Consider the following 57,671-nt stretch of genomic DNA (forward strand, 5'->3'; position numbering starts at 1 on the left):
CCTCCTATTAGTGAAAACCCTTAAAGACTCACTCCTCGATATGATACCATTAAAGAATGACTAATAGAGCCTATTTTTTGTCTAAACGTATAAATATGCAATATTGCATACAAAAATGTATTGTTATAAATGAAAACGCTTACTATAATAAAGTTATAAAGATTCACACATCTTAATACAAAAACAGAGGAGAGAATACTATGGAAATCGCAATGGCAGTTTTAAAATTTATTGGTGGAGCAATCCCATTAATTCAAGAACTTCTAAAAGCATTTATGTAATTTCATTCTTTATAAATATTATCATACAAATGATCTGTATATCAAAAATGAATTGATTTACAGATTATTTGCGTGAGCAAGGTCTCTTTAACATTATTAAGGGGATTTTTTCAATTTTAAGAACTTCTTAGTCTCATCGTACCCTGTAACAAACCCTAGAATAGATTGATAAGTTTGCAATGTTACTGCCAAACAATTTGTTCTTTCACCTTTAGGCATCTAGGTGCAGCCCTTTTCGATTCCAACCATGCTTTTTTTCTCAGCCAGTTCCTTGTACTTCATACCTTTCATGTAATCTTCTTGAGCTAACACGTGTTTTTGCTTCACTTCATATCACCCACCACTTTCTATACAACTAGGAAGAAATTCGTTTATTTTCCTCTTCGAATGACTTTTTTACAAAGAAAAAAGCCTTGCATTTATGCAGGGCAAATATAAATTAGGGACTTTATTTAGATAAAATTACTGACAAGATTTCATACTACTTATACTTGTGGAGACGGGAATCTTGCGGCTTCAAAATGCGTACTATTTTCTACATTTGAAATAACTCCAGCTACGCTACTTTGTGCAAAAACCTCAACTATATCCCCTGCATTCAATTGAATTATCGATGAAACAGCTACAACATTAGCAAAGTTTATTGGGCCAAAAAAATCATTATCTATTGCAATTGCCGGATTCCCATTAACACGAATTTCTACCCGCGCTCTATAGTTCACGTTTAGATTATTGGGAATGAACGCAATTGTTCCAATAACAGAGTAAACACCTCTTGTCTTTGGTATAAAAATAGATGTTGCTGGGTTATATTCATTTGCTAAATCAAATTGTTCATTTTGGAATAAAACTTTAACAAATGTATTTGCTGGCAAATTTTGATTAACTGTACTCACAGCTCTAAAAGCAGATGCTCTTACAAGATTATATCCCTTATCATCAGAACAACAATTCACTTTTACATTAAACCAAGGCTTTTCCTCATGCTTTTTATCACATTTGTCATAACTCTTACTGCTTTTATGACAGTCATGATATTTCTTTTTGGAATCCTTACAATAATCATCGTAGTAATAAGACATACTAGATTCCTCCTTTAAATTTATTACTACATACTATGTAAGATAGATTAGATAAGTTTGGACGAGCTGTTACTATTTTTAATAGAATTACAAATCTCACCATAATGGCAGAACACAACTAAAGTAAGCAACTGGAAAGCGATGCTCAGGAGTATAATAACAGTCTTTCTGACATTTTCATTATCTGTATTTTTAGCCATTATTTTGTTTGTGGTATATGGATTAAGTTAAAAAGAAAACCTTTAGGTACCCCTGAATAAAACTCAATATTCCGTCAATAATATAGACAACCCAATTCGAACCATATTCCATGATTGGAGCAGTTAGCTTTTACTAACTGCTCTTTTTTGTAAAAAACGAACTCAATTAAATGCACGCACATATAATATTCAGTGTTCCTTTCTTTATAAAATAGTCTTTACAAAATGTATCTCGTCACGAGAGCACTTTATTAAGTGCTCTTTTTTATTTTTAAACTAATACAAAATGAAATTTTTATCACATAGCTAATTGTTAAATATTTTACGCTTATACATTATAATGGAATAGTTATTGTATATTGGCATTAAGAGGAGCGTCCGGATTAAGCGCTTCTCCTTTTTATACAGTAGGGTTTTGGTTAACATTCACTTATCTACCATCAAATATATACAGATTTAAAACTTTATAGTAAAAACCTTCACACCCTTTATTTTAATTATATTAATATATTAAATGAAGAGTGTGATAAATTAATGGAACAACTTGACTTTAGTGCTTTAGAACAACCACTATTTTTGTTAGCACTTCAATTAATTGCATTTGTATTGATCATTTATATCGTATACAGAATCTTACACAACACCATATTAAAATTAAATAGCCTAAATGGACTGCACATGCGATAGCTACGGTATTTTCCCTCGTTAGTGCCTATCAATCTTTTATGAATTTCATTTAAAAACATTTTTCTTTATTTCTCTCCTTTGTAGAGGAATCTATCCTTTACCATGCAAAAACGTCAGGCAACTTAATTGTTTGCCTGACGTTTTTGCCGTTAGTTATTTTCAAATAACTATTTTGTTAAGTTTTGCTCCATCCATTTTTTATACGTCTTTCCGCTAAGCATATTTGTCCAGAAAATCCTATATTATTGAACAGAATTATCGACTCTCAATTTACAATTTTCACTTTCAATATTGTAACCATCTATAATGGAACTATACTTTTTCAAGGGAGGAATCTAATGTATATATCAAATAGGATTGGCTTATTTAGCTGGATTGCAACTTGCCTATACTTTTTAATTGAACCTTTCTTTATTTTCACTTCTACAGCACCTTATAACTATTTGCATCATGCAATGAGTGACCTAGGTGTAACAACCTGTGGAGAATTCACCTACGAAATAGCGCCTTATGAAATATGCTCCCCTAATCACTTTTGGATGAATTTACTCTTTATTCTTAATGGAATAACATTTTGTATTGGAGTACTATTTATTTCACAACATCTAGAAAAAACAAAAATTAATAAAATAGCAACATTTTTTATACTTATAATAGGAGTCTCTACTATAGTTTCAGGATTAATCCCTGCAGATATAAACCTAATTGGACATTCTATTCTAGTTTGGATAGGTATGCTTACTGTATTTCCTGGATTATTTATTTTTGCTAAGAATCTTAAAAAAGATGGAAAATGGACATATTTCTGTTTACTAAGCTTAATAGTAATAACAATCCTTATCTCACTTGTTTTTCTTTTCCCCTTACCTGCAGGCCTACTACAAAGACTTTTTTACTTGGTTCTTTTCGTTTGGGGAACTGTATCAACCTACAAATTGATAAAATAAAGTTTTTATACAAAAATGCACATTTATCAGGAACATACGTAAAATAATCATGATCAACTCAGTGGTAGTTATTGAGCACCTTTTATGGCGCTTTTTATTTGCAACTAAATAGAGATTTTTTTAAAATTTCATAAAACTTCTCTTTACACAAATAAGTTCAAAATTATCTATTTAGCATATATAATACTTTTAAGCAGTTTAAATTCTATACATAGGTAATGGAGGCATTAAAATGGGGAGTATCCCAAATTCACTACCACAACAATCAATCTCAAAAATACAAATTAATCCTAGCAAGAACCCACAAACGAATAAAAAGCTAAGACGTCGCCTTTTATTAGCACTTGCTTTTATGCTACCTATGGTTATTTCCATTCAAATCTCCATTTATAAGCAAGAACAAATGATTCAAGAAAAACAAATTACACTAAATAAAGAAAAGAAAAGATTGTCTGAATTAGAACTCATAGGACGTTATTATGAAAACGATATTAAAACTTTAACAGAGAGCGAAAAAGGTATTTTAAAGTTCGCAAGGAAATTGTATGGATTCTCTAGACCTGATGAAACTATATTTCAAATAAATGAATAGTTTTTCAAGACATAAGCGATTGTCATTAATCATGAAGTGATTTAATGATAAAAAATACATACAATAAGTACCCTATACATCATATTAGATTAAATCTTATTAAAACAAAAAGGGATGTCCTAGTAACATATCTAGGACATCCCTTTATTTTTACTCATCTTAAAACATAACTTGTCTAAATTTCAAGATTATATATATCTCTAACAATTAAACAAATATTAGAGATATCTTCTACCTAAAACATCGTATTATTATTAGCGGCTTCATTTGGAATCTCTTGAATTACATCCCAATGTTCAACAATCTTTCCATCCTTTATACGAAAAATATCCACTATAGCAACTCCCTTATCTTGAGAATTAGTACGAGAATGTACATGGAGGGCAACTGTATCTCCTTCAGCTACTACACGTTTAATCTCTGCAGAGGAATTTGGATTTTTTACAAAGTCCTCCTTAAAGAAATTCATGAAGGCTTTTCGGCCATCAGCAACAAAAGGATTATGTTGCTTATAATCTTCACTTACATATTTAGGGATAATATCGATATTATGTTTGTTAAAAACTTCATTATAGAAATCGACTACCATCTTTTTATTCTTTTCTTTTTCTGTCACATTACCTTTCGATACCGATGCAGCATTCTCACCCTTTATTGAATGGCCTTTGGTATTACCAGTTGAAGCTTGAAATATCAAAGTCGACACAATTCCTAAAATAAACACAGAAATAATTATTACTATTAAATTTTTCTCTACTTTCATATATACCTACCTCTTCTAATTTTATAATTCATCTTCGTTAACACCTTTGATACAGGAAAAATCTTTCCCATAATGTGATGTAAGAGATATTGTTAGGAAAACACATTTATTCTAACAATACTCCTTATACGAGGCATGTTAGAAACTAGTAATCCTAACTTAATACCTCATTAACAGTTGCACTGTCCACAATTTGAATAAACTTCTTAACCTTATCGTTCTCATCAAACTCATAAAGATGACAAAAATCTGCTACAAATGATTTCCCTGTTACTTTATACGTTCCACTATATTTTCCATACACGATAACAGTATTGTTATTAAAAGCATAAATTTCATCTTTATCGCTATAGTTATCCCATTCAGTCCCAAGACGTTCATGTACATTTTTAACTACTTCATCAGGACCTACATAAGTGCTCACATATGGAAACCCAGCAGCTTCTGTCCAAGATATATTTTCACTTAAATACGTTTTAAAAGTATCTAATTTTCCTTCGCCAGTTAACACATACGTTTCGTGTAATAGTTTTTGATATTCATTCATAGCATTAACCCCAAGGCATTTCTTTTGTTACAACTTTTGCACTTAATTCTAATACACCTTTATTTGCATAGCCTGGATATGCTGCATCAAGTTTTGCTACAAAATCTTTTGAATTCTTACTTTCCTCAGAAGCTTGAATTGCAGTTCTTAAATAATCCATAGTTTCAGTAATTGCTTGATTATTTAATGATTTTTCAATTGATCCATGGCTAGGTACAATTACGTCAGCTTGTAATGCTTGTAACACTTTCAAGTTCTCAATCCATGCCTCCATTGCTGCTTTTGAACTAGTATCTGCTAAGAATACATGTATTTCGTTAAATACATCAATACCACCAATTAATAATTTTAGCTCTTTATTAAACAGGCTAGTTCTGTAATGATCTAAGCCTACTAGTTCAAATGTTAGTCCCTGAAAACCAATAGATTTTTCCTTAAACACTTGAGGTAATATCACATTACTTGGTGCATTTTCTCCAAGTGCATCTTTCCAAACTTTTAATTTTCCTAAGACAGAATGAACAATATGTTCAACAGTAGACTCTGTAGCATACGCTATAGCTTCTGGATAAGCAGCTTTAATGCTCTCTAATCCAAAATAGTAGTCTGGATCCCCATGAATAATAAAGATTTTATCTAGAGATAAGCTATTTTTTTTCAGATAATCAATTATTTCTTTCGAATCAGACTGAGTAAATTTTGAGTTTATTAAAAATGCATGTCCTGCTTTCTCAACTAAGGTTGCAGTGACCATGAAACTTTTTTCGTCTGAACTAAACACCGTCAATTTTACATCTTTTTGATTTGTATCGATTGTTTTAAACATAGAATGTTTCTCTCCTTTTGTTAAAGTTATGAAATAAATCACACATTTTTTCTTGTTCAAATAGAAACTCCCTATTCAATTCACCTGAAAGTGTGACAGCACAAACATTTATTCGGGAGATAAATGTCAGTTGGTGTAAGATAATATGTTTATTACTATGGCCTATAATAAAATTGGACTATTTAAATACAAATTGAAACCAACTATTATAAAAAAGGTTTAGTCCATTTACTTATAGTAGTTTTTCTTAAAACGTTACATGCAATATACTGTAGCTTAAGATTTTTTAATATAAACTTTTAAAACGTGCTTCGATTTTATCTGGCGTCATTACCCCGCCACCAATAGGAATAATTTGATTATCCTTTTGTAAAAGTAATGAAGGATAACTATTAACACCAAGCTGTCGAACTTTATTGAAATCATTTTGGACATCTATTACTGTTTCTTGAGCGTTTAAGCGTTCTAATACTTGTTCAGGGTCCAAACCATGCTCGATTGCAATCTTACGATATGTCTCAGGATCACTTAGACTTTGTCCCTCATAATAAAACGCTTTTTGCATAGCCGAAGTGAATTCTAACAAACGGCCTGGAGCTAATGAGCGTAATGCCGAAAAACCAATTGCAGCATCTTTCGAATTCATTTTAAAAGTACCTTCTTCCACCAATTTTTGATATGAAGGACCAAATTCTGCACCTGTGAGTTGATTAATTCTTTTATTTCCCTCTTCTATATATGAGAAATTTTTCATTGGTAAATTATCTAAAAATAAACCTCCACATAAAACGGTTAACGGTATTTCAGTGTGGTTTTTGTAAAACCCTTTAATACTTTCTGAAAAGCCATAGCACCATCCACAATAAGCGTCCCATACATAAATAAGGTTATCTTGTTTCGTCTCCATTTAAATCTCCTACCTTTATTTTTATTATCCAGCTCAGCTAAATTTCGGGTTTATATAAGTACATCTTTTTATATCTTGTTCTTTTTTGAGTTACCTTAATATATTTTTCAAAACTAACCCTTTCAAAAAAGATTAAATTTGATTTTTAACAAAAGATAACTGTGCACATTTTTTTCAAAAAACAGACACCATATGTAACTTATTTGATTACACCTTCGTGTAACTATTCTAGTTACAACTAGTATATAAGTCAATTCTTTTTTTACAAAAACATTTAATTTCTATCCTAGCGCTTCCAGAATTCTAGTATCAAATACTTTTCTTCTTGTTCTTAAATTTGTCATAGTCCTTAGTAAATTAACCCCAAAATTTATCAGAAAGAAACGCTCACTTTTTAATATGCTTTATATAAAAACTACAACATAACATATAATAAAAAACGGCGAACCCTACAGAACAGGATTATTAACATATAAAGTGACAACCATTTTGTTAAAACCACAGGAATTCAACATTTTTGTTATGGTATAGTAAAAGGTATAGAGACCATTCATGTCCTGTACAAAAAAGCGAAGTCTTCAACCAAACTTCGCTTGTCATTGTATTATGAATTACAGGAATTATTGCTAAATGCCAAAAATTTATTTCTTCAAACATAGATCTTTTTTATTTCAGCTAACTTTGCAAAAGAATTTGATCAAATATAATTAATTATTGATTAACCGCTTTAGCCACAAGGACTGCGTATGCTTCTGCACCTACATTGGTTAAATGAACACCATCAGGTGCAAAGTAGTCTTTCTTTCCAGCACTTGCTGCATACCAATCAACTAGAGTTACATTAGGATATTTAGTTACTGTTACTTTCAGTCTCTCGTTCACAATTGATTCCCACGGACGTGGCACTCTCGTATTAATAAATATTATTTTATGTTCGTTTCCAATTAATTTTATTAATGAAACAAGTTGCTCAGTAGTAAAGGCTCCATTTGTACCTAATCCGATAATGACATAGTTTCCTAAATTCCCTTCATTTTTTAACTGTTCAACTACTGGAATCGCTTTTGACAGCTGACGGCCAATTTGCGCATCAATCCTAATATCAGGAAAAGTATTTTTTAAATATGGAGTAATATCAATCATAACGGAATCGCCTATCGCAGTAACTGTGAGCGGATTTTTAGGGTATGCAGAATTTACTTCTTTTGATTCCCCTTGATTTAGAGGCGTTTCTTGATTTGGTTTTTCCCAAACAGCAACTGGATGTGGCGCCGGTTGTGTTTGTACTGCTTCCACCTTATCTTGTTGATAATTCCCCTTAGCCTTACTAGCATTTGATAAGCCTAAAACTGCCATTGACGTAAAGAATAATGAACAAACTAAAGCTAACTTAACACCTAAAGTGACATTTTGAAGTCTTAAGTTCTTAAACTGAATGTTCCGGAGCGCACCTTGTCGGATTGGTTTTTCGATAAACTTCCATGAAATTTGCGCAATCAATATTATTAGAAGAAATTGAAGGATTGCTCTTATTATTGAAAAATCCCCTGCATTTACTTTTGGAGTCGTTAATGTCAGAATTGGATAATGCCAGAGGTATATGCCATACGATCTTATCCCTACCCAACGTAAAGGTCTAAATCGTAAAAATTGAGCAATGCGACTAGCTGGATGAGCTAGATTTGCCACTAACAATGCTGTTGCAATTGATAAGAGAACCATTCCTCCCTTGTATAGAAATGGATCATATTGATTGGTCTTCCAAAACATAACCAAAATAATAATAAGAGCAATGCCACCCACTACATCAAGAATGAAACGCGCCTTCGGGATAATTTTATTAGCAAGCCTATTGCTTGGCCAAACTAAGGCAAGTACCGCTCCAATAAGTAATGAAAAGGCCCTCGTATCTGTACCATAATATATTCTGCTCGGATCAACTCCAGGTTCATACAAAATTGCCATTGCTAAAGCTGAAGCAAATGCTCCTAGACAAATCAATAAAATCATACGGGATTGTTTGTTTATGTAGTAAAGTCCTAAACTAATAATAAACGGCCAGACAACATAGAATTGTTCCTCGACTGCTAACGACCAAAAATGATTTAATGGCGAAATCTGGTTAAAATTATCAAAGTAGGATAATTTATGATATATATACCACCAGTTACTAACATAAAATAATGCCGCTAATGAATCTCCACGCATTTTTTCAAGTAAAGAGCTATGAAAAATCGTAATCCATGCCAATGTTATAACGAGCATAACAAGCATTCCTGGAAGCAATCTTCTTGCCCTACTAAGCCAGAATTTTTTCAAATCAATTCTCTTATTTCTCTTCCACTCCATGGCTAGAATATCTGTAATTAAATAACCTGAAAGTACAAAAAATACTGTAACTCCTAAAAACCCTCCAGGCATCCAATTAAAATTAATATGATACAAAATAACACCTAGTATAGCTAGACCCCTTAGACTGTCCAACCCTACCATATAACGACTATTTTTTTTAAAAGGTTTAGTCATCCTACACTCACCTCTATTTCTTGAAAACTAGGTTAATAATAACGTCATAAAATGCTATTAATTTCCTAAAATTGTATAAGCTACACCAATACAAACATCATTTTGTAAGGCTTTTTTTGATATTTACATGCACAGCAATAAATACTTTATCACGTTATCTGGCTCTGTTGTGAAAATTTTTATAGTAGGTGTTTTTACTCTTCCTAAAAAAGAGGAATTTGCCCAATCAAAAATTTATATACCGTGTGTCTTAAAGTAAAATTTTGATACGTTTTTACAGACATATCAAGGCCTGTGACATTTTGAATATAATCGATAATGCATATGTAAGGGATTTTGTATATAAAAACATTATAAAAAAGAAATATGTATAATTACATATTTCTCTTACTGATAAAGCGCCTTCATAGGAATCTTAACCAGTATAGCTATTCGTAATACTACATATAATATATTTAATTCTTTTGTTAGCTGGATTATAAATGTATTAGGAATACAAAAAGCGATTCTTTTCACATTAAAAAGAATCGCTTTCCAAGTTCATATTTTCAATTACATTACATAAAGAATTGAGAGATTATCACTTAAAAGTATTAACGACAACTTCAGCCGCCTCTGCAATGAGTTGATTATCATAGGTAGCCTCTATCTCATCTTTACTAGATAAAATTGCGATGATAATTGGTGATCTATTTGGCGGCCAAACGATAGCAATATCATTTCTTGTACCGTAACTGCCAGCACCCGATTTATCTCCAACTATCCAGTCAGTTGGTACGCCCGCACGAATAAGCTTGTCTCCAGTTGCATTCCCTTTCATCCAATCTGTAAGTACTTTACGTTTATCATCTGGAAGCGCATTTCCGACCGTAAAATCTTTAAGATTCGTAGCCATTACTTTCGCTGTACTAGTATCACGAATGTCTCCTGGAATAGCTTCGTTTAATTCTGTTTCAAAGCGATCAGACATAGTAACCCGATCCCCCATCTGTCTAAGCGCTTTTTCATACCCTTTCGGTCCGCCTATTTTATGAAATAAAATGTTTCCTGCAGTATTATCACTATAACCAACTGCAGCCTCTGCAACTTCTCCTAGCGTCATTCCAGTATCTATATGTTTCTCTGTAATAGGTGAATAATCCACTAAGTCTTCTTTCGTAAATTTGATAACTTCATTTAATGTATCAATTGAGTTTTGCTGTAGCAATACTCCTGCCGCTAAAGCCTTGTAAGTTGATGCAAAGGCAAATCTTTCGTTAGGTCGATAAGCAATGGTTTCATTTGTACCAGTATCAATCGCATATACACCTAATTGTGCATCAAATTTCTTCTCAAGTTGAGAGAACTCTTTATGCGTCGCCTGATTTTTATGTTTCACTTTTCCAGTCTTTTCTTTCGCTTCAACTTGCAATGTCTCTCCTTTAAAAACTTCTAAGCTTGTAAGACTTATACCTAATATACCAACGCATATTCCTATTTTTAGCATCCTCTTGTTTTTCAAAATCATCATTCCTTTCAAATTCTTAATACCTCTTTATACGTACACATAATAGACAATCACCGAAACAAATTTGTTCCATAAACTAAAAAATTTATAATTAGTATGAGAGTTATTAACAAAATAAGAAATAGTAGCTATGATCGCCGCTATCTCTTATTTCACATCTCATTTTCCACTTATAAATACCTTTATATAAACAGGGTCTCTTCCCTGAGAAAAGCACTCGAATATTACTAATTTTACTTAGAACTATCTGTACTAGCAGCTTCACCATGTATACGTTTCTGTTTTAAATCAAAGTATGCATCTAAAACTTCCTTTCCAATTATAGAATTAATTCCACTTTTATCATTATGAAGCCACGGAACCACTACTGAGAACGCTACTTCTGGATTATCGTATGGAGCATATCCAACTAACGTTAAGTTGTAGCATTCCATACGTTCTCCTTTTGCATTTCTACCAATTGGATCATCTCCACCATATACAGTTTGAGCTGTTCCTGTCTTTCCTGCTGGTTTATATGGAGCATTTTTGAAATACTTCACGCCAGTTCCATCACCTTCTTGGAATACCCATCTAAAGCCTTCTTTTATCCGATTAATATGTTCTGTCTTCATATCAATTCGATTTAATACGACAGGCTCTATTGAGCGAATAACTTTTCCAACCTCTTCTTTTATTGATTGCTCTCGTATTTCTTGTACAATTTGAGGTTGCATTCTATAACCGCCATTAGCAATTTTTGAAATATATTGTGCTAATTGCAATGGCGTATACGTATCATACTGTCCGATAGAAAAATCTAGTAAAAACCCAGGCTGGCTATCTACTTTTCTAGTTTGTCCAATTATTTCATTCGGTAAATCAATACCCGTAGGAACTCCTAAGCCAAATTGCTTAAAATAATAACGCATCGTATTAAATGCTTCTTGTTTTATATCCAATGAACCATTTGGTACGTAATGAACGCCCGCAATTTTTAAAGCTGTTTGGAACATGTATACATTCGAAGATACTTGTAGAGCTCGTAAATCATTAATATTACCAAATCCGGATACATTCCACGATTTCTTAGCTTGTGTACCTTTAAATTTCATCGGTGCATCATAAAATTGATCTCCTGGTTGTATTGCCCCTGTCTCATATCCAGTTAATAAAGTTGCACCTTTTACAGCTGATCCTAGTTCATACGAAGTTGTCATATTACCTAATGCCAAATCCTCGATTTCCATTTTCCCTTCTTTTTCTACAACCCTTTTGCCTGCCATAGATAAAATCTGTCCGTTATTTGGATTCGTCATAACAACAAAAGCTCGGTCCAATAGTGGCTCTGAACTCTTAAAAGTTCTCAAATTTTTCTCTAAACTTTCTTCCACTTTCTGTTGTAATTCCATATCAATCGTTAATGTTAAACTATTACCACTTTTTCCTTTAGAAATTATTTCTGTGTTTATAATATTTCCTGATTTATCTGTAATATTTTTCACTTCTTCTTTTGTGCCATGTAACACATCTTCATATCGTTGTTCAATGTAACTTTTCCCTACACGATCATTACGGTTATATCCGCGTACTAAATAAGAATCTAAATTTTCTTTTGGCAAACCTTCTTCACTACTCGTAATATTACCTAACACGGAACGAAATAAATCACCATTTACATAATTGCGCTCCCAATCAACCGTTGCATCTACCCCTGGAAAATCCGCAAGATTTTCACTGATTTGCGCATACTCTTGATCTGTTACATCTTTTTTTATAATTTGTGGTGTTAGTTGATAACCTGAACTCATTTTACTTTTAATAGCTAACACCTTTAAATCTTGTGCTGTTAATTCTGCCAATTCACCTTCTGTAACTTGACTTCGTCTTAATTCTTCTATTTTTTTATCTAACTCTTTTCCCTCTATTCCCTTTTCTTTAAACTTTTCTATATCTTTTTTCGTAATCATTGTTTCCGCACGTTTCGTATTCAACTGCATCCAAAAATCTTTTTTATCGATATCAGTTAATTTATTTATATCTTGTTCGGGCATTTCAAGTACTTCCGCCAAGTCTTTTGCTGTTTTTAAAATAGCTTCACTCGTAATCCCCTTTACCCTTGTATACGTAATTGTGCGAAGAGATTTATTATTAACGACTGTTTTCCCTTCCCGATCTAAAATTTGTCCACGTGGAACTGGAATACTCGTTATTGCATTTTGACTACTTTCCACTTGGTTCTTATAAGCCTCTCCCTCAACAATTTGTACTTTCCCTAGCTGCATAATAATAGCTGAGAATAGTAAAAATATACAAAGGAACATGATATTTAATCGAATAGATATATATGTCTTCTTATTTCCTTTTTGCTTTTCCATAAATCCTCCATATATTTGCTTATATATTACGTAACGATGGCCGATTATAAAGTGAAACCTTAATCAATCCTCACCAATCGAGCTTTTACGGACAGTTGATCCCCCATCTAACTTCTTTGCTTCCGCTGAATTTTGAGGTGGGGATCTTACTGCCCGACAAATAGCGGGATAAATATCGTTTCGACTTTTTCACGAAACCATTGTAAGCATCCATTTCTTTTCGTTTTGCTACGTAGTTCAAAACTCTCCTGTCTTGTTTTCTCTCTATTTTTTGTCGTTTGCATTAGAAATGCTACACTGTATAACGACTCATCTTAAAAGTAAAATTTCATACTATTTATTCCTTTCTTCATGCTGTAATACTTAATAGACAATCTAAATAATAAAGTTGTTCCACATTTACAAAAAAAATAATTAACTATAATATGGAATAGGCTAAAAAGGGAGGATTTTATGTTACATACAAAAATAAAAAGATGGAGATTTATAGCGGTTATTTCTATTGTAGGTGTTATTTTAATCATTTTATTAAAAAGCCATTTCGTGTCAATTACTACCGAAACTTCTTCAGCTGAAAGAGGAGAAATACTTGATCAAAATGGTGTAATACTAGCTACAAATAAGAAAGTTAGGTCTTTATATTGCACTTCTAATGAGGACAAGCTATCAAAACAAGATACAGCAAACACATTAGCTTTTTTTAATCAATTTTCAAACGAGTTTCAACATCATATTTCTACAGAGAATATAAAATCTCAATTACAACAATCTTGTAAAAAGCAAACTATGAATGATATACCGTTATACTCTGACATAACTGAGAACGAACTTGCATTCATAAACAAAAACAAACCCAAAAATGTAATAATTAAAGATGAAGTAATACGTTATTATCCTAAACACGAAATTGGTTCACAGGTAATTGGGTATGTAGAACATGACCTTAATTCAAAGTATATGGTTGTTGGAAAAAGCGGGATTGAGTTGCAATATGAAAATGATTTAAAAGGAAAACCAGGTAAAACTCTTATTTTTAAATTGAATAATAAAAAGTTCTTATGGAACATTCAAAAAGTACAAAAAGGAAAAGATGTCCGGCTATCTTTAGACTCTGAGTTGCAGCAAAAAACAGAGGAAGCATTAAGATCTCAAATTAAGAAAACACCTGATGCTAAAGCTGGTTATGCTGTAGTGAGCGATGCAAAAACTGGCGCAATTTTAACTATGGCCAACTCGGCAGTTTTTGATCCAAATATATTACATACACATGTATCAACTAAAATAAATAACATAAAATCACTTTCGCAAAATAAAGCAATTCAAAAATTAAAGTATGGTGAATCTTATGTAAATATGGCTTCTACTATAAAGCCACTTACTATTTTAATTGGATTAAACGAAAAACTTTTTCAACCTGAAGATACTTACTTAGATAAGGGTACTTTTCAGTATGATAATCAAAATAATATTACGAATGCACCTGGAACACCAACAGGTGAGATTACACCGAGGCAGGCTATCATTTATTCATCTAACACATTTATGACAGCAAAAGTAGCTTTGCCCTTATTCAACCAAAATAATGGAAATATAGAAAAAGTGGCACATATATGGACAGATTATTTAATGCAATTCGGCCTACGTTCTAAAACCGGGATTGATTTACCCTTTGAAGAAGACGGACAATATGAATTCCATCCCTCTAATAAGTTTGAAAATGGAATTTCCGCTTTATTAAATGCCTCTTGGGGAGGAAATGAAGTGCATACTCCTCTTCAACTTGCTCAATATGCAGCAACTTTAGCAAGTAAAGGTGATAAATATAAACCACAAATGGCAAGTGCTATTATTGGTCAAAATGGTAAAGAAACAAAAAAGTTTAAACCAATTTTAGAAAGTTCAAATCGTTACCCAATGAACTTTTGGAGTGTCGTACAAGGTGGAATGAGTCAAAATATAGAGGAAATTAAAAAGTTGCCCTTCGACGTCGCTGGTAAAACAGGTATTACAGGTTTTCCGAATGAGCAAGCAAGAATGATCAATCATTCTCTATTCATTGCATATGCTCCTACCGAAGATCCACAAATTGCCGTTTCCGTCGTTATTCCTGGTAGTAATTCAGAAAAAAACATTGCTGCTCTCGTTACATCAGAAATTTTAGAGTCCTGGAATACTCTTCAAAAAGAGAATAAAAACAAAAAGGAAGGTTCACTTTAATGAACCTTCCTTTTTTACCAAATAGAATCTATATTTATTATTTTCCATTCACCTTCATTATTCTTTTCAAACATAAATGAGTATTTAATGTCAGTTAAAACATACTCTTTTTGTACATATCCAGTATTACCGTTAATTGTCGATATTTTTATATATTCATCCTTCTGCGCTTTTTCTGGAATCCAAGCTTTTACCATTTCATTAGATACTTCATATAAAACTTGTGATTCTCGCTTTGGTTCAGCTAAAATTTTCGTTTTATTTCCAGTAACAGTTGCATATATAAAATGAGGTTGCTTTGGTTGGTTACTTTCTGTCAATCCACTTGGTACTTTATATACATGTTTTGTATTATTTGCAAATTCTCCCCCCATTGTAAGTGCGACTTGCAACTCATGAAAAATATCTTCATCAAAATTCAATTCATCCTTCTTATAACTCTTCCCTTTAAATTGAACTTCATCGTTTAACGCTTTATACAATTCATTTTTATTTTTTACATTTGTACTTTGATATAACTCATTCATGAATTGTTTTAATGTTGGATCTTGAGCAGACTCATCTTTTGTTTTAGGCTTAATTTGTGTACTACTTTGTACCGGTGATTTATTATCATCAAGCCAAGGTTGTTGAACAATAAAAAATAAAAATGTACAAGCTAAAACCACAACAATTGGCAATGCTTTTTTACGAAATCGTCTTGTTTGTTTTAGAGAGCCTCCCTCATTACTTTCATATATAGATTGCTTTATTTTATAAATATATTCTTCTTCGTTTTTACGGTGTTCCATTGGGCCTTTTTTTAATTTTCTATACCAGTCAGGATTTTGTTTATTGTTCATCACTACTACCCTCCCCTATTAATTTTGAAACCTTACTTCTTGCTCTACTTAATCTAGATTTTACAGTTCCAATGGATACTCCTAGTGTTTCAGCCATTTCTTCATAAGATAATTCATATTTTGCATCCAATATTATTATTTCACGGTGCTTTTTAGGTAGTTTTAATACAACTTTCCACACATCATTCATTTCTTCTTGCTTAAAAAATTCTTGTTCTGCCGACACAGTTTGCTTATCGTCACTAAAAAAACCTACTAAAGATATTCTTTTAAAATAAGATGATTTCAAATAGTTTATTGCCGTATTTCTTGTGATTTTTAATATCCACGTTTTAATAGATGACTCCTTTCGAAATGAATTCCAATTTTTAAATACCTTTATAAATACATCTTGCGTGATATCATCTGATAAGTGTGGATCTTTCGTAATAATAAATGAATAATTCCATACATCTTGCCAATAGTCTTTTATAACATAGTCCAGCTCATCATGATTACACTTTTCAATAAACGTCTGTTCCATTTCCACACCTCAAACTTATTTGAATAAACATAAAACTGCCCTCACTTTTATTATGGTTTCAATATATAGACAAGATACAAATTTCATTTGTTCCATTGTTTATCTTTTTTTGATAGAAAAATCCTCTTGAGAATGTAAAGGTGTGCAATTACTTTCATAAAATAATCCCCCATACATTCTCTTACATGACAGGCTCCTAAAAAACAAGTAAAGCATACAATGTTAAAAATACACTCATAAAAATCTGATTATTATTTGTGAATTTCATGCAACACTCCACTTATATCACATTTTTTCTTAGAGCATGCTTATTTGTGTGCTCTATTTATGTTTTACTAAATAACTGTTTTGTTTAATTTTAAAACTTGTCCATTTCATTTTGTTTTACTCTTCTATTTACTATTTACAATGTCAACCTTTCAAAAATGAAGATGAGTTATCAACTTTCTGTAGCCACAGTAAAAAAGCATTCTCGACTAGCAAGAATGCTTTTTCAAAATATATTTGTTCTATATTTCACGCAATTTATACCTTTGAGTTAAGCAAACATATAGTGAATTTACTAGAAGATTTCACCTTATGATAAGCTATTATTTCTGAAAAACATGTTTTACTTTTTCGCCTGGAACATTGCTCCCTCCTCTTCCTTTTACATCTTCAATCATCATGGTTACAATCATGTCTGGCTTATTTGCATCAAAAGCTGCAAACCATCCGAGTTCTTTTCCGTCTGCCTCTTTCGATTCTTTCAATTCTGCTGTACCTGTTTTACCAGCAAGAGTTACACCATCAATCTTAGCAATTCTCCCCGCACCATCAGGGTCATTAATGACTTTGATTAATGCACTCTTTAATATATCTTGATTCTTTTTAGAAATCACATTTTCTTTCCAATTCCCCGTAACTTTTGCTTCTTTTAAAAGATGAGGCGACGGAATATTCCCTTCATTCACAATCGGTGCATATGTTAATGCTAAATGAAGTGGTGTCATTAATACTTGTCCTTGTCCGTATCCCGTGTCTGCTAGTTGAATATCATTTTTTATCCCATCTCTTGCAATGATTGAAATAGGAAATTCGTATTCAATTGGTAATTTTTCATGAAATCCGTATTTCTTAAATTCATTTACATACTGATCTTTTCCCATTTTCAAAGCTTGTTGAGCAAAATAAATATTATCAGAATACTTCATTGCCTTGTCAAAATCAATTGGACTTGCATCCTTCACACGTGTTACATAATAATTTCCCCAAGAGGAATCTTTTGTCCACTTTAATCCTTGAATATTAAATTCTTCCTTAGGTTTTATTGTGTTTGTTTCCAAACCAATTGCACCTGTAATCGTTTTAAATACGGAACCTGGTACAAATGCTTGTGTGAAGCGATTCATCATTGGTAGTTTCGAGTCGTTATTCCATGCTTCTCGTTGGGCCTTTGATGCTCCTCTAACTATTGTATTTGGATTATACGCAGGGCTACTTACAAGCGCGATTGTTTCACCTGTTTTAGGATTGATCGCTGCACTAGAGCCGGCTTCATTTTTCATCTCATTATAGATTTTTTCTTGCATTGCAGCATCAATTGTTAACGTAACATTTTCCCCTGCTTTTGCTTCTTTTTTGGCTACGTTTTTAATTTCTTTCCCGTTTTCATCTTCTATAAATACGCGTCCACCCTTTTCACCACGCAATTTATTCTCCAGTACTTTCTCTAAACCTGTCTTACCTATTAAATCATCAGCTTGATAACCTCTTTTTTGAAGCGATTTTAATTCCTCTGCATTCACCTTTCCTATATATCCAGTTAAATGTGCAGCTGCTTCACCTAATAGATACGTACGAATATTGACTGGACGAGATGATACTCCTTCTAATTCAATATAATCATTCTGTCTAGTTCCCTCTTTTAAAATACCAATTGGTACGAAGGAATCCGGTTTTATCCATTTCGCTGTAAGCTTCTGATCGACCTCTTCTATAGACATATCCAGTAACTGTGCTACTATTTCTTTTGTTTGCGCCGCCGTTTCGCCGAGTTTCTCTGGAATAATTCCAACTTCAGTCGCTTTACCATTCGTTGCTAGACCTTTCCCATTTCGATCGTATATTTCCCCACGTTTTCCTTGTTCTATTTGCATACGTACTTTGTAATCTTTTTTCATACCTGGAAAAATAAAATCTGGTGTCCAATCTATTTTCCAAGATTCTTTCTCTTTCACAAGTTTTGCCTCATGGATAAATGAAGCTGTTCCTCCACCCGTATCCATCTTAACTTCAAAAAGTAAAAGTTCTTTATCTTTTGCATTCTCTCCTTTCGTTTTAACTTTTAAATTCTTAACGCCAATACCTTCATAAATTTTTTGATATTTCTCTGTGAATTCTTTTTTAGAAATCGTTTTTTGGGCATGTTCTGATAAATGATCATACATATTTGCAAATTTTTTATCATTCCATAAATTTATATATTCTTCAAATGCTTGTTTTGGCGATTCGTTTTTATTACATCCTACCAACATAACTGCGACACAAAAGAAAAGCAGTATCCATAATTTTTTCAATTCAATCTTCTCCCTTATATAAAAATGTTTTTTCCTTTCTTGATATATTAAATAAAAACGCGTAACGATTAATAGACAGCGTAAGTATTGAAATTGTTCCACATTTACAATAAAAATTTAATTTATGGTTAAGCCGGATTAGAAGAGAGAAGTCTTTAAGCTCATACAAAAAGAAGAAGCCGATATAATTAATGAACTTTATTATTAGTATTGTTTTAACAATTTCATTTAAAATATCTCTTAGTTCCTGTTCTCCAATTCTATCTTTTTTGTATCAAATATCTACAAAAAAGAACCCTTATACAAAGAGTTCTGCAACAGAAAATATCAAAAATAAAAAGTTACTTAAACTATAATTTATAGCCCTTTATCCTTCTTTTTCGTATTAAAAACCCCTGTGCGATATGTCCGACAGGAGTTCTGGTCATTCTACAGCTTATTTAGAAGAGTCATGCACAGGTAAACTACTATGAATTAATTCAGCAACTTTTACATATCCTTTTGAGTTTGGATGAATGAAATCCTTAGACCAAAGCGTATTGTCATTAACTAACTGATGATTCCAAAAGTCAACATAATGAAGCTTATATTCTCTACTTAGTGAACGTATAACTTCGTTTATCTCTAATAATTGTTCTTTTAATGCTTGTTTTTTTTCAGAAGCAAGAGGAAGCCTTACTGTAAAATCTGGAAGATTTGCTATCATAATATCAGCATCTGTTTTACTTAATGTATCTATCATAAATTCCATATCGTTCTTATATGCTTGATGATTCCAACGTCCTTTTAATACATCGTTTGCACCCGCAATTAGACTAACCAAATCTGGTTTAAAAGTTAATGCTTTTTCCAATTGCTGCGAGCGAATTTCTTTCGTTACTAAACCACGCTTTGCAAAATTGGCATATTCTATATCGTGTACACACAGTTGAACAAAGTGATCTACCCAGCTTTTTAATACAATTCCCTCAACTTCATCCCCTATCCCCTCTGTAAAACTATCACCAATCGCTACAAATCGCTTCCACATATGTATTCCCCCTTTAGTATTAACCATATCTATACTATACAATAGCTCACAACGTAATTGTTATTTCTAAATGGTTTTCGATTTCATTTATATTCCACTTTACTATATTTACATTTATAATCCTAAATTGACCGATTCCTAAAAATGCTTAGGAATCGGTCATATTCGTATATTTACTAAAGAAATAAAATTTCTCTAGGCATTATACTTTTTTCAATAAATTTGTGGTTCTTTGTTTTGCCCAATTAATACATTTCTTTTCGATTAAATGATACGAAACTATAGAAAAAAGTAGTGTCATTGTAATGCACAAAATAAGAAGGAAAAAGATAGGTATCTTTGTATACAAAAGTTTAAATAGTACCATCATGATTGGAAAGTGGCACAAATAGATACTGTATGAAATTTCCCCTAAATATACAAACACACTCTTATTTAAAAATGCTTTTACTTTTAGGTTACTCATGGCCATTATAATACATATACTAACACCCATTACGACACCCCAATCTTTTAATAAGAAAGTAGTATCATTACGGGAAATACCATAAATTAAAATGGAATATAAATATAAAATAATCCCTAGTGCAATAAGAAATCCTTTATTAAATTTTTTCATATTCCTATATGAGTAGATAAGTTTTTCCTGATGTTTAAAAAGTAACATTCCAACCATAAACATAGATGTAAAATGTAGCGTATCAGCATAACCATTATAAAACCCCTCAGCTTTACCAATATGCAACATATTAAGAAAAACACTAATTAAAGAAAAGCTCAAAGCAAATAGCATCGTTTTCTTCCAATTCAGTTTATAAAAGAGAAGAAATAACAAAGGAAACACAATAGATATACGCATTTCTTGAGCCAATGACCAAATAACTGGATTATAATTTTCCGTAAAAAAGTTATTAAGAAGCACAAAGTGGTTTATAATATCTAATTTTGTTATAGACCCTTGCCATCTATCATAGAACCAATCACGTAGTCCTACCACTTCATACGGCGAAAATAAAATAAATAAAGCAAAGGTAACGATTATCCAAAAATAATAAGGAATATAGATTCTTACAAATCTCTTAATTAAATATCCCCAATAATTTGTTTTTGAATGATAAAGTGCCATAGACAACACGAAACCACTTAGTACATAAAAAACGATAACAGCTTCCCCACCCGCCCATAAAAACCTAAGTGGGGAAAATTTAATAGCATTAGGCAACGATGGTAGCATTAAACAAAAATGTCCAAATACCACAGTAAGTGCCGCTAACCCTCGTATAGAATCTAATTCTTTTATTCTCTTACTCATAAAATGTTCTCCTTGTAAATTGTAGATTTTGCTATTCATAAAGGCCACTATACTAGTGTAGCGGGAGAATTGTTAGATCCCTGATATAAGCACTTCAAAGTCAATCTATACATCTGTTTTTTGGTCTCCATTTCCTTATATAAATAATTTAAAACAAAGTATTTAATACAAAGAAAAGATTTTATTAAGTTTTTATAAAATCTAATTACAGAAATAAGTACCGGATATTATTTTTTTATTGTCACTTGATGAAATAATGGATGGTTTTTCTTTATATAACTTTATTAAACTAACCTTGTAATAGAATGCTTTGAATTAAAAAATTCATAATAAACGCCATCCTTTCTGTATATTTCCACAAAAAGAATATTGTTTTTTGATTTTATAGATACAAATTTCTGTTAGCTTGATTACAATAACAAAAGTTTCGAAGTATCCAATTTGAAAATTAATACCATCTTCCATTTCGAGCTATCTACATAAGAATCTATAAAGCTTCGAAACTCTTTTTTTAGATTAATATTTAGTTTTCACCCTATAAACTTAGCTTTTTACTATATCAACCGCACTATTCCACATACCATTAAAGAAAGATCCGATTTTACGCATAAAACGTGTAAACCAATTTGCTTGTTCTACATCAGATTTTGTTACAAGGTCTATTTGTAATGATTTACCTGATAAAAATCCAGGATCCGTATTATCTTTAGGCGAGATAACCATTTTACTTATTGTTACACCTTTTTTAATGGGCGCTTCTTGTTCTTCATTCGATACTTTAAATTCTTTTTTATAAACGTCTTTGTTGCCCTTCGGCATTGGAAGTGAAATAGCTTGTTTTGTTTGAACTATTACATCTTTGTCTTTTGCATTTGCAACTCGCACTGTTTCATGCCCTTTTACTACTGAACCTTTTCCGTAGATATTCTTCACTTCAAAATTCGCAAATCCATAATCATATAATTTCTTCGTTTCATCAAAACGTGCTGTATGAGAGTTTGCTTTTATTACTACAGAGATTAGACGCATACCGTTTCTTTCTACTGTACCAGTGAAGCAATCACCAGCTTCTGGAGTTGTTCCTGTTTTCAAACCATCTACACCTTCGTATTGCTTAATTAAACCTTTTAACATCATGTTAAAATTCACCATATCAATTGGATACTTGCCACCCTTTTGGAATGTTTTTTTGGGGATTTTTGCTGTATCTAACATTTTGGGGAAATCTTGAACGAGACGTTGTGCTAAAATCGCACAATCTCTTGCGGACATTTTATTTTTCTCGTCTGAAGTAGTCCCTTCTGGATGATGTCCCTTTAAATCATAGTTTGTTAAGCCTGTAGAGTTTACAAATTTGTAATTTTTCATTCCAAACTCTTTTGACTTATCATTCATCATTTTCACGAAATCGGCTTCTTTTCCAGCAATTTCTTCAACTAAAGCAATTGTTGCACCGTTTGCAGAGTAAATTGCCATTGCCTCATATAACTCTTTGACCGTATAAGAGCCACTATTTTCTAATGGAACGTTTGATAATGAACGATCTTGCGAAATCGTATATGCATACTCAGAAATTTTAACTTTTTGATCCCATTTAAGTTTTCCTTTCTCCACCGCTTCATGAACTAAATATTCACTCATCATTTTTGTCATACTAGCAATTGCTAGTGATTCATCAGCATTTTTCTCATATAAAATTTTTCCGGAATTTGCTTCTACTAAAATTGCTGATCCTGCTTCTACGTCTAAAACAGGGACTGTTTCCGCTGATGCGCTCCCAGATGTAACAACTATGCTACAAAATAGTGTCAGCACTGTTACTATTACAATGAATTTTTTGTAAAACATACCTTTCAATTCTCTTACCTCCAATATCTTTTCTAGCATAATCACTATAAAAATAGACAATCTTATCAAATTCTATATACATATAAGACGTTAGGATCGCTTCCATATAAACCATTCCATCCTTTTAGGCGCACTGATACAGTCAGTATTCCCCACACAGCCTTATTTTTAATACCCTTGTATTATTAAAAATGATCCGTAATTTCATATTTTTTAGGATTACAATGAATAGACAATCTAAATAATACATTTGTTCCACATTTACAAAAAATAAAACCAGTGTGTCCGATTAAATATCGAGACACACTGGTTTTATTAACTATAAAGGATTTTAATTATTCAATTCAGTTATTTGCTAGACTCATACCAGAGATAAATTCTCCTTAGTCTAGACTATTAATCTCTTATAATAAAAAACTACATCCTATATAGAATGTAGTTTTTTCACAGACTTATCTATTTTTTACTTCCTTTTTATAAAAATCATATAATAGATTGATAGATGAGCTAGATAATATAGGCATTGCCTTCTCAACTAATTCTCTATCCCAATCAAACCAACGCATTTCCATCAGCAAATTTATTTCTGTATCAGTGAATCGTTTCTTTATTTCTTTAGCTGGAGTTCCCCCCCACTATTGTATACGGCGGAACATCTTTACTTACGACAGATCCTGCTGCAATGATTGCGCCTTCACCGATTGTAACGCCAGGCATTATAATTGATATGACTGTTCAATTTGCTCAGCGAATGGATATACTGTAATCCATTCTGAGTGATGATTATGATTACCACCCATTAAAATGACTACTCCACTGGCAATACAAACATAATTCCCAATAATGAGTTTATCAAGATGCCATCCCATCTGTTCAATTGGATTGAAAAGTGCTCGGGACTTAGCATCCCCCACAAATACCTTACACAGCCATCTTCAAAATTTTGATGACCATAATACCCTGAATAATAGGAGTACTCTCCTACTTCAATGAGTGGATTTGTTACTATATCTTTTATATACTTTGTTTCCGGCCAATGATTACATAATGGATGCTTCATAACTTTATTCCTCGCTTCTAAGTAGTGTAGGTTTTTACAATTTACTTAGAAGCTTACTATGACTGCTACATTTTTTAGCTTTCTCAAACGACGAATCATTGTCTTCAAGCCTTTCTTTTATTACAAAGGAATCTCTAATAAAACTCTATACAAAAAAATAGCCTATAAATTTTTATAGGCTACTTTTCATTTCATCATTATTACTTAGCTAATTCTTTCGTACCCTTCATTACATCAACAAAGAATCCCCAGTTATTCACAACAGAAGAAATACTAATATGTTCATCTGGAGTGTGAACATTAAATATATCTGGACCGAATGAAATTGCATCTAATTCAGGCATCTTTTGAACGAATACACTACATTCGATTCCTGCATGTACAGCAAAGATTTCAACATCTTTATTGTATTTTTCTTGATGCACTTTTTCAAACAAATTACGAATTTGTGAATTCGGATTGTATGGCCATTCTGGATACTCTGACTCGATTTCAAATGTTGCACCAACTAAATCGGCGATACATTTAATCTCATCTGCAACATGTTGTTTTAAACTACTTACAGAACTTCTCACTTCGTTACGTAATTTAATTTCATCTTGCAACGTTTCAATAACACCTAAATTTGTTGAACTTTCTACAAGACCTTTAATATCCATGCTCATACTTTGAATGCCGTTTGGGATTAAGAATAATGATGAAATAAGTTGTTTTTGCGTCTCTTTAGCAAATACTTTTTCTACTTTCTCATCCAATTTTGTAAGTGTAACATGAACATCTGGATCAACAGCACGCATTTCTTCTTGTAATACTCGTGTCCATGACTCTAGCTTTTCTTCTACCTTCTCTACATCTTCTTGACGTAATAAAATTGTAGCTACACTTTCACGCGGAATTGCATTTGTTTTTAACCCGCCGTGAACTTCACTTATATCAAATTGAATATTTGCTGATAAATCGCGTAATACTCGTCCTAATACTTTGTTTGCATTACCACGTTGTTTATCAATTTCCATACCAGAGTGTCCGCCTTTTAAACCACCAACATATAGACGATATGCATCCGTATTCGCTGACGCTTCATCCCAAATTACTGGAATTGTTTCAACAGCTTTCGCACCACCTGCGCTACTTACAAGTAATTTATGATCTTCTTCAGAATCAATATTTATAAAAATCTTTCCTTCAAAATGATTTGAATCAACAGCAAAAGCACCGCCCATTGTTGTTTCTTCTTCAGTAGTAATAACTACTTCAAGTGCTGGATGCGGAATGTCTTTCGAATCTAATAAAGCCATCGCATACGCCACTGCAATACCATTATCAGCGCCTAAAGTTGTTTGATTTGCATATAACATGTCCCCAATGATTCGCAATTCAATTGGATCTTTTTCAAAATCATGTACGGTTGCTTGATTTTTTTCACATACCATATCCATATGACCTTGAATGATAATAGCTGGTACATTTTCATAGCCAGCAGTTGCTTCTTTTTTAATAATGACATTCATTGCTTCATCTTGAATTACTTCTAAATTACGCTCTTTTGCAAAACCAACTAAATAATCACTAATTTCCTTTTCATTACCCGATCCTCTAGGAATCTTTGAAATTTCTGCAAAATGATAAAATACAGGGTGCTTTGTTAATTGTTCTAAAGTAGAATACATTTTTAAGCTCCTCTCAAAATGACAAAATAATATGTAAGTCTTTTATCATTATACCATGATTCGTTATTTTACTTTTCTTTTAACTTTTTAATATATTATTCATTTTATGTACAACACTCTTACAACATTGTAAGGATGTTGTAATCTATATCGATTTTTCTCACTTCATAATAGCCGTATACTGTGTAAAGAAAGAAATTGAAGGAGATAAAGAAAATGAAAAAGTTTTTAACAATTATTACACTATGTTTATTATTTTCTAGTTTTACTATTGGCTGTGAGAGAGCATCGCTCAATCGAATTGGTAAAGATGTATATTACGTGCAGATAAAAGGCGAAGGAACTATCGAAAAAGTAGAAGGTAGAAACTTACGTAACTACACACTCCCTGCTTATGATGAAAACGGAGTAAAAAAACAAATTACATTTAGAAGTACAAAAAAAGAAAACGACCATAAATTAAATGAAGACGCACTTTTACGCCTATTTGTAAATCAAGATGATAATAACAAAAATGAAATATCATCAATTGAAGTAAAATCCTATGAAGAGATTCAGAAAGCAGATTTACCTGAAAAAATAAAAGAAAAGTTTAATATTAAATAAAAAACAAAAGAAAATGCACTATGCATTTTCTTTTGTTTTTTTCACTCGTATATATTTTGAACTGCTATTATTCATCAGTTTCTCTAAGCGATTTATATTTTCCGTTAACGCACCTTTCACAAGAGAGAAATCTGTATTTGGTTCTTCTTTTTTTTCTTTAAAAAATGAAGACTTTTGTATATTTACTTCAGCCATCTCTTCTCCCCCTCTTCAAAAAGATACAATCTTCTATTTATATTATATAGCAAATGCAGAAAGAGTGTACACTTATGATTTTCTTTTTAATTCTTCTTCTAGCTCTTCTACTTGCTGTAATGTATCTCCTTTTATTAACGAGAAATCTGTTGTATCTTCATTATCTTTTTTAAAAAAATCATTGTCATAATCTTTTATCACTACAATCACCTCTACGTGCTAGTGTAGGGATGATTGTCCGATTTTATTCAACTTTTTCCGATTTATTCCGAATTTATGTATAAAAGAGTAGGACAGAAAGTTCTGTCCTACTTACTAAAATAACTATGATGTATTGTTAAATTATATACATTTTCAAAATCTCGATCTTGCAGGTTATTTTTCTTACCATCAATAACAATGAAAACATCACTCACTATTTTTGCTGGTATAATTCCGACATTTTCTACTTGCACCGCTTTCTGCTCATTCAATTGCTCAATATGTTCAAACGGAACGATGATACTAAATTGAGAACGGATACCGCGAAAGTTTGTATTTAATTCCTTTGCCGCTTCAAATACAACAATTTTTGCCCCAATCTTTTCACCATACGAATCTAAAAATACGTTTAAGCTTTTTGTATATTCTTCTTCCGTATGCCATTCCATCGTACCGAATACTGCCGGATTGACATTTTGAATAATTGTTGTGTATATTTCTCCTCTTGCTTTAGAAGCAATTAATGACCGTTTTATCGATTGAACAGTCTTGCCGATATCGCTAAATTTTGCTCCCCATATTTCTGAAATATTAGGTGTTAAAATAAATGCAATATCAACGAAAATAACCATTGCAGTGAACATTAAAAGATTTTTCCAGAGGGTTAAATCAATTCCTTTTACCATGAAATACACGGTGACTGATATTATAAACAACCCATACCAAGTCTTTCTAATTCGTTGCTTCTTCTCCTCGTACAACTCTTCGTTTTTCCAATAAAAGAAAACAAGTACTAGAAAAACGATTGCTAAAATAAATAAGCCGATTCGAATGTTAGAGATCACCAATGACATCACCCTCCATTCAAAAACTACTCACGATATCATTACATGCACAAGCAGCTCTCTTTATGACAAAAGACGTGGACAAGCTTCTAAATTTAGCTACATTGCATATACATTAGAAGGTGCCACGTCTTTTACCCCGCTATTTGTGGGCAGTAAGCTCCCCATCTCAACATTCTGCAAAAGCGAAGAAAATAGGTGGGGGATCAACTGCCCATAAAAGCCCGATTGGTTCAACTAATAATCAGTGGGACGAACACCCCCCACTGATTAAAGTTTCACTTTATCCTGAATCTACATTGTATATGTAGACAAGCACGCGTTTCAAATTTTCATGTTAAAAAGAAATATGTTTCGGAATTTCCCCTTCTGGTACTTCTCCGTCCATACTTAAGTAATAATGACGAATTGGTCGTAAATTATCGTCTAATTCATAAACGAGTGGTATACTCGTTGGAATATTTAATGAAACAACACCATCACTTGAAAGGTTATCTAAGTATTTCACTAGCGAACGAATCGTATTACCGTGTGATGAAATAATTACCTTTTCACCACTTTTTAATGATGGCGCGATTTCTGAATGCCAATAAGCAAGTACTCTTTTCTCCGTATCCACTAAACATTCAGTCAATGGAAGCTCACCTTTTTTAAGTGCTTTATATCTTGGATCATTCATTTCATACCTAGGATCATCTTCAGTAAGAGCAGGTGGTCTTACATCAATACTTCTTCTCCAAATATGAACTTGCTCCTCACCATATTTTTTCGCCGTTTCATCTTTATTCAATCCTTGCAATGCACCGTAATGTCTTTCATTTAGTTTCCAACATTTATGTACTGGGATCCATGCAAGGTCCATCTCATGAAGTACAATCCATAACGTCCGAATTGCTCGTTTTAATACAGATGTATAAGCAACATCAAAAGTATATCCATTTTTCTTTAATATTGCTCCTGCTTCTCTCGCTTCACTTAATCCATTCTCTGATAAATCTACATCAGTCCAACCAGTAAAACGATTTTCAAGATTCCATAAACTTTGTCCGTGACGAATAAGTACAAGTTTTATCATTATAATTCCCCTCTCGGAAATGTGAATTGTATTGTTCCATTGCGTACACGTGTCAACTACCCCATTGAGACAAAACGTTTCAGTGGGGCTTGAGTTAGAACGCTAGGTCTTTTCGTCTATCACTAGACAGGTTGACGCTCTAGCATTCATGCCACCATACGATAACACCTCAAGTAAGTTTTGGTTGGTACTGGCAACGAACGATTGTTTTCCCACTTGCACCCCCCTTTCAAAAAAGAGCAATTCTTCCTTATGGAAGAAGCCACCACTCAGATGACTCCGGCGTGTGCTACAAGCCCCGACAAATCGAGTACACATGGATGGTTGACACACCCACTAAGCTATGCACGAAGCAACAGCCTTACGTTTTTGCACTTCTAATAGAATCGGCGTTTTCACTTTGAGATTGCCATCCAATTGTACAACTCTTGATTTTTGCAATGTATTCAGCACACCATTAATGTCAGTATGGATACATGTTCCTGCTTTACTTCGGTACAATCTAAATGTAGGAGATTTTTTTATTTCTTACATTTTTAGGCATACGTATTTTAATGGAATGGATAAAATCTGTTCTTTTTCAAACTATAAAACAGATATATTTCTTATCATTTTTGATCGATTACAACTTCTCGCTTCGACATCCAAGCATCAAAACCTGATCGGCTATTTGCCATTTCATTCATAACTTGATGCCAATTTTCTTCACACGATTCACCAAATTTTGAAAAAATAGTACCCATTTGTTGCCTTTGTACATCGCTCAATTTTTTCTCTAATTCGGTACCTTTTTCTGTTAAAGATAACTGTTTCACACGACGGTCATGTGTAGCTTCATTACTCTCAATTAAACCCTTTTCCACAAGTTGTCGTAATGGTCCGTGTAGAGCCTGTTTACTTATTTCTAACAGTGATAATAACTCATTTACGCTTAGACCTGGAAAGCGTGCGATAAAAAATAAAATTCGGTGGTGTACTCGTTGTATGCCATACTCTTTTATAATTTCATCTGGCTTTTCAGTAAATGTTTTATATGCAAAGTAAAATAATGCTAATGCTTCATTCATCTGTTCTTCTTTATGTTGTGTCATCTATTTTCCCCCTGTATGTAAATTATACCACAATCCAGTAATCAATATTTTAATGAACGCATTTGAACTTCTTTCGTCTATTGAAATATTCATTGCACAATTAGGAGATGATTCATTTGAAAACGCAATATACTGTAAGTACATATTTATTAGACAGACTAAGCGAATTAGGAATTGAGCATATTTTTGGTGTCCCTGGTGATTATAATTTGGCTTTTTTAGATGATGTAGTAGCACATGAAAAGTTAGAGTGGGTTGGCAATTGTAATGAATTAAATGCAGCATATGCTGCTGATGGATATTCTCGTATAAAAGGAATCGCTGCTCTTATTACCACTTTCGGTGTTGGAGAATTAAGCGCCATTAACGGTGTTGCTGGCTCATACGCAGAAAATGTACCTGTTATAAAAATCACGGGGACACCACCTACAACAGTAATGGAGAATGGAGCACTCGTTCATCATACGTTAGGTGATGGAAAGTTCGATCACTTTTCCAATATGTATCGAGAAATTACTGTAGCGCAAACAAATTTAACCCCCGAACATGCTACTGAGGAAATTGATCGTGTGTTACGTGCATGTTGGAGTGAGAAACGCCCTGTTCATATTCAATTACCGATTGATGTGTATAATAAACCAATTAATAAACCTACGGAATCCATTTTACATAAACCAGTTGTAAGTAATAAAGATGCGCTGGATAAAATGCTTTTACATGCAACTTCGAAAATAAACAGTGCCAGAAAACCTGTTATTTTAGCTGATTTTGAAGTGGCTCGTTTTCATGCTGAAGAATATTTGCATCAATTCGTAGAAAAAACTGGATTTCCTATCGCGACATTAAGTATGGGGAAAGGAATATTCCCTGAAAAACACCCCCAATTTATAGGAATTTATACTGGTGACGTTAGTCCTTCATACTTACGAAAAAGAATTGATGAATCTGACTGTATTATTAGTATTGGCGTGAAATTAACTGATACTATTACCGGTGGCTTTACACAAGGATTTAAAAAAGAGCAAGTAATAGAAATCCATCCCTATACTGTGAAAATTATGGATAAAAAATATGGACCCGTTGTAATGAAAGATGTTTTAAAACAATTAAATGATTTAATCGAACATCGCAAAGAAGACACACTTGAAATTAAGCCGTTTATTTCAGAATCACTACCTATAACAGAAGAGTTCAATCCAAAAGCACAAATGATTACACAAAAACGATTTTGGCAACAAATATATCATTTCTTACAAGAAAACGATGTTTTAATTGCAGAGCAAGGAACGCCTTTCTTCGGTAGTGCCACTATCCCTTTACCAAATAACACCACTTATGTAGCACAACCATTATGGGGATCAATTGGTTATACATTACCTGCTCTACTTGGTACACAGCTCGCTAATTTATCGCGGCGTAACATTTTAATTATTGGTGATGGTTCTTTCCAATTAACTGTTCAAGAGTTATCAACTATACTTCGGCAAAATTTAAAACCGATTATATTTTTAATTAATAACAATGGATACACTGTTGAACGTGCAATTCATGGTCAAAATGAAACGTATAATGACATACAAATGTGGGATTACACAAAACTAGCGAACGTATTCGGAACAGAAGAAAAAAGTCTAACATGGAAAGTGGAAAATGAAACAGAGTTAGCAGAAGTTTTAACGAATATAACTGTAAATAACAATCAACTTATCTTTATTGAAGTTGTAATGAGCCAAGGGGATCAGCCTGAATTGTTAGCTAAACTTGGGAAAAGATTCGGCATGCAAAATTCTTAATAAGGCAACGTGTAGCAAAAAATAATAACAGGTTCAGCTGAGAGTTGTAAAATTTGTTTATATACTCAAAATACACAAGAAAAAGGATGGCCATTGCCATCCTTTTTGACATATATTGAACTTTCCCTATTTTGAAGACCATTCTTCAACTAATCCCGGTATAACAAGTAATAATTTTTAATCCATCTTTAATTTTATAGCTTTTGTGGCAATAAAAGTTTTAATATGCTTATCTAATATTCTAGTTCCGCCAAAATCATCCTCATAAAAACCACTTATAACTAAACCAGCTTCAATTTGACCTTGAATTTGGTCTTCAAGAGTATGTGCATATTCTATTGTTTGATTGGAATTTACATAATCTTGAACTTCATCCTCTGGTAAGTAGTCTAGTGTTGATGAAGGTATAGAATGTTTAACATCAAGTATACCCTTTTGCTCTTGATTGTCATCAAAAATCCATAGTAACGGATTTGTAAATCCTGAAATAAGAATTCCTCTATTCTTTAGTACCCTTGATATCTCATTCCATACAAGGTTAACATCTTTTACAAACAAATTAGAAACGGGATTTACGACAATATCAAAATATTCATCTTCAAAATCACTAAGGTCTGACATATCCCCTTGAACTGTTTTTAAAGTTAACCCGTCCCGTTCTGCTACCTTTTTATCTTGTTCCAACTGCTTTCTTGATATATCAGTAACTGTTACATCTGCTCCAGCAGCAGCTAGAACAGGTGCTTGTTGCCCTCCACCTGACGCTAAGCAAAGTATCTTTAATCCATCTAATGATTTTGGAAACCACTCTCTAGGAACTGATTTTTCTGTGGTAACTGTGATTTCCCATTCACCTGATTTACTTCTTTCAATAACCTCGCGACTTACAGGTTGTGTATATCTAGAACCTTCTTCAACCTTTTTATCCCATGCATTACTGTTTTGTTGAGTTGTATCCATTATAACTATTCCCCCTAGCTATCTTGTTATATTTTAAATGTAAGATCATTTACTATAAAAGCTTTCCTTTTTCTATTAACGTAACCAATAATTAATACATATTTTTCTATATTTATATTAACAGATAAAAAGCAGCAATAAAAACAAAATATTCTAAATAGGAAAAATACAAATTCGTTTAAACAAATAAAAAGGCATTCCAAACCTGTTGACGGTTGGAACACCTTTTTATTTGTTATTTAAATTTTTAACCTCTTAACTACACTCATTAAACAAATCAATTACAATTTATTCCGCAAGCGTTAACTGCCAAGACACACCATACTTATCATTTAACCAACCAAATTTTTTACTAAACGGATAGGCACCTAAAGGCATAAGTACTGCTCCATCCTCCGCTAGTTTATTAAAAGCCGTTTCAATTTCTTCTTCCGTATTACAAGTTACATAAAGAGACATAGCTGGTGTAAATGTAAAATTATGATTTACATAACTATCTATGCACATGAATTCTTGCCCGTGTAACGTAAATGTTGCCTGAATTACAGTACCCTCTTTACCAGGTCCATTTTCATCGTAGCGAGAGATACTTACAATTTCTGATTGATCAAATAGTGATGTGTAAAAATTCATCGCTTCTTCAGCTTTACCTTCAAACATTAAAAATGTAGTGATTTTTTGATTTGTGTTACTCATACAGAGACAACCCCTTGTTATGTATTTATGCAAAATATACATCGGCCAGCAAAACCGAACGTATTTTCCCGTAAGTGTATTGTCTATAAAAACGATGAGTTTGTCAATTATCTACTTCCTTATTTCTTCTTAAATAATGCTGTCCAAAGAAATGATTCTCCAAACATAGTATTCGGTTGTTCAATTTGCTTCATTTTTCTAATTTCAATCACTTCAAATCCCTTAAATACCTCTCTTAATTTCTCTTCCGAATAAGCCAGACCACCTTGCAGACTCCATCCTCTATATACGTCCCAATCTGTTATTTCTGAGCCATTTCGCTCATCTAAATCGCCTGCCGCAAAACATGTTAATCCGAAATAACCACCTGATTTCAATGAGTTTTTAATTAAATCCACATAATTTATTCTTCTATGTGGTGGAATATGATGTAAACAACCCGAATCGTATACAAAATCAAATTCATTTTGGACCTCTAAATTAAAAATTGAATCACAAATAAATTCAATTTCTATCCCTTTTGCTAAAGCCCGCTCTTTCGCCCATTTAATGCCTTCTATAGATAAATCCACTGCCGTTACATCAAACCCTTCATTTGCTAGATAAATTGCGTTTCTACCCGGACCACATCCAAGTTCTAGTACTTTTCCTTTTGAAACCCAATTTTTATTTATATACGAAACTAGGTTCTCATCTGGAACGTTTTCAAAAAACGGAACATCTTTTTCTCTATTCGCATAAAATTCATTCCAAAATGGTTCTGCTGGTCTTAATAATGAATCAAGCATTTTAATAATATCTTCTTGATTATGCAACGTTTCATTTTTCACTTGTATCCCTCCAAATTTAAATAGTCAGAAAATCATTATACACCTTTCAGAACTTTCAGACAAAAAGAAAAACTCCTACATTCAATAGGAGTTTTTCTTTTTAAAATCCAAGTATAGCTAACCATTTTAACAACTTCTCTTCTCGCGCTTTTAAATCATCGTTCCTAAGCTTACCTAACTGTATTTCACTCACAATTTCTCCGTCCGCCATAAAAAGAACTCTTTCTGTTTTCGCTGCTACCTTTACATCATGAGTCACTAACATAATAGTCGTTCCATCACGGTTAATATTTAATAAAATTTGCATTACCTCTTCTGTTGATTTTAAATTTAGAGCACCCGTTGGCTCATCAGCAAAAATAATATTTGGATTATTAATGAGCGCTCTACAAATAGAAACTCTTTGTAATTGCCCTCCAGATGCTTCGGTTATATAATGAGACGCTATATCACTTATCCCCATTTTCCCCATTAGCGCTAGAGCACGTTTATTTACTATTTTCTTACTCTCACACTTCGCTAAATATGCTGACAAAATGATATTATCAAATAGATTCAAGTTTCTAAGAAGGTTACTCTGCTGAAAAATAAATCCTATTTCAGTAAGGCGCAACTTGGCTAACGCTTCTTCTTTCATACAAGATATTTCTTTACCACCAATTTTCACACTTCCTGATGACATTTGATCCATTCCACTAATATTATATAGTAACGTCGATTTCCCAGAACCAGAAGGCCCCATAACCGATACAAATTCTCCCTCATAAACCTCTAAATCTATATTTTTTAGCACGTGATAATTTGCATTTCCATCTATTGAATATGTTTTGTTTACTTGCTTTACTTCTACAATTTTTTTCAAGTTTTACACCCCTACTCCCCATTTGGCTTTACATCGTTTGTGTGCTTTATAGTAAAACTACTGAAAAGTGTTGTTGCAGTCACACATATAAATAATATCGCTGGGCATATTATATAAGAAACGATAGGATTTACGACAAACTTTATATGAGCTGCTCCCATAAATGAGCCTAACCGACTTACTAACATTTCACCAAACGTAGCAGCTATACATGTCCCTATCACAATGCCTAATAATACAATGACGATAGAACGTGTTATATACTGTATACGAATATCTTTACTAGAAAAACCGATATTTTTCATAATTAAAATTTGCGAAGAATCTTTTGCTAATAACATTTTAAAAAGCATTGCAGTAATTAAAACTGATATCAATATCGCAATCAAAATAGCCACTTGAGTCACGAGTCTTAATTGTTTAATTGTCTCTCCTAAAGTTTGCGTTAAATAATCATTCGTATCTGTTATTTTTGCAGAACTAAAATTTTGTTTATACTCCTTCACTTTTTCTTGCAAATCAACATTAGACTTTAAATCTACATTTACTACATACCATAATATGTTTTCGTTATTATAAGAAAAGTTCGCTTTAGCTGTTTTCCCGCCATTTGTTACATCTTGATACATACCACTAATCGTAAGTGTTTTCTCTTTCCCATCAACAAATAAAACGATAGAATCCCCTACATTCTTTTTTAATTCATTTGTGTTCATATAAGAAAGAGCAATTTCATTTTCATTTTTTGGTGCCCTACCTTGCATATAGTCTAATGGAAATGTAGTGAAGTCTCCCACTTCTACATGTAAGTTTTCATGTGTACCATCAGCGCTTACCATTTTAAATGTACTCGTTACAAATGTTGCATATTTTTCTACTTCATCATCATTTCGTAAATATGATATAACGTCCTTAAATCGTTTCTCTATATTTTCAGTTTGCTGTAAATCTATTCGAATATCACTTTTTCCTGTTCCCATATAATTAACAAACTTCGGTGACTGAATCGTATACAAAAAATTAACAGGTACAACAATCATAAACACAGCTATTATTAATACGATACTTAATACGCGATATAACTTAAATCTTTTTATAACATCTTGTATACCAATAAATATATTTACATTTTTAAATTTAGATCGATTGAGTGAAAAAGAGTTTCTAATCTTTCTTTTCCCTATTTTATCTCTTGATTGTAAAGCATCTATTGCTGTAATTCCCCTAAATTTCCATAAAATGATACGACAGAACAAGATAACGACTAAAAATAACAGTGTTGTAATTATGAATGGCACAACATTGTGTAAAATACTTTTATCTGCTGCCCCCATATAAAGAGTGATATTCGAAGTGAATATCTTTGTAACAAATAGGGAAAGTATATATCCACATATACACCCACCAGCTGAAATAACAACATATTTTGTTACATATAGTTTTTGAATATCTTTACTTGTAATGCCAATAGCTTTCATAACACCAATTTCCCGATAATCTTCTTCCATCGAAGTAGTAATCGTAAATCTAATACATAACATTGCAATTAACATTAATAATGCACTTATTATGATAAGTACCGCAGCTACTATTCCATCTGTTAATGAATTGAGTGTTTTAAATAGTGAATACGTAATAGAGGGACCTTTTTGGGGTAAGTTCGATGACTCGTATAGATTTTCAAATTCATTTATTTTATTTACATCAGTTAGCTGGAATTCAATAAGATATTCGCTTTCTCCAAAATTCCTTTTTATTCTTTTGAAATCTTCATTGCTTATTACGAATCGTTTTGAACTAACAATTGATGGATTCATTTGAACATCACGAACAAATGCTGAAATAGTAAATTCTAGTTCATTCTTATTTTTATCAACCCATATTTTATCTCCAATACGCAAATTATATTTTTGCATATAATAAATGGGTACACCTATTTCCCCTTTCCTAACATCAACCACTTCATTATTTAAATTTAATAAAAAATCAAACTTACTATTTTGTTTAACGAAGCTTATGTCCATTACACTATTATGTTCCGCTTCATTTTTCTTCTTTATAAAAATGTTAGATCCGTTTATTTGGACCATCTCAGCCGTTTGTTGTTTTTTTACAAACGGAGTTTTTTCTACAAAGGAATCAATTGACTTTTGATTTACTTCTCCGGCATGCATTTGTACGAAATGCGGTGCGTTTGATACTTTAACCAATTGCTCCATTGAGTTCAATAGATTTATAACGTTACTTGAAGCACTAGCCATTAAAAGACTTGATAACATGATAAACATAAATAAAATGGTAATTATCATTTTATTTTGAGAGAAATCTCTTTTTAACATTCTCCTAATCATATTAAGCTAGTTCCCTTCATTCGATAGTATTTTCTTCGTCACAACCGCTATTAATAACATTATGAAACTAATAACTAATATAGGTAAATAAATTTTCATACTGAATTCTTCAAACATAAAACCATAAACGACTTGCCCAATCGGTGCCATACATTGGGATACCGCTGTTATAATTGCCATTACTTTTCCTAAGTTTTCATTTGGTGTTTTCTTTTGAACTACAGTAATCACATAGATGGATACAATTGTCATGATCATTGCAATTAGAATAGAAGAAAGTATAAAGAGGATAAATGGTGGATAGTATCCTAAATTAAGAATAAATGGTGTAACTGATAGTGCCATTGGTATTACTAATAAAGCTATTAAAATCATCCAATAATACAATGTTTTCATCTGTAGCTTTTTCGCAAAAAAACCTATTGATAATGCACCTATTATAGTAGCAAAATCGATCAATCCCATTCCAATTCCATATAACGTGTGGCTACTTTCCATTGTGACTCGTATAATAATTGGAGCACCAACAACAAATAGCGGCGTCAGTATTAAATTTAGTAATGCGGCTAAAAGCATAGATTTCAAAATAAATGGCTGTTTTAAAACGTATATAAACCCTTCTTTCATATCCTTTACAATTGTCGGTATGATATGACTTTCTTGCACTCTCTTTATAAAAGGTATTGTAATAAACATTTCTAAAATCGCAGATAAAAAGAAAGCAAGACAGCTTATTATGACGAGCATTTTCAAACCAATTATGCCGTATAATATTCCTCCTAATACAGGAGCAACTATATTAGATAATGCTTGCACACCATTTACGATACCGTTCGCTTGTTCTAACTTTTTCTCTGGAACTAATTGCGGAATACTGGCCATTACTACCGGTGCGTACATTGCACTAATAATCGCTAGTAAAAACATAATTGTTCCAATCGATAAAATAGATACAGATCCAGTAAATAACAAAACTATAAAACTTAATACAATCGCAGCGTTTATAAAATCAAATATAACCATTACATTACGGCGATTGAAACGATCTGCTATCGCACCGCCAAGAGGAGCTAGCAAAAACGGAATACTCGTTACCGCATATAATCCTGCGAATATATCAGCACGCCCTGTTATATCTAGCACATATAATGACAGAGCAAAACGTAAAAGTGTTGAACCTAAAATAGTAATAATTTGTCCACTCACCATTAAATAAAAATCCTTCATCGAAGGTTTTATACTAATAGACATTATAATCACACCCTTCCTTTAATTTAGACCGACTGTCGGTCTATAATAAACAAACAAAAAAGCATTATTTCTGCTTCATTAAAACCTCCATCATATAATCAAAGGATCCTTCTTTCGCTCCAACAGATACTTCCATCATTTTAATATAAGCTTTCGCTCTTCTCATCATTTCTTCCGGTTTCCATTGGAATAACCCATCATCAAATATGACTTGCGCGGAGGATAGTAATAGTTCAATCGTTTCTTGTGGGTATGGTGTAGAAAATACACCTTCATCGATTCCTTGTTCTAAAATCTCTGCTAAAACAGGAGATAAATGAATAATGGATTGCACTATACTTTTTTGATGCATTTCCGCATTATTTGGTTGATGAAATTGCTCAATCATTTTATCTTTTACATCCCCTGATTTTGGCGATTGCTCCATTAAAACTCGAAATAACTTTTCTAACACTGGGATATTGGGATTAGAGACAATTACTTTCGCTTTAGCAACATCTTCTTTAATGATCCTCATAATGATTTCATCCATTACTTCTTCTTTCGACTTAAAATAGTGATAAAACGTCCCCTTTGCTATCCCTATCTCTTTTAAAATGTCATTTACTGTTGTTTTCGTATAACCTTTCGTAACAAACAAGCGTTCAGCCGTTTCTAAAATTTCTTTTCTACGCTCCTCATACTCCTTTACTATTCGCATTCAAGTTCTCCTTCCCGCTAGACCGACTGTCGGTCTATTTAAATTATATGCTTAGTTAGTAAAAAGTTTCCTGTTATTGTACATATACACCATCTTACTTTCTATTTCCTTTATGAATTTTAAATTTATTAATACGGTAAATGAAATTTCAAAGATTATTTCTATGCAATCACTCTTGTGCTTATATCGACTTCGTTGCATAAAAACAAAAAATAGCCGCAACGCTTTGCGACTATTTTTGAATACTAACTATTTAACGGCCACGTCTTTGCTGACCTTGTTTTGCACTACTTTTCTTATTACTTGGCTTATTAAATGATCGGTTACTATCATTTCTCGAACTATTTCTTGAATCGTTTCTTCGGCCACCTTTAGAACCACTTCTTGAACCTTCACGGCTATCTCTTTGACGATATTGATCTGATTTTTTTGGAGCCGGCTTTGGTACCGGTTTTCCATTTTCATCAACATGTTTTATCTTCGGTTGTTCGATTATTTCTCTTTGCAGTGGTGCACCAAGCGTTTTTTCAATTTCTTCTAAATGTTTTTCATCTTTCGCTGCAACGAACGTAATTGCAAGACCTGATCCACCTGCACGTCCTGTTCGGCCAATGCGGTGAATATAGCTTTCTACATCTTCAGGGATATCATAGTTAAATACGTGTGTTACACCATCTACATCAAGTCCACGAGCTGCTACATCAGTCGCAATTAAGTACTGAATTTTAGCTTCGCGGAAACTCTTCATAACTCTTTCACGTTTCGCTTGAGGTATATCACCATGAAGTTCAGCACAATTATAACCTCTCCCTTTTAAATCATCATATAGCTTACTTGCTCTAACCTTTGTACGACAGAAAATAACTGCTAAAAATGGCTGATCACGATCCATAACAAAACGAAGTGCATCCGGCTTTGCACGATCTGTCGTCTCAATGACACGCTGCTCAATTGTATTTACCGTTACTTCTTCACTTTGTATTTGAATCATTTGCGGCTCATCCATATAACGTTTCGCCAATTTTTTAATATCTTTTGGCATCGTTGCTGAGAATAACATCGTTTGTTTACTACGAGGTGTCTCATCTAAAATATCTTCAATATCATATAAGAAACCGAAATAAAGCATTTGATCCGCTTCGTCTAATACAATCGTTGAAAGATTACTTAAATCAATTGTTTCACGTCGTATATGATCTAATAATCGTCCTGGTGTCGCAACAACAATATGTGTATTGCCTTTTAATTTCCTCAATTGCTGTGCTACATCTTGACCACCATAAATCGCTAGAACATTAATATCATCTCTTTGAACAAGCATTTTTTTAATTTCATTCGTAATTTGCAGTGCTAGTTCCCTTGTTGGCGCAACAATTAAAGCCTGAACATCACTACACTCTGGATCGATTTTTTCTAAAATCGGTAACACAAATGCTAATGTTTTACCCGTGCCTGTTTTTGCCTGCCCAATAATATCCTTACCAGACATAATAACAGGAATTGCCTTCTCCTGAATCGGTGTTGCTTCTGTAATTCCATTTTCACGTAATGTATGATTAAACGTTTCACTAATTCCTAATTCTAAAAAGTTTTTCAAATAGACCACTTCTTTTCCTTATTTTTCACATTAGCTTTCATTGTACCATTTGTTTCGCTAAATATGAAAAATAAAAAAATTCTTATCTTCTTTTTTTATATTCATCGTGTACTAGGTGGACAAATTCTTTTTGTTTTTTCTCGGAATTAATTAATGCCTCCATATTAGTAGTAGACAAAATAAACTTCTTAATTTTTCTATTACTCCAAATTAATTTTGTATACTTTGTATCTTCGTGTAGCTTTCGAAACCACTCTAATTCACTTAATTTTGCAATATTATGTTTTAATTTCATGTCATTTCGAGGGTAAAATAAAATGATATCTGCAATTACATCAAACAATAAACTCATTTTCTCCCCTCCTATACATATATATTTCAATGTTATGGAAATATAGTTACAGGGTGATGAAATTGACCAATACATGCATAAAGATTTTTTGCGTATTTTTCTTACTATATTTTCAATCGACCTCAATTATTATGGCAAAAGCTCAAACAAATGTGATAAGTGAATTTAAACAAGCTTTACTGAAAAATGATAAAAAATTAATGAGGTCATATGTAACAGATGGAGTTGAACTACCTACTTTCCAAACAAATAAACAAATTCATGAAATTAAAATAGTACCGTCTCCAAAAGAAGATACTACAATTCTTCTTTCTTATTTCAAAGGCAATGATGATGTATTTACTATCGGTTTCATTTTAGAAATAGTAACAAAAAATAATAAAATATCTCGAATTAATCAAATTTATAATGGAACCAATCCACTTATGAAAGAAGCTACTATCGTAAAAGAATATGAAATGAAGTGTAAGGAACATATACTTACTCCTACAAAATTCCCGTTCGAAATTCACGAATTTCAAGGGTACATCTATAACGATTACTTAAACCTCCACTACTACAATGAAGATATTAATGGGATTTTTAAAATCACTGTTTCACCAGTTCAAAACAAATTAGGCTTCTATGTACTTAGGGGAGCTAAGTTCTACACCTTAAAAAATAATATAAAAGCATTATATAATCCTCATGTTGATTCAGCATATGAGCTTATCTTTCAGCAGAATGGTTTTCAATATATAATTGCAATTGGTAACAAACGCTATATAAAAGGCAAATATAACGTAAAGGATTTAATTCAAATTGCGGAATCTATGAATTAAAAAACCGATCTTTTCAATATAGGAAAGATCGGTTTCTTTATTGCTTTATACAGTAATTATATAGTAAGCTTGCCTCCATGATAGCAATAATATGTTGTTGCTTTAAGGTTTTTAATCCTCTTTAATGACTCTTCCGCTTTTTCTATATCTAAGCAAAAATCCGGATTAGCTATTACTAACTCACGATTCTCTTGAACGGCCGCATCTCCTGTAATTACACAATCTAAATTCGGAAAATATAATGAAATATGTCCCGAAGTATGTCCTGATGTCGCTACTATTTGACATTCATTATTCAAAATCATTTGACCATCACATACTTTTCCATCGACGGAAACATGTCTTATATTTTTTAATTGTTGTATAAACCACTCACCAAATTCTTTCTCTTCAATTGGCATACGTTGTAACATGTCTTCAGCTTGAACTAGTCTCTCCGATTTTATATCACCATTAATGTAGTGGGATTCAATTTCACTAGCAATAATATTAACGTGAGGATATTTCACTTTCAAATCATATAAAGCCCCTATATGATCGTCATCATAATGAGTAATAATTATATTTTTTAAGTTTTTCATCTCATATTCATGTTTTAAAATTGCATTTTCAATTAAAGGTAAAAAACTTGGATATCCTGTATCGACTAATGTTAATTCATTATGTAATATAATTAAACTTGGATAAATACATTGTTTTTGTCCATTAAATTCGAATTCAATTGGTAGTTCTATTATTTTCATTTTTCCTCCCCCATACCCATTATTTAATGTTTAATAATTAATAAATCATCCACATACATTTTACTGTACATACTTATGTAACAAAACACTGTGAGTCGTTACATAACCAACATTCTATTATTTTGAACAGGTAATTCCTTATTTTTATGGAAATATACACTAAGAAAACCAATACAATTGATTATTTCCTCACTTCTTTGTCTATCCTTTTAAAAAATCTATTTTTTGTAAAAGGAGTGTTTATATGGAGAAACAAACACTTTGGAAAAAATTCAAGAAAAGCTCAGCAGATCTCGGTAAATCTAGCGTATATGAAAGTATTATTTTATACTACACAATGAGAAAAAAAGAGCTACCTACTAAAGCGAAATTTATCATATTAGCCGCTTTATCCTATTACGTGCTAACAATCGACTTCATTCCAGATATAGCTGCTATTATTGGGATTGGCTTATTAGATGATGTTTTAGCAATTGCTATTGCGCATAAATTTGTAATGCGCCATGCAGACGCTGAAATTCGAGAAAAGAGTAAAATAAAAATGGAGTCATTATTTACTTGAGCTCAGGCGTGACTTAAAATAGTTAGTCATTTACCCTAACTTTTCTAGTTTCAACGACAACCAATCTTTAATTAAGGTAAACTCTTTGCAGCCACTAAATATTATCCTGCATGAATTGCACTTTTACAGGATAAATCGTGTCAGAAACAACAGAAATTCTCTTAGCTCTTTACCCTTAGAAAATTAGGGTGCCAGCACTTATTCTTAAGTTCCGACACCCTATCATTCGTTTTTATGCAGTTACATGCGTCCCCCTATATAAAACTACTATTGCCGCTACTATAAGAATCATCCCCATAAAAGCAGGTGCTGCATGGCCGAGTGATACATAGATTTGTCCCCCAATAATTGGACCAATCATTCTTGCTAAAGCTTGAATAGATTGACTACCACCTTGTATCCTTCCTTGTTCACTAGAACTGACAGACTTTGAGAGTATCCCATTGAATGAAGGCCCGAAAATTGAATCACCAAAACCAAACAGTAACATCCCAACGATTAAAAGTGGATATAAGGAAAACAAAGCAGACACTGCAATAAAACTGTATCCAATAATCTCCGATACCATTCCAAGTATCGCTATTTGTTTATCACTAAGCTTGATCAAAAGTTTTGGCATTATAAAAGCTTGTGAAATAATGTCTTGAAAGCCCATAATTGAAAACATAATTCCGATTAGTGCAGGCTGCCAATTAAAAGTATCCATCGTAAATTGAGTGAAAATTGCTTGTAAAGATCCGTTAGGTATCCATAGTAAAAACGCTGAGACAAGTAACCATTTTAAATTTTTCATGGAAAGTATGTTTGCTAGCTGCGCAAAAGGATTCAACCTTACAAAAGTAATCTCTGTTAACCTATTATTTTTATCAAGACTCTCAGGCATATATTTCATGCCATATAAAACATTTATTAAAGTTATGAGCGCTCCAAAGTATAAAGGTACAGAATGACCAAACTTTGCAAGTAACCCCCCAAGAGTTGGTCCAATAATAGTCCCCGCACCTACAACTGCACTCACCCATCCAAAATACTTCGTTCTCTGTTCTTGGGGAATAATATCTGCAAAATATGCAAAAATTGTACTTATACTCCCGCCTGTTATACCTTCAATTATGCGTCCAGCAAATAGTACCCATAAAGCTCCTCCTATTCCAAAAACTAAGTACCCAATTGCAGAACCAAATAAGCATATTAAAAGTAATGGACGACGGCCATATTTATCGCTCAAAGCTCCGAGTACAGGAGCAGCTAAAAACACGCAGGCCGCATATACGGAAGTTAGTAGTGTAACAACCAATGCTTGTTCTTCCGGATTACTTGTATATGGCTGGACTAAGAATGGGACTACAGGCATGATGATACTGAAACCTATACCACAAAGAAATACAGAAATAAGTCCGAATAGTAAAGCATGTTTATCTATGCTTTTTTCAGTTTTCCTTTCATTTTGTGATCTAAATATAGACATTTAATTTCTCTCCTTAAAAATTTTGTTGCTTTGTCAACAAAATAATAACTCCGTTTTGTTGATTAGTCAACAAAAACACAATAATAAAAAGGTAGCCTATTCTCAGGAGTAAGGCTACCTTTTTATTATTTAAATTTATTACGACTTAATATGTATACCCTGTTTCTTTATTTCTGCATCCAAATGTCTACTATACTTTTCCACAAAGCTAATTATACTGTCGAATTCTTTTTCAGTTACTTGCTCAAATACGACTTTATCCCGCTCTTGAAACTCTTTGTGCAAGTCTTCATGTATTTTATAAATTTCTTTCCCTTGTTCAGTAAGCTTAAAATAGATCTCTTTTTTATTCTCTGACTTTTGATAGCTTTCAATAAGGCCTTTTTTCATGAGCTTCTTAGTCATCCTACTTATAGCACCACGAGTTACATAAAAAGCCTCTGCGAGTTGTGTCACGTTAGAATCTGCATTGTTTTCAATATATTCAATGCAGTGGACCTCAGAAGACTTAAAACCTTTAAGACCGTCTTCCATCTTATCTTTATTAAGCCAAACCAGCTTATTATATAATTCCCTAAAACCGTTCATGACCTGTTCTTCTTTATTCATGACCTGCCCTCCTCACCGCTCATTAGCACATTACAACTATTATATTAAATTTCTGCTTACGTTTCGACAATATTGAAATAATTATTGTGACATTAAAGATATGTGTAAAAATAGGGGCTTAAATAAAACAATTCATTAAACAGCAAATTCTGCAAGGTTATTGCTACTTACAGTAAACGGTAGACAAAAAGTAAGAGCTAAGACTATTTCTCTTAGCTCTTCTTTTATAAAACTATTTCACTTCATTAGCGACAAAAAAGTGCTCACATACACTTGATATGCGCTGTAAGTCCACGTTCCCACCAGATATAACAGCTACTACTTTTTTCCCTTTTATATAACTATCAACTTTCCCTGCAAGTAGAGCAGCAGTAGCTAATGCGCCAGCCCCTTCTACAACAGCTTTACCACGTTGTAATAAGTCTTTCATCGCTACTTCTAATTCACCTTCTGATACTGTTACAATATCATCTACTAATTCTTTTACTACTTCAAAAGTTAAGTTACCAGGTATTTTAACTGCGCAACCATCTGCTATTGTAGGTGCCTCATAATGCTCTACAATCGTACCTTTGTCATAAGAAGCCTTCATCCCATGAACATTTTCTGCTTGTACACCAATTATATTGATTGATGGATTAAAAGATTTCAATGCTACAGCAATACCAGAAATAATTCCGCCTCCACCTATTGGTACAATGACAGTATCTACATCCCACATATCATCAAGAATGTCTAATCCAATTGTACCTTGACCAGCCATTACCTCTACATCATCATATGGATGTAAATATGTTTCACCTGTTTCTCTTATTATCTCTTCACATTTTGCCTTTGCATCATCAAAGGTTTCACCATGTAAAATCACTTCAGATCCATATCCTTTTGTTGCTTCAACTTTCGCCTGAGGTGCAGAAATTGGCATAATAATTTTACTTTTAATACCGAGTAAATGAGCTGATAAAGCAATTCCTTGCGCATGATTACCAGCAGAACAAGCAATTACTCCCCTCTCTTTTTCTTGATCTGTCAGCTGTGACATTTTGTTAAACGCACCACGGAATTTAAACGAACCTGTTAATTGCATATTTTCTAATTTCAAGTGAATTTCTCCGCCTGTTTTACTAGTCAAGTAAAATGATTTTACTAATGGAGTTTTACGAGCATTTCTATCCAGAATGTTTTGCGCTTTTTTAATATCGTCTATATGTAATGGTAGTTTTTTAGTTATCATACTAACACCTCTTCCAATGTTCTATTCCTAAGTTTTCGTAAGTCGTAGCCCCTTTATACGAAACCATCTATATTAAGAAAAAGTCTTTAAATATGTACCTCACTCTGTAATACACACAGTTGTAAACAATTCAACATCCTTTTCATATCACGTTCTTTATAATGATTTAGGCATGCAATTTGGATCCAGTTATTATTTTGTAAGTACGCTGATTCATAATGGACGATATATCCTTGTAACGCTAACGCATCACCGACCGCTTTAGAAGAAAGATCTCCATTTAATTGAATCGTAAGTATAATTGGTGCGGCATGTTCTTTAGGTGAAACAAGTTTTAAGCCTATACTAGTAATAGCTTCTTCCATATAATCATATGTCTCTTTAATTTTTACAAATGCTTTTTCATCTTCAAATCCCTTCAACGCTTCTTGCAATGCATAAATTAAATTCCATGAATGTGAATATGGAATACTTTCATTTTCTTCATACATACCAATGTCCATATAGGCCGGTAAAGTCTCGTTTACTTTCACATTATGATTATGAAAAACGAAAGATAATCCAGTAAACGATTTAATTGCCTTTCCGCTAACGCCGCTCGCAAAATATACACTCTTTAAATCTATCGGTATCGCTCCAATTGAGCTAATACAATCTACACATAGTTTCACTTTATACTTTTCACATAATGCATTTAACTCGTCTAAATCATTTAACATTCCGGTAGATGTTTCATGGTGAACAAACCAAAGCCACTCATAATTTCCAGCTTCCATTATTTGTTCTAATTCTGTAGAAATAAATGGTTGTCCCATTTCCTTTTTATACGTATCAAAATGTAATTGCGCGCGTGTTGCGTGTCTAACTAATCTATTGCCAAATTCCCCATTCGTTAATACTAGTCCATTTCCTTTTAAAGAGCGTAACTGTAAAGCGATAGCATCATTTGCTAACGTCCCTGTTCCTAACATGATTTGCACACGTTTTGCTTTTGTCATTTGTAGTAAACGTTTTTTCACATTTTCCATCGTCACATGAAATGACTTAGAACGATGTGAAATCGGCTTAGTAGAAAAAGCCTTTCGAACATTCTCTTCAATATCTACTGGACCAGGTAAAAATGTATATTCTTTCGTCATAATCCCCCCAACACTCGACTCTTCAAACATAGCAGGAGTAACATACATTGGCTGAAAGGCTGCTTCTTCTGTACCAACTAACGTATGGAAAGATTTGAACCCCATTTGCTCATATAAAGGTAGTTCACGTGTTGTCGCAGAAATGAGTGCCAATTCATATCCATTTAGAAGCAAATAACGATGTAAAAAGCGAATTAATCCTAACAATGCTCTTCCATTTCGATATTCACGTTCTACTGAAAGTAAACGAATTTCATACACGTTTTCTCCATGTTCTTGCAAATAAAAATCTAAATTTGAAATTTTATAATCTAACGAGAATGGTCGTTTTCCTCGCAATGCAACCATACCTACTAACTTATCTTCATCTAAACAAATTAAATATGTATTTTCATCATGAAACCGATCTATACGAACACGATCTTTCGTTTCTTCATGTTGCGGAATTTCTTCTACAAATGTTTTATAATTCAATTTATGTATACGTTCAAATTCCCAATCTTGATCAGCAACTTTATAAATTAACCCCATGCCTTATCTCCTTTATGTGTTTGATAAAAATTATAAGTGGAGATTTACTCCACTTATTAAAAGTTCGTTTCAGTCTCGATTTACATATAAAATAAGCACAATGATAAGAGCACTTAAAATAGTCGTAACAATAGAATAAGAATACAAAATCATGCAAACTGGTAAACAAGCAATTGTAATTAACCCTGGCTTAGTAAATCCTTTAAAGATTAAATAAAATATAATGAAAACAGCAACAAGGGTAAGCGCTATCAAGTAATCAAATGCGATTAATCCTCCAATAAAAGTTGATATGCCTTTTCCACCCTTGCCTTTAAATACAATTGGATAAATATGTCCAAGTAAAACAGCTAGTAAAGCTAACATTACAAATGTAGAATCTCCAAAAAGGTATTCTGCAATAGAAACTACGATTGCCCCTTTAATTGCATCACCTAAAAATGTAACGATAAAATACCCTTTTCCATATACACGTCCCATATTTCTTGCGCCGGGATTTCCGCTTCCTTCATTCCGAATATCAACGTCATGTCTCCATTTCGTTACTATATAAGCAGTCAATATGTTTCCAAATAAATAAGAAGCGACCAAATACAAAAACTGCATACTATTAATCATATAATCATTCACTTTCTACGTAGGAGTACTTATACAATATTCAAAAACTATGTATATTGTACTTTTTATCCACATCCCTTTATACATTTTAACATCATATATTTACAATTCATACAAAAATTCTCATACAGCTATTTTTTAAAATACATATTTTTCATTAAATAATATGTTCCTTTCACTGCTGGTTCGGATTGTAATACAAATGTAACTTCTCCTACACTTTTCTCACAGCATTTCTTAAATTCATCATATATTTCAGGAACGAAACGCAATATGCTGCCACTTACCGCAATTGAAACTAATAAATCAAGCTGCATCTTGTTATAAACATCTATCGTAATCCTTGCTAATTCCTTTCCAGCTTGCATCATAATTTCATGTGCAGCATCATTTCCATTTCTAGCTTCTCGAATAACGAATGGTGTGATTGCTGCAACTTTATCTTTTGAAGATCTATATACTAGCCTTTTTATATGAGACGCTGTCAAAAGTTGAAACTCGTCTTGAATTCTTAGGCTTAATGGACAGAGTCTAATTCCTTGATCCAATTGATTTGCCATTCTCTTTAAAGCTTGTAATCCAATCCAATATCCGCTTCCTGCATCTCCTAAAATATGTCCCCATCCGCCGCTATACTCGTACACTTCTCCTTTCTTTCCAAGACAAATTGCACCTGTACCGCCAATTGTTAAAATTCCATCTTTTCCTTTTAAAACAGCTGCATGTGCAATCATCGCATCATTAAAAACTTCAATTGGTGTTCCGTACTTCTTCTTTAGACGTAATGTTAATTCATTCGTATTCACTCCACTTACACCCGCTAATCCTAAACAAATACAAACGCAATGCTCATTTAATACACCTTTCTGGCATTGATCAATCGCCTCCATAATATGCACAAGAGCTTCTTCAAAATCTATTAATATATTTCCAAAACCACTTGTAGCTCTTACAAGTTCATTTCCATCTTTATCAAATGCAATTGCTTCTGTCTTCGTTCCCCCGCCGTCTATTCCAATCATATACTTCATATGTTCGCCTCATTTTCATCATCTTATTGGAGGGAATGTTATATTCCCTAATACTACAGATTGCATTGCACCTGTTGCGCTCGGCACGTTACTCGGATTACGATGATACGTTTCGTTTGCTAAAATGGCAAAGGCGATTGCTTCTTTCGCCTCTGAAGAATAGCCTATATCTTCTTGAATGAATATTGTACATTTTTCATCCTTCAATCCATACCGTATCATTTCAACAAGTGTGTCATTATAACTGCCGCCACCGCCTAAAATTACCTCATCAATTTCATAATATGGCAGAATAAACTCCTTATAATGATGAACAATTGAACTTGCTGTAAACATCGTGACAGTCGTTAATATATTTTCTTTACTATGCTTTTCATACCGCTTCAATAACTGACTTACAAACTCTTCACCAAACTGTTCTCTACCAGTTGATTTCGGTGGATTCATTTTCAAAAATGAATGATTCATACAATATGTCAAAATTTCATCTACAACTTCACCCTGTTCTGCAATTTCACCATTTTGATCATATGGCAACTGAAATAACCTTTGACATACTTCATCAATTATCATATTACCCGGACCAGTATCAAAAGCTATAACATTCTGATCACTTTTTTGACTTGGTATTACGGTAACATTACCAATCCCGCCGATATTTTGTAGTAGTCTATTTTTAGTTGGATGACGATATAAAATAATCTCTGAATATGGTACAAGTGGTGCACCTTGTCCCCCAGCTGCCATGTCCATCGTTCGAAAATTAGAAATAACCGTCGTATTCGTTTCATATGCTATTACTGCAGGTTCCCCAATTTGCAATGTGGAAGATATCATATTACCTTCTGGCTTTGGCTGATGGTAAATCGTTTGTCCGTGAGAACCTATCAAATCTAATTGTTCCAAAGAAAAATTGGCCTCTTTACAAACTTCCTTTACGGCTTTAGCGAAACATAAACCTAACTTAAAATTCAAACTACATATGAGTTGGACATTTGAATTTTTTATTGATAATACTTGCTGAATCTCATTTTTTATATCATTACGAAATGGCACAGTAGTAAAATGGATGAGTTCAACTTTAGAACCTACACCGCTTCCTTCTATATGAACGAGTGCTACATCTATACCATCTAACGAAGTACCAGACATTACCCCTGCAACATACATAACATGTATGACCTCCTCTTTATTAAAAAACAATCATGTAAGTTACAAACGTACAGCCAATTGAAAATAATATAAATCTAAAAAACAACTGAGCTTTCGATGCAAACGATCCATCAATAAAAGAAACAACTATTGTAAGCAAAATGCTTGCCGCAATGCTTGTAACGAGCCATATACTATGCATTTGTGATAGATGTAGCATTCTTAATAAAGGCACAAAAAGTAAATTCGCACATATCACTCCAAATAATAATAAAAATACACCTTTATAACTAAATTTTATATTCATTCCATTTCATCCTCTCTGGACTTCATGTGAAAGAAGTGATAGGCAAAATACCTATCACTCATAAATTAAAGCATAAAGATTATGGATTAACAGATTCCCCTTCACCATTCTTCTCAATTTCAAGCATATTTTTGTCGTACATTTTAAAGAATGGTAAATATATAAGGAACGATATTGCTATATTTATAAAAACTAATACTATTGCACGCCAATCTCCGCCTGTAGCTAAATACGCACCAATTGGAGCTGGTAATGTCCACGGTGGCATAATATGTGTTGGTGTCACAAATCCCATCGCAGTTGCAGAATATGCAACTGTTGCCGTTACAAGTGGTGTAATGATAAATGGGATAATTAAAATTGGATTTAGTACAATCGGTAATCCGAATATGACTGGCTCATTTATATTAAAAATCCCCGGAACAATACAAGTTCTTGATAATGCTTTCGAATATTTTGATCGACCAAATACAATCATAGCTAATACAAGCCCTAATGTCGCACCAGAACCACCAATCCATATAAACCATTGATATAACGGCTCTGGTGAAATAAATGGCAATTGATCTGCTCCACTAGCAACAGCTTCTCCATTTTTCCCTAGGTATACTTCCCATAATGGCCGAGCAACAGTTCCAACAACCGACACACCATGGATTCCGAATGACCAAAAAAACGTAATTAAAAACACTGGAATCATTACACCAAAGTAACTATCCCCAGCTTTTACTAATGGTGCTGCTAATTTATCAACAACATGGTGTAAATCAATGCTAAAAACGACAGTTACTAGACTCATTATAATAATAACGAATGCAGCAGGTATAAGTGCTTCAAATGAACGCGACACAGATGGCGGTACTTGTTCTGGCATTTTAATCATTACATTTTTCTTCTTACAAAATCTTAAAATCTCTACGGATAAAATAGAAACAATCATCGTCACGAATAACCCATGACCTCCGAGATTTGTCATCGGAAGCATAAATCCTTTTTTATCAATTAATTCGGGGGTTAATGTTAATAGCAGTGAACATACTGCAAGCTGTGCTCCTGATAAAGCATCTAGTTTATAACTTTTCGCCAAATTATATCCTATTCCAAATGCTATATATAAAGACATAATAAACATAGTTAACCGATATGGTATTAATATACTTGTTTGATTCTTTAATGCCCAAACGGATATGAAGCTATCTTTCGGTAATGGTGGAAATGCTACGATTAAAAAGAAACTTCCTACGATGATAAACGGTAATGCTGAAATAACTCCATCACGGATTGCTTGTAAATGTCTCTGTTCAGAAAGTCTTGCCATCGGTCCAGATAAGTTTTTATCAAGAAACGTGACAAACTTATTCATAACGGTTCCCCCTAACGAATTAAATCATTTACAGTCTTTAATAAAGTCGGTCCACCAAGAGGCGTATATGCTTGCGGCGGTATAATACCGCACGGGATAGCTTCCTCTTCTGCGAATTTTTTAACAGAATCAAATCGATGTCTAACTTGAGGTGCAACCATTACAACGTCCCAGCCATTCTTTACTTCTTCCTCTACCTCATTTGTTCCAATCGCATGCACTTCCATGTTCATACCCTTTTTCTCCGCCTCTTTTTTTAAAGCGTTTACAACAATTGCACTGGACATTCCTCCAGAACAAACGAACAAAACCTTCATTTATGAATCCTCCTATACTTATAATTTACTACCCTTCAAATGAAAGGAAGTTTCACTTTACTAACAAGCATATGAAGAAGTAAAAGAATTTAGTTATACTGAAAGTAAATTTCATTAAAAATATTTTTCCTATTAAATTAATGTTTCAATATACAATTTTCTCTATTGCAAGGCCAACCTTGCCTCGTATATTATCTTAGATAATCATAATGATAGGGAGGCGTATACATGATCGTTAAACGTTTATTTATGATATGTTGCATCGTCATCTTGTTCATCCCTTTCTCTTTCATTTCCCCTCACTTTACTTATGCTGAAGTAACTACTACGTACAAAAAACACGAATTACGTGCTGTATGGATTGCATCTGTTCTTAATATTGATTGGCCCTCAAAAATTGGCTTACCAATTGAAAATCAAAAACAAGAATTTATCGAATTATTAGACGATGCAAAAAACACTGGTATGAATGCAGTCATTGTACAAATAAAACCAACTGCTGATGCCTTTTATCCTTCCAATTACGGCCCTTGGTCTGAATATATTACCGGTACACAAGGAAAAGATCCCGGATACGACCCACTAGCATTTATGATTGAAGAAGCACATAAAAGAAATATAGAATTCCACGCATGGATTAATCCATACCGAATAACGATGAATCACACTGATATAAATCGATTATCAAATAATCACCCTGCAAGACAGCACCCGGATTGGGTTGTACCTTATGGCGGAAAATTATATTACAACCCCGGTATTCCAGAAGTAAAAAAGTTTATAACTGAAGGTGCTTTAGAAATCGTACAAAATTACGATGTTGATGCATTACATATGGATGATTATTTTTATCCATATAAAGTGGCGGGTGAACAATTCCCCGATCAAAAAACGTACGAATTATATAATAACGGTAGATTTACAAATATAGAAGATTGGCGACGTGACAATGTAAATGAACTTGTAAGAGATTTAAATACTGCTATAAAACAAGAAAAATCATACGTAAAGTTTGGCATTAGCCCATTTGGCGTATGGCGAAATATAGCTGATGATCCGACTGGCTCTAACACAACTGCCGGCCAAAGAAACTTTGATGATCTTTATGCTGATACACGTGAGTGGATACAAAAAGGTTACATTGACTACATCACACCGCAAATATATTGGAATATAGGTTTTACTCCTGCTGCGTATGACATATTAGTAGATTGGTGGGTAAAAGAAACAAATAATAAACCAATCCACCTATACATTGGTCAGGCAGCCTATAAAATTAATAATAATTCTGTCCCCGCTTGGTCTGATCCTGAAGAATATCCAAGACAGATTGCATTAAACCGGCTATTCCCTCAAATTAAAGGTAGTATGCATTTTAGCTTAAAAGACATTAATAATAATCCACTTGGAGTGAAAGATAGACTCTCAAAAGACATATATAAACATCCTGCATTAGTCCCACCTATGCCTTGGCTTGATCATGAACCACCAAAACAACCTACTTTAAAAGGTGCCATTCCAAGAGATGAAGGGGTTGCTGTAGGTATCATTGATAATAGAGAGAATGATTCTGCTTATTACGCTATTTACCGCGTGAATGGAAAAAGTGAAGTGAATATAGAAAATCCGAAAAATTTACTTACTACTGTAAGAAAGACAAAGCCTGGAGAAATTTATGTAGATAAAACGGCTATTCCTGGAGAAACATATACGTATGTAGTAACTGCGGTTGATCGATTGCATAATGAAAGTGTTGCTTCTAGTAAATCTACTATTCAAGCAAAATAAAAGTAAGAGCTCGCATTTTTTGAATGCGGGCTCTTACTTTTATTTTCGTAGTTCACTATATTGAATATGAATTCTATTCTCAGGGTTTTTATCTACTGTGTAAAGTACAAATAAGAAGAACCATTCTAGTGGCTTCATTAAAATATAAACAAAGTCAGCCGACCATTTCGTATTAATATGTTTACTAATCGGATAACCATATTTATCATAAAAATTACGAATAACCTTATGACATTTTGGTACTCGCTCCTCAATTACATTTTCAAAGGCGTTCGCAATTAATAACTGTCGATTAACTGTAATTCTTTCTCCATGCCTAATTCCTGCTCGTAACGGCTTAACAATATTTTTATGCCCTTTCACAGAAACTGTACATAAATAATGCCCATCCCCGGAGACAATTTGAGGACTTGGAGCAGGAATCTTAGAATAATTAAAGCTACTTGTTTCCATAAACACTCTTATAAAACTATCTGGTTTTTGCCCAAACAGTATTAAAATAAATTGAACAATTAACAATATAGGAAATAAACTTATAGTCCAAACTGTAGCCATTTTTTGATACCCAAAAGAAATACGCTGCAGATATAATATAATCCTGCTGCTCTGCTTATAATCTTTCTCATGCTGAGACTGTATGAAATAACTTAATGAATCTCTTAATTTTGCTATAAATAATAGACTAAATGCAAGCATCCCAACTTGAATACAAAAGACTGGAATGTATCTCAATCCTCCGAATTCTGTATAAAAGACAAAGCCTGTATGGGTAATATATATGAATGTATATACGATGTTTATTATCATTAAAGTACTATAAAAAATATAAAATATTGGTGAAAGTTTTGTTAAGCCTGTTGTTAATCTCCAATAAGAAACTCCACCTAAAACAACTAAGAGAACCACTATAGCAATGTGGTCATGTGCTAAAGAAGCATATTGATCAGACATCATTCCGTTCTTTTCAAATTTATGTAATGGTATTCCTCCTCTTACATCATTTGCATTCCACATAATACCTAAACCAAAGATAAAATAACTCAAACATATTGATAATATTTCCTGTGGCTCGAACTTTAATATACTTGAGGAATTTTCCTTCTCTCCTTGGAAACTATTCCATGCTTTACTAATAGGATAGCCAAGAAATAAAAATAGAATTACAAATAGTATGACTAACTCAAATAACACAATACCATACCCCTTTTATAATAATTGTTTACACAAAGTACTAAAAACCATTCTATATTTTACCATTTATTAACGTTTGTATATACAATCTTACAAAAGATTAAACTCTCTCAATTCAAAAAAAAACGCCTAAAAGCTGAAACATTCAACTTTTAAGGCGATTTCTTCTATTTATTCTTAAACTTCTCAGTCGCTGCTCTCATCTTCACATTCAAATCGTGATCAATCGAGTCACGAATATCTCGCTCTACTTCTTCCATTTCTTTTTGGAAATTTTGCAAGTAGATTTTTAATTCTTCTTCTTTTTCTGGCCGTTGTGAAGGTGGTAATTGTACGACTAACGATAGCATCGCTATTAAATCTTTCATTAAGAACGTTTCAAGTTTATGTTGCTGTTCAAACATACGTTGCTCTTGATAATATGGCAAAGCATTTAATACTGAAATTGTAATATCATCAACCGTTCGTTGTAATGAAGGATTTATTGAGCGTTTATACGCTTGAATTGTATTTAATGCATCTGGATATCGATCATAAAAATACAATTTATAAAACGATAAATCTGTCGGTTTTACTGTTTGCTGCGTTTCTTGTCTTAAAAAATCTTTTACTTTCATCGCTGCTACATCAATATCTTCATTAGTAAGCTTTTTCGTCGTTTTTGCCATTACATGTACTTTTTTCTGTTTTTCTTTCGGTAACATTGAGAATACTTGCTCTCTCGTACGTTGACCCGATGCACAGAAAAGCGTGTTTAATATATGTTGTTCTTTTTTTCCTTCAGTACGAATCCAGCGATAAAAGAGTGGATGTTGTGTAAATTCTTGTAGAAACGGTAATGATTTATTCGATAACTTATCTAAAGAATCGTGTGCTCTTTTATATGGCTTCGTCCATGAAAAATACAGTTTACGACCGAAATATACAACTAAAACAACGACAGTAAATGCGATTAAAAACAATGTACCGAGTAGTAATAATACAGTTTGAATGAAACTCATTTTTTCACCTCCTCTAAAAGTCTGCTATTTTCTTGGGCGCTGAATGAGTTTTTGTTTCATTTCATCATTAAATGTGTCTAGTTCAATAACAAACTTCTTACTTGACTCG

Annotated in this window: 52 protein-coding genes and 5 pseudogenes (1 of these 57 running past the window's edge); 11 read left to right on the top strand and 46 right to left on the bottom strand. The window is 32.8% G+C overall.

Translation table 11 applies throughout. The features are described from left to right. Positions 1 to 95: 95 nt before the first annotated feature. Positions 96 to 281, top strand: a pseudogene (locus tag MR083_RS27985) (hypothetical protein). A 485-nt stretch (positions 282 to 766) separates the two neighbouring features. Here the strand turns inward: MR083_RS27985 and MR083_RS02175 are convergent. Continuing rightward, positions 767 to 1,363, bottom strand: coding sequence for a complement C1q domain-containing protein (locus tag MR083_RS02175; protein WP_242268400.1), 597 nt, complete (start codon positions 1,361 to 1,363; stop codon positions 767 to 769). Between the two features lie 734 nt (positions 1,364 to 2,097). Here MR083_RS02175 and MR083_RS02180 point away from each other — a divergent pair. From MR083_RS02180 to MR083_RS02190, 3 genes and pseudogenes are all read left to right on the top strand, one after another. Continuing rightward, positions 2,098 to 2,303, top strand: a pseudogene (locus MR083_RS02180) (hypothetical protein). A gap of 285 nt (positions 2,304 to 2,588) precedes the next feature. Beyond that, positions 2,589 to 3,197 carry a DUF998 domain-containing protein gene (locus tag MR083_RS02185; protein ID WP_087952268.1) on the top strand — a complete coding sequence of 203 codons (609 nt, stop codon included), beginning with the start codon at positions 2,589 to 2,591 and terminating at the stop codon, positions 3,195 to 3,197. Between the two features lie 232 nt (positions 3,198 to 3,429). Next, on the top strand, positions 3,430 to 3,789 hold the full coding sequence (locus tag MR083_RS02190) for an FtsB family cell division protein (protein WP_087952269.1): 360 nt from the start codon (positions 3,430 to 3,432) through the stop codon (positions 3,787 to 3,789). Positions 3,790 to 4,024: 235 nt separating this feature from the next. Here MR083_RS02190 and MR083_RS02195 read toward each other — a convergent pair whose 3' ends face one another. From MR083_RS02195 to MR083_RS02215, 5 genes are all read right to left on the bottom strand, one after another. After that, complete coding sequence (locus MR083_RS02195; RefSeq protein ID WP_087996896.1) at positions 4,025 to 4,552, bottom strand: nuclear transport factor 2 family protein; 528 nt, start codon at positions 4,550 to 4,552, stop codon at positions 4,025 to 4,027. Between the two features lie 154 nt (positions 4,553 to 4,706). Continuing rightward, positions 4,707 to 5,099, bottom strand: coding sequence for a nuclear transport factor 2 family protein (locus MR083_RS02200; protein WP_242268402.1), 393 nt, complete (start codon positions 5,097 to 5,099; stop codon positions 4,707 to 4,709). Positions 5,100 to 5,103: 4 nt separating this feature from the next. Continuing rightward, positions 5,104 to 5,925, bottom strand: a complete 822-nt coding sequence (locus MR083_RS02205) for an MBL fold metallo-hydrolase (protein ID WP_087952689.1) — start codon at positions 5,923 to 5,925, stop codon at positions 5,104 to 5,106. A gap of 286 nt (positions 5,926 to 6,211) precedes the next feature. Then, positions 6,212 to 6,832, bottom strand: coding sequence for a DsbA family protein (locus MR083_RS02210; RefSeq protein WP_048554401.1), 621 nt, complete (start codon positions 6,830 to 6,832; stop codon positions 6,212 to 6,214). Positions 6,833 to 7,543: 711 nt separating this feature from the next. Next, complete coding sequence (locus MR083_RS02215) at positions 7,544 to 9,358, bottom strand: acyltransferase family protein (protein ID WP_242268404.1); 1,815 nt, start codon at positions 9,356 to 9,358, stop codon at positions 7,544 to 7,546. Positions 9,359 to 9,764: 406 nt separating this feature from the next. Between MR083_RS02215 and MR083_RS02220 the strand changes: the two are divergent. After that, a pseudogene (locus MR083_RS02220) lies at positions 9,765 to 9,931 on the top strand (undecaprenyl-diphosphatase); the annotation flags it as partial. A 7-nt stretch (positions 9,932 to 9,938) separates the two neighbouring features. Here MR083_RS02220 and bla read toward each other — a convergent pair. The 3 genes from bla to MR083_RS02235 all read right to left on the bottom strand — a co-directional run bounded on the left by bla (position 9,939) and on the right by MR083_RS02235 (position 13,506). Further along, positions 9,939 to 10,886, bottom strand: a complete 948-nt coding sequence (gene bla / locus MR083_RS02225; protein WP_396022291.1) for a class A beta-lactamase Bla1 — start codon at positions 10,884 to 10,886, stop codon at positions 9,939 to 9,941. Positions 10,887 to 11,098: 212 nt separating this feature from the next. Further along, a complete protein-coding gene (locus MR083_RS02230) occupies positions 11,099 to 13,222 on the bottom strand; it encodes a peptidoglycan D,D-transpeptidase FtsI family protein (RefSeq protein WP_242268408.1) in 2,124 nt (707 codons plus the stop codon). Between the two features lie 146 nt (positions 13,223 to 13,368). Next, positions 13,369 to 13,506 (bottom strand): hypothetical protein, encoded by a 138-nt coding sequence (locus tag MR083_RS02235; RefSeq protein WP_011040347.1) that lies wholly within the window; start codon positions 13,504 to 13,506, stop codon positions 13,369 to 13,371. Positions 13,507 to 13,675: 169 nt separating this feature from the next. Here MR083_RS02235 and MR083_RS02240 point away from each other — a divergent pair, with 169 nt between their 5' ends. Beyond that, positions 13,676 to 15,439, top strand: a complete 1,764-nt coding sequence (locus MR083_RS02240) for a peptidoglycan D,D-transpeptidase FtsI family protein (RefSeq protein WP_242268409.1) — start codon at positions 13,676 to 13,678, stop codon at positions 15,437 to 15,439. A gap of 14 nt (positions 15,440 to 15,453) precedes the next feature. Here MR083_RS02240 and MR083_RS02245 read toward each other — a convergent pair whose 3' ends face one another. The 8 genes and pseudogenes from MR083_RS02245 to pepD form a co-directional block, all read right to left on the bottom strand. Beyond that, the gene (locus MR083_RS02245; RefSeq protein WP_242268410.1) at positions 15,454 to 16,281 is read right to left on the bottom strand and encodes an SH3 domain-containing protein; all 828 of its coding nucleotides are present in this window, start codon (positions 16,279 to 16,281) and stop codon (positions 15,454 to 15,456) included. Further along, on the bottom strand, positions 16,271 to 16,804 hold the full coding sequence (locus MR083_RS02250) for an RNA polymerase sigma factor (RefSeq protein WP_000438333.1): 534 nt from the start codon (positions 16,802 to 16,804) through the stop codon (positions 16,271 to 16,273). The genes MR083_RS02245 and MR083_RS02250 overlap by 11 nt, the downstream gene beginning before the upstream one ends. 590 nt (positions 16,805 to 17,394) lie before the next feature. Next, positions 17,395 to 19,362 (bottom strand): penicillin-binding transpeptidase domain-containing protein, encoded by a 1,968-nt coding sequence (locus MR083_RS02255; RefSeq protein WP_242268411.1) that lies wholly within the window; start codon positions 19,360 to 19,362, stop codon positions 17,395 to 17,397. Positions 19,363 to 19,798: 436 nt separating this feature from the next. Next, positions 19,799 to 20,419 carry an SGNH/GDSL hydrolase family protein gene (locus tag MR083_RS02260; protein ID WP_242268412.1) on the bottom strand — a complete coding sequence of 207 codons (621 nt, stop codon included), beginning with the start codon at positions 20,417 to 20,419 and terminating at the stop codon, positions 19,799 to 19,801. A gap of 175 nt (positions 20,420 to 20,594) precedes the next feature. After that, complete coding sequence (locus tag MR083_RS02265) at positions 20,595 to 21,743, bottom strand: acyltransferase family protein (protein WP_041184666.1); 1,149 nt, start codon at positions 21,741 to 21,743, stop codon at positions 20,595 to 20,597. Between the two features lie 504 nt (positions 21,744 to 22,247). Then, on the bottom strand, positions 22,248 to 23,561 hold the full coding sequence (locus MR083_RS02270; RefSeq protein ID WP_277931416.1) for a D-alanyl-D-alanine carboxypeptidase family protein: 1,314 nt from the start codon (positions 23,559 to 23,561) through the stop codon (positions 22,248 to 22,250). 443 nt (positions 23,562 to 24,004) lie between these two features. After that, positions 24,005 to 24,612: pseudogene (locus tag MR083_RS02275) on the bottom strand (CatB-related O-acetyltransferase). A gap of 200 nt (positions 24,613 to 24,812) precedes the next feature. Next, positions 24,813 to 26,282, bottom strand: coding sequence for a beta-Ala-His dipeptidase (gene pepD, locus MR083_RS02280; RefSeq protein WP_000287562.1), 1,470 nt, complete (start codon positions 26,280 to 26,282; stop codon positions 24,813 to 24,815). A gap of 216 nt (positions 26,283 to 26,498) precedes the next feature. Here pepD and MR083_RS02285 point away from each other — a divergent pair, with 216 nt between their 5' ends. Continuing rightward, positions 26,499 to 26,888 carry a YxeA family protein gene (locus MR083_RS02285; protein ID WP_016717519.1) on the top strand — a complete coding sequence of 130 codons (390 nt, stop codon included), beginning with the start codon at positions 26,499 to 26,501 and terminating at the stop codon, positions 26,886 to 26,888. Positions 26,889 to 26,906: 18 nt separating this feature from the next. Here MR083_RS02285 and spoIISB read toward each other — a convergent pair whose 3' ends face one another. The 6 genes and pseudogenes from spoIISB to MR083_RS02315 form a co-directional block, all read right to left on the bottom strand. Then, the gene (spoIISB, locus tag MR083_RS02290) at positions 26,907 to 27,083 is read right to left on the bottom strand and encodes a stage II sporulation protein SB (RefSeq protein ID WP_000852590.1); all 177 of its coding nucleotides are present in this window, start codon (positions 27,081 to 27,083) and stop codon (positions 26,907 to 26,909) included. Between the two features lie 72 nt (positions 27,084 to 27,155). Next, positions 27,156 to 27,284, bottom strand: a complete 129-nt coding sequence (locus MR083_RS02295; protein ID WP_000588714.1) for a hypothetical protein — start codon at positions 27,282 to 27,284, stop codon at positions 27,156 to 27,158. 107 nt (positions 27,285 to 27,391) lie between these two features. Continuing rightward, entirely contained in the window at positions 27,392 to 28,129 is a 738-nt protein-coding gene (locus MR083_RS02300; protein ID WP_014893739.1) for a type II toxin-antitoxin system SpoIISA family toxin, read from the bottom strand. A 337-nt stretch (positions 28,130 to 28,466) separates the two neighbouring features. Further along, positions 28,467 to 29,204 carry a 2,3-diphosphoglycerate-dependent phosphoglycerate mutase gene (gene gpmA, locus MR083_RS02305; protein WP_000594137.1) on the bottom strand — a complete coding sequence of 246 codons (738 nt, stop codon included), beginning with the start codon at positions 29,202 to 29,204 and terminating at the stop codon, positions 28,467 to 28,469. 336 nt (positions 29,205 to 29,540) lie between these two features. After that, positions 29,541 to 29,723 (bottom strand): annotated as a pseudogene (locus MR083_RS02310) (RNA-guided endonuclease TnpB family protein); the annotation flags it as partial. An 89-nt stretch (positions 29,724 to 29,812) separates the two neighbouring features. Continuing rightward, positions 29,813 to 30,295 carry a MarR family winged helix-turn-helix transcriptional regulator gene (locus MR083_RS02315; protein ID WP_016717517.1) on the bottom strand — a complete coding sequence of 161 codons (483 nt, stop codon included), beginning with the start codon at positions 30,293 to 30,295 and terminating at the stop codon, positions 29,813 to 29,815. A gap of 107 nt (positions 30,296 to 30,402) precedes the next feature. Here MR083_RS02315 and MR083_RS02320 point away from each other — a divergent pair, with 107 nt between their 5' ends. Further along, positions 30,403 to 32,088 carry an alpha-keto acid decarboxylase family protein gene (locus tag MR083_RS02320; protein WP_242268413.1) on the top strand — a complete coding sequence of 562 codons (1,686 nt, stop codon included), beginning with the start codon at positions 30,403 to 30,405 and terminating at the stop codon, positions 32,086 to 32,088. A gap of 177 nt (positions 32,089 to 32,265) precedes the next feature. On the opposite strand, the gene MR083_RS02325 is transcribed toward MR083_RS02320, so the two are convergent. The 9 genes from MR083_RS02325 to MR083_RS02365 form a co-directional block, all read right to left on the bottom strand. Then, positions 32,266 to 33,048, bottom strand: a complete 783-nt coding sequence (locus MR083_RS02325) for a class I SAM-dependent methyltransferase (protein ID WP_000381776.1) — start codon at positions 33,046 to 33,048, stop codon at positions 32,266 to 32,268. Positions 33,049 to 33,336: 288 nt separating this feature from the next. After that, the gene (locus MR083_RS02330; RefSeq protein ID WP_000072497.1) at positions 33,337 to 33,744 is read right to left on the bottom strand and encodes a VOC family protein; all 408 of its coding nucleotides are present in this window, start codon (positions 33,742 to 33,744) and stop codon (positions 33,337 to 33,339) included. 119 nt (positions 33,745 to 33,863) lie between these two features. Next, positions 33,864 to 34,574, bottom strand: coding sequence for a class I SAM-dependent methyltransferase (locus MR083_RS02335; RefSeq protein ID WP_014893742.1), 711 nt, complete (start codon positions 34,572 to 34,574; stop codon positions 33,864 to 33,866). Positions 34,575 to 34,674: 100 nt separating this feature from the next. Then, complete coding sequence (locus MR083_RS02340; protein ID WP_000724598.1) at positions 34,675 to 35,436, bottom strand: ABC transporter ATP-binding protein; 762 nt, start codon at positions 35,434 to 35,436, stop codon at positions 34,675 to 34,677. An 11-nt stretch (positions 35,437 to 35,447) separates the two neighbouring features. Then, positions 35,448 to 37,787, bottom strand: coding sequence for an ABC transporter permease (locus tag MR083_RS02345; RefSeq protein WP_242268414.1), 2,340 nt, complete (start codon positions 37,785 to 37,787; stop codon positions 35,448 to 35,450). Between the two features lie 6 nt (positions 37,788 to 37,793). Next, the gene (locus tag MR083_RS02350) at positions 37,794 to 39,041 is read right to left on the bottom strand and encodes an MFS transporter (protein WP_116733357.1); all 1,248 of its coding nucleotides are present in this window, start codon (positions 39,039 to 39,041) and stop codon (positions 37,794 to 37,796) included. Positions 39,042 to 39,102: 61 nt separating this feature from the next. Then, a complete protein-coding gene (locus MR083_RS02355; RefSeq protein ID WP_016717511.1) occupies positions 39,103 to 39,738 on the bottom strand; it encodes a TetR/AcrR family transcriptional regulator in 636 nt (211 codons plus the stop codon). Between the two features lie 253 nt (positions 39,739 to 39,991). Next, positions 39,992 to 41,344 carry a DEAD/DEAH box helicase gene (locus tag MR083_RS02360; RefSeq protein ID WP_242268415.1) on the bottom strand — a complete coding sequence of 451 codons (1,353 nt, stop codon included), beginning with the start codon at positions 41,342 to 41,344 and terminating at the stop codon, positions 39,992 to 39,994. Positions 41,345 to 41,417: 73 nt separating this feature from the next. Continuing rightward, positions 41,418 to 41,687 carry a hypothetical protein gene (locus MR083_RS02365; RefSeq protein WP_000054532.1) on the bottom strand — a complete coding sequence of 90 codons (270 nt, stop codon included), beginning with the start codon at positions 41,685 to 41,687 and terminating at the stop codon, positions 41,418 to 41,420. Positions 41,688 to 41,716: 29 nt separating this feature from the next. Between MR083_RS02365 and MR083_RS02370 the strand changes: the two genes are divergently transcribed. After that, entirely contained in the window at positions 41,717 to 42,508 is a 792-nt protein-coding gene (locus tag MR083_RS02370) for a hypothetical protein (RefSeq protein ID WP_011040338.1), read from the top strand. A gap of 56 nt (positions 42,509 to 42,564) precedes the next feature. On the opposite strand, the gene MR083_RS02375 is transcribed toward MR083_RS02370, so the two are convergent. Continuing rightward, on the bottom strand, positions 42,565 to 43,251 hold the full coding sequence (locus tag MR083_RS02375) for an MBL fold metallo-hydrolase (RefSeq protein WP_000691152.1): 687 nt from the start codon (positions 43,249 to 43,251) through the stop codon (positions 42,565 to 42,567). A 244-nt stretch (positions 43,252 to 43,495) separates the two neighbouring features. Between MR083_RS02375 and MR083_RS02380 the strand changes: the two genes are divergently transcribed. Next, positions 43,496 to 43,813, top strand: a complete 318-nt coding sequence (locus MR083_RS02380) for a YkvA family protein (RefSeq protein ID WP_000415064.1) — start codon at positions 43,496 to 43,498, stop codon at positions 43,811 to 43,813. Between the two features lie 232 nt (positions 43,814 to 44,045). On the opposite strand, the gene MR083_RS02385 is transcribed toward MR083_RS02380, so the two are convergent. The 10 genes from MR083_RS02385 to MR083_RS02430 all read right to left on the bottom strand — a co-directional run bounded on the left by MR083_RS02385 (position 44,046) and on the right by MR083_RS02430 (position 53,582). Continuing rightward, positions 44,046 to 45,281 (bottom strand): MFS transporter, encoded by a 1,236-nt coding sequence (locus MR083_RS02385; protein ID WP_242268417.1) that lies wholly within the window; start codon positions 45,279 to 45,281, stop codon positions 44,046 to 44,048. A gap of 138 nt (positions 45,282 to 45,419) precedes the next feature. Next, on the bottom strand, positions 45,420 to 45,890 hold the full coding sequence (locus MR083_RS02390) for a MarR family transcriptional regulator (RefSeq protein WP_001030893.1): 471 nt from the start codon (positions 45,888 to 45,890) through the stop codon (positions 45,420 to 45,422). Between the two features lie 232 nt (positions 45,891 to 46,122). Beyond that, entirely contained in the window at positions 46,123 to 47,124 is a 1,002-nt protein-coding gene (gene tdcB, locus MR083_RS02395) for a bifunctional threonine ammonia-lyase/L-serine ammonia-lyase TdcB (RefSeq protein ID WP_000628902.1), read from the bottom strand. 86 nt (positions 47,125 to 47,210) lie between these two features. Continuing rightward, a complete protein-coding gene (locus MR083_RS02400; protein WP_000523034.1) occupies positions 47,211 to 48,794 on the bottom strand; it encodes an aminotransferase class V-fold PLP-dependent enzyme in 1,584 nt (527 codons plus the stop codon). A 69-nt stretch (positions 48,795 to 48,863) separates the two neighbouring features. Beyond that, positions 48,864 to 49,412 (bottom strand): glycerol-3-phosphate 1-O-acyltransferase PlsY, encoded by a 549-nt coding sequence (gene plsY, locus MR083_RS02405; protein WP_000610849.1) that lies wholly within the window; start codon positions 49,410 to 49,412, stop codon positions 48,864 to 48,866. 131 nt (positions 49,413 to 49,543) lie between these two features. After that, a complete protein-coding gene (locus MR083_RS02410; RefSeq protein WP_000876574.1) occupies positions 49,544 to 50,443 on the bottom strand; it encodes a BadF/BadG/BcrA/BcrD ATPase family protein in 900 nt (299 codons plus the stop codon). A gap of 18 nt (positions 50,444 to 50,461) precedes the next feature. After that, positions 50,462 to 51,613 (bottom strand): anhydro-N-acetylmuramic acid kinase AnmK, encoded by a 1,152-nt coding sequence (gene anmK / locus MR083_RS02415; protein WP_000289013.1) that lies wholly within the window; start codon positions 51,611 to 51,613, stop codon positions 50,462 to 50,464. Between the two features lie 22 nt (positions 51,614 to 51,635). Further along, positions 51,636 to 51,902 carry a hypothetical protein gene (locus MR083_RS02420; protein WP_001021969.1) on the bottom strand — a complete coding sequence of 89 codons (267 nt, stop codon included), beginning with the start codon at positions 51,900 to 51,902 and terminating at the stop codon, positions 51,636 to 51,638. A 79-nt stretch (positions 51,903 to 51,981) separates the two neighbouring features. Further along, positions 51,982 to 53,265 carry a PTS sugar transporter subunit IIC gene (locus MR083_RS02425; RefSeq protein WP_001032281.1) on the bottom strand — a complete coding sequence of 428 codons (1,284 nt, stop codon included), beginning with the start codon at positions 53,263 to 53,265 and terminating at the stop codon, positions 51,982 to 51,984. An 11-nt stretch (positions 53,266 to 53,276) separates the two neighbouring features. Further along, positions 53,277 to 53,582: a PTS sugar transporter subunit IIB gene (locus tag MR083_RS02430; protein ID WP_000865885.1), complete on the bottom strand. Its 306-nt coding sequence runs from the start codon at positions 53,580 to 53,582 to the stop codon at positions 53,277 to 53,279. 228 nt (positions 53,583 to 53,810) lie between these two features. Between MR083_RS02430 and MR083_RS02435 the strand changes: the two genes are divergently transcribed. Then, positions 53,811 to 55,370: a glycoside hydrolase family 10-like protein gene (locus tag MR083_RS02435; protein ID WP_242268419.1), complete on the top strand. Its 1,560-nt coding sequence runs from the start codon at positions 53,811 to 53,813 to the stop codon at positions 55,368 to 55,370. A 39-nt stretch (positions 55,371 to 55,409) separates the two neighbouring features. Here MR083_RS02435 and MR083_RS02440 read toward each other — a convergent pair whose 3' ends face one another. From MR083_RS02440 to MR083_RS02450, 3 genes are all read right to left on the bottom strand, one after another. Continuing rightward, complete coding sequence (locus tag MR083_RS02440) at positions 55,410 to 56,561, bottom strand: DUF6688 domain-containing protein (protein WP_000895917.1); 1,152 nt, start codon at positions 56,559 to 56,561, stop codon at positions 55,410 to 55,412. A gap of 167 nt (positions 56,562 to 56,728) precedes the next feature. Then, entirely contained in the window at positions 56,729 to 57,562 is an 834-nt protein-coding gene (locus tag MR083_RS02445; protein ID WP_000008359.1) for a DUF3974 domain-containing protein, read from the bottom strand. Positions 57,563 to 57,586: 24 nt separating this feature from the next. Continuing rightward, positions 57,587 to 57,671 carry the 3' end of a toxic anion resistance protein gene (locus MR083_RS02450; protein WP_000137402.1) on the bottom strand. It continues 1,028 nt past the right edge of the window, so 85 of the gene's 1,113 nt are visible here — the last part of the coding sequence; its start codon lies beyond the right edge, outside the window; its stop codon occupies positions 57,587 to 57,589.

Source organism: Bacillus cereus group sp. BfR-BA-01408 (assembly GCF_022663305.1).
In the GTDB taxonomy this organism is placed as follows: domain Bacteria; phylum Bacillota; class Bacilli; order Bacillales; family Bacillaceae_G; genus Bacillus_A; species Bacillus_A pacificus.

Bases quoted from the DNA above. Each gene is read 5' to 3' on its own strand.
- MR083_RS02175 (WP_242268400.1), bottom strand. From the start codon at position 1,363: ATGTCTTATTACTACGATGATTATTGTAAGGATTCCAAAAAGAAATAT.
- MR083_RS02185 (WP_087952268.1), top strand. From the start codon at position 2,589: ATGTATATATCAAATAGGATTGGCTTATTTAGCTGGATTGCAACTTGC.
- MR083_RS02190 (WP_087952269.1), top strand. From the start codon at position 3,430: ATGGGGAGTATCCCAAATTCACTACCACAACAATCAATCTCAAAAATA.
- MR083_RS02195 (WP_087996896.1), bottom strand. From the start codon at position 4,552: ATGAAAGTAGAGAAAAATTTAATAGTAATAATTATTTCTGTGTTTATT.
- MR083_RS02200 (WP_242268402.1), bottom strand. From the start codon at position 5,099: ATGAATGAATATCAAAAACTATTACACGAAACGTATGTGTTAACTGGC.
- MR083_RS02205 (WP_087952689.1), bottom strand. From the start codon at position 5,925: ATGTTTAAAACAATCGATACAAATCAAAAAGATGTAAAATTGACGGTG.
- MR083_RS02210 (WP_048554401.1), bottom strand. From the start codon at position 6,832: ATGGAGACGAAACAAGATAACCTTATTTATGTATGGGACGCTTATTGT.
- MR083_RS02215 (WP_242268404.1), bottom strand. From the start codon at position 9,358: ATGACTAAACCTTTTAAAAAAAATAGTCGTTATATGGTAGGGTTGGAC.
- MR083_RS02230 (WP_242268408.1), bottom strand. From the start codon at position 13,222: ATGGAAAAGCAAAAAGGAAATAAGAAGACATATATATCTATTCGATTA.
- MR083_RS02235 (WP_011040347.1), bottom strand. From the start codon at position 13,506: ATGCAAACGACAAAAAATAGAGAGAAAACAAGACAGGAGAGTTTTGAA.
- MR083_RS02240 (WP_242268409.1), top strand. From the start codon at position 13,676: ATGTTACATACAAAAATAAAAAGATGGAGATTTATAGCGGTTATTTCT.
- MR083_RS02245 (WP_242268410.1), bottom strand. From the start codon at position 16,281: ATGAACAATAAACAAAATCCTGACTGGTATAGAAAATTAAAAAAAGGC.
- MR083_RS02250 (WP_000438333.1), bottom strand. From the start codon at position 16,804: ATGGAACAGACGTTTATTGAAAAGTGTAATCATGATGAGCTGGACTAT.
- MR083_RS02260 (WP_242268412.1), bottom strand. From the start codon at position 20,419: ATGGTTAATACTAAAGGGGGAATACATATGTGGAAGCGATTTGTAGCG.
- MR083_RS02265 (WP_041184666.1), bottom strand. From the start codon at position 21,743: ATGAATAGCAAAATCTACAATTTACAAGGAGAACATTTTATGAGTAAG.
- pepD (WP_000287562.1), bottom strand. From the start codon at position 26,282: ATGTATTCTACTTTAGAACAATTAACAAAGCACCCTGTATTTTATCAT.
- MR083_RS02285 (WP_016717519.1), top strand. From the start codon at position 26,499: ATGAAAAAGTTTTTAACAATTATTACACTATGTTTATTATTTTCTAGT.
- spoIISB (WP_000852590.1), bottom strand. From the start codon at position 27,083: ATGGCTGAAGTAAATATACAAAAGTCTTCATTTTTTAAAGAAAAAAAA.
- gpmA (WP_000594137.1), bottom strand. From the start codon at position 29,204: ATGATAAAACTTGTACTTATTCGTCACGGACAAAGTTTATGGAATCTT.
- MR083_RS02315 (WP_016717517.1), bottom strand. From the start codon at position 30,295: ATGACACAACATAAAGAAGAACAGATGAATGAAGCATTAGCATTATTT.
- MR083_RS02320 (WP_242268413.1), top strand. From the start codon at position 30,403: ATGATTCATTTGAAAACGCAATATACTGTAAGTACATATTTATTAGAC.
- MR083_RS02325 (WP_000381776.1), bottom strand. From the start codon at position 33,048: ATGGATACAACTCAACAAAACAGTAATGCATGGGATAAAAAGGTTGAA.
- MR083_RS02330 (WP_000072497.1), bottom strand. From the start codon at position 33,744: ATGAGTAACACAAATCAAAAAATCACTACATTTTTAATGTTTGAAGGT.
- MR083_RS02345 (WP_242268414.1), bottom strand. From the start codon at position 37,787: ATGATTAGGAGAATGTTAAAAAGAGATTTCTCTCAAAATAAAATGATA.
- MR083_RS02355 (WP_016717511.1), bottom strand. From the start codon at position 39,738: ATGCGAATAGTAAAGGAGTATGAGGAGCGTAGAAAAGAAATTTTAGAA.
- MR083_RS02365 (WP_000054532.1), bottom strand. From the start codon at position 41,687: ATGAGTTTATTGTTTGATGTAATTGCAGATATCATTTTATTTTACCCT.
- MR083_RS02370 (WP_011040338.1), top strand. From the start codon at position 41,717: ATGTTATGGAAATATAGTTACAGGGTGATGAAATTGACCAATACATGC.
- MR083_RS02375 (WP_000691152.1), bottom strand. From the start codon at position 43,251: ATGAAAATAATAGAACTACCAATTGAATTCGAATTTAATGGACAAAAA.
- MR083_RS02380 (WP_000415064.1), top strand. From the start codon at position 43,496: ATGGAGAAACAAACACTTTGGAAAAAATTCAAGAAAAGCTCAGCAGAT.
- MR083_RS02385 (WP_242268417.1), bottom strand. From the start codon at position 45,281: ATGTCTATATTTAGATCACAAAATGAAAGGAAAACTGAAAAAAGCATA.
- MR083_RS02390 (WP_001030893.1), bottom strand. From the start codon at position 45,890: ATGAATAAAGAAGAACAGGTCATGAACGGTTTTAGGGAATTATATAAT.
- tdcB (WP_000628902.1), bottom strand. From the start codon at position 47,124: ATGATAACTAAAAAACTACCATTACATATAGACGATATTAAAAAAGCG.
- MR083_RS02400 (WP_000523034.1), bottom strand. From the start codon at position 48,794: ATGGGGTTAATTTATAAAGTTGCTGATCAAGATTGGGAATTTGAACGT.
- plsY (WP_000610849.1), bottom strand. From the start codon at position 49,412: ATGATTAATAGTATGCAGTTTTTGTATTTGGTCGCTTCTTATTTATTT.
- MR083_RS02410 (WP_000876574.1), bottom strand. From the start codon at position 50,443: ATGAAGTATATGATTGGAATAGACGGCGGGGGAACGAAGACAGAAGCA.
- anmK (WP_000289013.1), bottom strand. From the start codon at position 51,613: ATGTATGTTGCAGGGGTAATGTCTGGTACTTCGTTAGATGGTATAGAT.
- MR083_RS02420 (WP_001021969.1), bottom strand. From the start codon at position 51,902: ATGAATATAAAATTTAGTTATAAAGGTGTATTTTTATTATTATTTGGA.
- MR083_RS02425 (WP_001032281.1), bottom strand. From the start codon at position 53,265: ATGAATAAGTTTGTCACGTTTCTTGATAAAAACTTATCTGGACCGATG.
- MR083_RS02430 (WP_000865885.1), bottom strand. From the start codon at position 53,582: ATGAAGGTTTTGTTCGTTTGTTCTGGAGGAATGTCCAGTGCAATTGTT.
- MR083_RS02435 (WP_242268419.1), top strand. From the start codon at position 53,811: ATGATCGTTAAACGTTTATTTATGATATGTTGCATCGTCATCTTGTTC.
- MR083_RS02445 (WP_000008359.1), bottom strand. From the start codon at position 57,562: ATGAGTTTCATTCAAACTGTATTATTACTACTCGGTACATTGTTTTTA.